General features: G+C 40.9%; 54 protein-coding genes and 9 pseudogenes (1 of these 63 only partly in view). 40 read left to right on the top strand and 23 right to left on the bottom strand.

All coding sequences use genetic code 11. The features are described 5' to 3' along the window. The 5 genes from HMPREF0663_RS00485 to HMPREF0663_RS00505 form a co-directional block, all read left to right on the top strand. Window positions 1-600, top strand: partial view of a thioredoxin domain-containing protein gene (locus HMPREF0663_RS00485; protein ID WP_004368050.1) — the final stretch only. 723 nt of this gene lie to the left of the window's left edge; only the last 600 of its 1,323 coding nucleotides appear in the window; its start codon lies beyond the left edge, outside the window; the stop codon is at window positions 598-600. A 476-nt stretch (window positions 601-1,076) separates the two neighbouring features. Continuing rightward, on the top strand, window positions 1,077-3,224 hold the full coding sequence (locus tag HMPREF0663_RS00490; protein ID WP_004368051.1) for a TonB-dependent receptor plug domain-containing protein: 2,148 nt from the start codon (window positions 1,077-1,079) through the stop codon (window positions 3,222-3,224). A 128-nt stretch (window positions 3,225-3,352) separates the two neighbouring features. Beyond that, entirely contained in the window at window positions 3,353-4,693 is a 1,341-nt protein-coding gene (locus HMPREF0663_RS00495) for a DUF4374 domain-containing protein (protein WP_004368053.1), read from the top strand. A 68-nt stretch (window positions 4,694-4,761) separates the two neighbouring features. Further along, entirely contained in the window at window positions 4,762-6,099 is a 1,338-nt protein-coding gene (locus HMPREF0663_RS00500; RefSeq protein ID WP_004368054.1) for a DUF4374 domain-containing protein, read from the top strand. Window positions 6,100-6,102: 3 nt separating this feature from the next. Continuing rightward, entirely contained in the window at window positions 6,103-6,711 is a 609-nt protein-coding gene (locus HMPREF0663_RS00505) for a nitroreductase family protein (protein WP_004368055.1), read from the top strand. Here HMPREF0663_RS00505 and HMPREF0663_RS00510 read toward each other — a convergent pair. Together HMPREF0663_RS00510 and HMPREF0663_RS00515 are read right to left on the bottom strand one after the other, a co-directional pair. After that, window positions 6,708-7,148: a D-Ala-D-Ala carboxypeptidase family metallohydrolase gene (locus HMPREF0663_RS00510; RefSeq protein ID WP_016665632.1), complete on the bottom strand. Its 441-nt coding sequence runs from the start codon at window positions 7,146-7,148 to the stop codon at window positions 6,708-6,710. The genes HMPREF0663_RS00505 and HMPREF0663_RS00510 overlap by 4 nt on opposite strands. A 181-nt stretch (window positions 7,149-7,329) precedes the next feature. Beyond that, a complete protein-coding gene (locus HMPREF0663_RS00515) occupies window positions 7,330-7,734 on the bottom strand; it encodes a hypothetical protein (RefSeq protein ID WP_016665631.1) in 405 nt (134 codons plus the stop codon). Window positions 7,735-8,094: 360 nt separating this feature from the next. Here HMPREF0663_RS00515 and HMPREF0663_RS00520 point away from each other — a divergent pair, with 360 nt between their 5' ends. The 5 genes from HMPREF0663_RS00520 (at window position 8,095) to HMPREF0663_RS00540 (ending at window position 13,811) form a co-directional block, all read left to right on the top strand. After that, window positions 8,095-8,865: a TetR/AcrR family transcriptional regulator gene (locus HMPREF0663_RS00520; RefSeq protein WP_231375196.1), complete on the top strand. Its 771-nt coding sequence runs from the start codon at window positions 8,095-8,097 to the stop codon at window positions 8,863-8,865. A gap of 175 nt (window positions 8,866-9,040) precedes the next feature. After that, complete coding sequence (locus HMPREF0663_RS00525) at window positions 9,041-10,828, top strand: ABC transporter ATP-binding protein (RefSeq protein WP_004368059.1); 1,788 nt, start codon at window positions 9,041-9,043, stop codon at window positions 10,826-10,828. Next, window positions 10,825-12,477, top strand: coding sequence for an ABC transporter ATP-binding protein (locus HMPREF0663_RS00530; protein WP_004368060.1), 1,653 nt, complete (start codon window positions 10,825-10,827; stop codon window positions 12,475-12,477). The genes HMPREF0663_RS00525 and HMPREF0663_RS00530 overlap by 4 nt, the downstream gene beginning before the upstream one ends. Window positions 12,478-12,545: 68 nt before the next feature. Then, complete coding sequence (locus tag HMPREF0663_RS00535; protein WP_004368061.1) at window positions 12,546-13,361, top strand: class I SAM-dependent methyltransferase; 816 nt, start codon at window positions 12,546-12,548, stop codon at window positions 13,359-13,361. A gap of 156 nt (window positions 13,362-13,517) precedes the next feature. After that, on the top strand, window positions 13,518-13,811 hold the full coding sequence (locus HMPREF0663_RS00540) for a hypothetical protein (RefSeq protein ID WP_004368062.1): 294 nt from the start codon (window positions 13,518-13,520) through the stop codon (window positions 13,809-13,811). Window positions 13,812-14,202: 391 nt separating this feature from the next. Here HMPREF0663_RS00540 and HMPREF0663_RS00545 read toward each other — a convergent pair whose 3' ends face one another. Continuing rightward, a complete protein-coding gene (locus HMPREF0663_RS00545) occupies window positions 14,203-14,433 on the bottom strand; it encodes a hypothetical protein (protein WP_004368064.1) in 231 nt (76 codons plus the stop codon). Window positions 14,434-14,464: 31 nt separating this feature from the next. Here HMPREF0663_RS00545 and HMPREF0663_RS00550 point away from each other — a divergent pair, with 31 nt between their 5' ends. Next, on the top strand, window positions 14,465-14,977 hold the full coding sequence (locus tag HMPREF0663_RS00550; protein WP_004368065.1) for a hypothetical protein: 513 nt from the start codon (window positions 14,465-14,467) through the stop codon (window positions 14,975-14,977). A gap of 30 nt (window positions 14,978-15,007) precedes the next feature. Here the strand turns inward: HMPREF0663_RS00550 and HMPREF0663_RS12130 are convergent, their stop codons facing one another. Continuing rightward, a complete protein-coding gene (locus tag HMPREF0663_RS12130; protein WP_004368066.1) occupies window positions 15,008-15,166 on the bottom strand; it encodes a hypothetical protein in 159 nt (52 codons plus the stop codon). Window positions 15,167-15,288: 122 nt separating this feature from the next. On the opposite strand from HMPREF0663_RS12130, the gene HMPREF0663_RS00560 reads away from it, so the two are divergent. The 4 genes and pseudogenes from HMPREF0663_RS00560 to HMPREF0663_RS11575 all read left to right on the top strand — a co-directional run. After that, window positions 15,289-15,957 carry a beta family protein gene (locus HMPREF0663_RS00560; protein WP_004368067.1) on the top strand — a complete coding sequence of 223 codons (669 nt, stop codon included), beginning with the start codon at window positions 15,289-15,291 and terminating at the stop codon, window positions 15,955-15,957. Between the two features lie 150 nt (window positions 15,958-16,107). Further along, on the top strand, window positions 16,108-16,635 hold the full coding sequence (locus HMPREF0663_RS00565; protein ID WP_004368068.1) for a sce7726 family protein: 528 nt from the start codon (window positions 16,108-16,110) through the stop codon (window positions 16,633-16,635). A gap of 188 nt (window positions 16,636-16,823) precedes the next feature. Continuing rightward, a pseudogene (locus HMPREF0663_RS11565) lies at window positions 16,824-16,986 on the top strand (helix-turn-helix domain-containing protein); the annotation flags it as partial. A gap of 634 nt (window positions 16,987-17,620) precedes the next feature. Continuing rightward, a pseudogene (locus HMPREF0663_RS11575) lies at window positions 17,621-18,381 on the top strand (IS982 family transposase); the annotation flags it as partial. An 82-nt stretch (window positions 18,382-18,463) separates the two neighbouring features. Here HMPREF0663_RS11575 and HMPREF0663_RS00580 read toward each other — a convergent pair. The 11 genes and pseudogenes from HMPREF0663_RS00580 to HMPREF0663_RS00620 all read right to left on the bottom strand — a co-directional run bounded on the left by HMPREF0663_RS00580 (window position 18,464) and on the right by HMPREF0663_RS00620 (window position 30,396). Then, window positions 18,464-19,930, bottom strand: coding sequence for a TolC family protein (locus tag HMPREF0663_RS00580; protein WP_004368073.1), 1,467 nt, complete (start codon window positions 19,928-19,930; stop codon window positions 18,464-18,466). Further along, complete coding sequence (locus tag HMPREF0663_RS00585) at window positions 19,927-21,240, bottom strand: HlyD family secretion protein (protein ID WP_004368074.1); 1,314 nt, start codon at window positions 21,238-21,240, stop codon at window positions 19,927-19,929. The genes HMPREF0663_RS00580 and HMPREF0663_RS00585 overlap by 4 nt, the downstream gene beginning before the upstream one ends. Before the next feature lie 5 nt (window positions 21,241-21,245). Continuing rightward, window positions 21,246-22,172, bottom strand: a complete 927-nt coding sequence (locus HMPREF0663_RS12320) for a peptidase domain-containing ABC transporter (protein WP_374188397.1) — start codon at window positions 22,170-22,172, stop codon at window positions 21,246-21,248. A 3-nt stretch (window positions 22,173-22,175) separates the two neighbouring features. Further along, window positions 22,176-23,449, bottom strand: a pseudogene (locus HMPREF0663_RS12325) (cysteine peptidase family C39 domain-containing protein); the annotation flags it as partial. Between the two features lie 77 nt (window positions 23,450-23,526). After that, entirely contained in the window at window positions 23,527-24,201 is a 675-nt protein-coding gene (locus tag HMPREF0663_RS00595; protein ID WP_004368077.1) for a glycosyltransferase family protein, read from the bottom strand. Window positions 24,202-24,209: 8 nt separating this feature from the next. Continuing rightward, window positions 24,210-24,866: a hypothetical protein gene (locus tag HMPREF0663_RS00600; RefSeq protein ID WP_004368078.1), complete on the bottom strand. Its 657-nt coding sequence runs from the start codon at window positions 24,864-24,866 to the stop codon at window positions 24,210-24,212. After that, window positions 24,859-26,328 carry a TlpA family protein disulfide reductase gene (locus HMPREF0663_RS00605; protein WP_159430523.1) on the bottom strand — a complete coding sequence of 490 codons (1,470 nt, stop codon included), beginning with the start codon at window positions 26,326-26,328 and terminating at the stop codon, window positions 24,859-24,861. The genes HMPREF0663_RS00600 and HMPREF0663_RS00605 overlap by 8 nt, the downstream gene beginning before the upstream one ends. A gap of 79 nt (window positions 26,329-26,407) precedes the next feature. Beyond that, window positions 26,408-26,725, bottom strand: a complete 318-nt coding sequence (locus HMPREF0663_RS11580) for a hypothetical protein (RefSeq protein WP_004368080.1) — start codon at window positions 26,723-26,725, stop codon at window positions 26,408-26,410. Window positions 26,726-26,798: 73 nt separating this feature from the next. Beyond that, window positions 26,799-28,427, bottom strand: a complete 1,629-nt coding sequence (locus tag HMPREF0663_RS00610; protein WP_004368081.1) for a vitamin K epoxide reductase family protein — start codon at window positions 28,425-28,427, stop codon at window positions 26,799-26,801. A gap of 59 nt (window positions 28,428-28,486) precedes the next feature. After that, a complete protein-coding gene (locus HMPREF0663_RS00615; protein WP_004368082.1) occupies window positions 28,487-29,251 on the bottom strand; it encodes a glycosyltransferase family 32 protein in 765 nt (254 codons plus the stop codon). Between the two features lie 71 nt (window positions 29,252-29,322). Then, window positions 29,323-30,396 carry an alpha-mannosyltransferase gene (locus HMPREF0663_RS00620; RefSeq protein WP_004368083.1) on the bottom strand — a complete coding sequence of 358 codons (1,074 nt, stop codon included), beginning with the start codon at window positions 30,394-30,396 and terminating at the stop codon, window positions 29,323-29,325. A 354-nt stretch (window positions 30,397-30,750) separates the two neighbouring features. Here HMPREF0663_RS00620 and HMPREF0663_RS00625 point away from each other — a divergent pair, with 354 nt between their 5' ends. The 7 genes from HMPREF0663_RS00625 to HMPREF0663_RS00660 all read left to right on the top strand — a co-directional run bounded on the left by HMPREF0663_RS00625 (window position 30,751) and on the right by HMPREF0663_RS00660 (window position 35,618). Next, a complete protein-coding gene (locus HMPREF0663_RS00625; RefSeq protein ID WP_016665624.1) occupies window positions 30,751-31,140 on the top strand; it encodes an IS110 family transposase in 390 nt (129 codons plus the stop codon). 301 nt (window positions 31,141-31,441) lie between these two features. Continuing rightward, the gene (locus tag HMPREF0663_RS00635; protein WP_231375193.1) at window positions 31,442-31,867 is read left to right on the top strand and encodes a transposase; all 426 of its coding nucleotides are present in this window, start codon (window positions 31,442-31,444) and stop codon (window positions 31,865-31,867) included. Further along, window positions 31,864-32,112 (top strand): hypothetical protein, encoded by a 249-nt coding sequence (locus HMPREF0663_RS00640; protein ID WP_004368087.1) that lies wholly within the window; start codon window positions 31,864-31,866, stop codon window positions 32,110-32,112. The genes HMPREF0663_RS00635 and HMPREF0663_RS00640 overlap by 4 nt, the downstream gene beginning before the upstream one ends. A 232-nt stretch (window positions 32,113-32,344) precedes the next feature. After that, window positions 32,345-32,893 carry a hypothetical protein gene (locus HMPREF0663_RS00645; protein WP_004368088.1) on the top strand — a complete coding sequence of 183 codons (549 nt, stop codon included), beginning with the start codon at window positions 32,345-32,347 and terminating at the stop codon, window positions 32,891-32,893. Between the two features lie 55 nt (window positions 32,894-32,948). Then, window positions 32,949-33,596 carry a tyrosine-type recombinase/integrase gene (locus HMPREF0663_RS00650; protein WP_159430524.1) on the top strand — a complete coding sequence of 216 codons (648 nt, stop codon included), beginning with the start codon at window positions 32,949-32,951 and terminating at the stop codon, window positions 33,594-33,596. Next, the gene (locus tag HMPREF0663_RS00655; protein ID WP_004368090.1) at window positions 33,589-34,572 is read left to right on the top strand and encodes a tyrosine-type recombinase/integrase; all 984 of its coding nucleotides are present in this window, start codon (window positions 33,589-33,591) and stop codon (window positions 34,570-34,572) included. Before HMPREF0663_RS00650 ends, HMPREF0663_RS00655 begins: the two co-directional genes overlap by 8 nt. Before the next feature lie 8 nt (window positions 34,573-34,580). Continuing rightward, window positions 34,581-35,618: a tyrosine-type recombinase/integrase gene (locus tag HMPREF0663_RS00660; RefSeq protein WP_004368091.1), complete on the top strand. Its 1,038-nt coding sequence runs from the start codon at window positions 34,581-34,583 to the stop codon at window positions 35,616-35,618. 88 nt (window positions 35,619-35,706) lie between these two features. On the opposite strand, the pseudogene HMPREF0663_RS00665 reads toward HMPREF0663_RS00660, so the two are convergent. From HMPREF0663_RS00665 to HMPREF0663_RS00685, 5 genes and pseudogenes are all read right to left on the bottom strand, one after another. Next, window positions 35,707-35,910, bottom strand: a pseudogene (locus tag HMPREF0663_RS00665) (PcfK-like family protein); the annotation flags it as partial. Window positions 35,911-35,972: 62 nt separating this feature from the next. Further along, window positions 35,973-36,395 carry a hypothetical protein gene (locus HMPREF0663_RS00670; RefSeq protein WP_004368093.1) on the bottom strand — a complete coding sequence of 141 codons (423 nt, stop codon included), beginning with the start codon at window positions 36,393-36,395 and terminating at the stop codon, window positions 35,973-35,975. A gap of 364 nt (window positions 36,396-36,759) precedes the next feature. Continuing rightward, a pseudogene (locus HMPREF0663_RS11585) lies at window positions 36,760-37,105 on the bottom strand (hypothetical protein). 140 nt (window positions 37,106-37,245) lie between these two features. Next, window positions 37,246-37,713, bottom strand: a complete 468-nt coding sequence (locus HMPREF0663_RS00680; RefSeq protein WP_004368096.1) for a DUF1896 domain-containing protein — start codon at window positions 37,711-37,713, stop codon at window positions 37,246-37,248. Window positions 37,714-37,749: 36 nt separating this feature from the next. Beyond that, a pseudogene (locus tag HMPREF0663_RS00685) lies at window positions 37,750-37,950 on the bottom strand (tyrosine-type recombinase/integrase); the annotation flags it as partial. Between the two features lie 285 nt (window positions 37,951-38,235). On the opposite strand from HMPREF0663_RS00685, the gene HMPREF0663_RS00690 reads away from it, so the two are divergent. Together HMPREF0663_RS00690 and dinD are read left to right on the top strand one after the other, a co-directional pair. Next, window positions 38,236-39,465 carry a site-specific integrase gene (locus tag HMPREF0663_RS00690; protein WP_016665620.1) on the top strand — a complete coding sequence of 410 codons (1,230 nt, stop codon included), beginning with the start codon at window positions 38,236-38,238 and terminating at the stop codon, window positions 39,463-39,465. A 52-nt stretch (window positions 39,466-39,517) separates the two neighbouring features. Then, on the top strand, window positions 39,518-40,573 hold the full coding sequence (dinD, locus tag HMPREF0663_RS00695) for a DNA damage-inducible protein D (protein WP_004368100.1): 1,056 nt from the start codon (window positions 39,518-39,520) through the stop codon (window positions 40,571-40,573). Here dinD and HMPREF0663_RS11530 read toward each other — a convergent pair. Together HMPREF0663_RS11530 and HMPREF0663_RS00705 are read right to left on the bottom strand one after the other, a co-directional pair. After that, a pseudogene (locus HMPREF0663_RS11530) lies at window positions 40,469-41,181 on the bottom strand (CHC2 zinc finger domain-containing protein); the annotation flags it as partial. The gene dinD and the pseudogene HMPREF0663_RS11530 sit on opposite strands and share 105 nt — an antisense overlap. Window positions 41,182-41,390: 209 nt before the next feature. Beyond that, window positions 41,391-42,770: a virulence-associated E family protein gene (locus HMPREF0663_RS00705; protein ID WP_004368102.1), complete on the bottom strand. Its 1,380-nt coding sequence runs from the start codon at window positions 42,768-42,770 to the stop codon at window positions 41,391-41,393. 468 nt (window positions 42,771-43,238) lie between these two features. Here HMPREF0663_RS00705 and HMPREF0663_RS00710 point away from each other — a divergent pair. From HMPREF0663_RS00710 to HMPREF0663_RS12160, 12 genes and pseudogenes are all read left to right on the top strand, one after another. Continuing rightward, window positions 43,239-43,529, top strand: a pseudogene (locus tag HMPREF0663_RS00710) (helix-turn-helix domain-containing protein). Then, the gene (locus HMPREF0663_RS00715) at window positions 43,526-43,903 is read left to right on the top strand and encodes a helix-turn-helix domain-containing protein (RefSeq protein WP_004368105.1); all 378 of its coding nucleotides are present in this window, start codon (window positions 43,526-43,528) and stop codon (window positions 43,901-43,903) included. Before HMPREF0663_RS00710 ends, HMPREF0663_RS00715 begins: the two are co-directional and overlap by 4 nt. Window positions 43,904-44,276: 373 nt before the next feature. Continuing rightward, the gene (locus HMPREF0663_RS00720; RefSeq protein WP_004368106.1) at window positions 44,277-44,843 is read left to right on the top strand and encodes a carboxypeptidase regulatory-like domain-containing protein; all 567 of its coding nucleotides are present in this window, start codon (window positions 44,277-44,279) and stop codon (window positions 44,841-44,843) included. Continuing rightward, on the top strand, window positions 44,844-45,752 hold the full coding sequence (locus HMPREF0663_RS12140; protein WP_004368107.1) for a hypothetical protein: 909 nt from the start codon (window positions 44,844-44,846) through the stop codon (window positions 45,750-45,752). It begins immediately after the preceding gene. Window positions 45,753-46,093: 341 nt separating this feature from the next. After that, window positions 46,094-46,312 (top strand): hypothetical protein, encoded by a 219-nt coding sequence (locus tag HMPREF0663_RS12145; protein WP_004368109.1) that lies wholly within the window; start codon window positions 46,094-46,096, stop codon window positions 46,310-46,312. Between the two features lie 958 nt (window positions 46,313-47,270). Next, window positions 47,271-47,912, top strand: coding sequence for a lanthionine synthetase LanC family protein (locus tag HMPREF0663_RS00735; protein ID WP_231375192.1), 642 nt, complete (start codon window positions 47,271-47,273; stop codon window positions 47,910-47,912). Continuing rightward, a complete protein-coding gene (locus HMPREF0663_RS00740) occupies window positions 47,899-48,189 on the top strand; it encodes a hypothetical protein (protein ID WP_004368112.1) in 291 nt (96 codons plus the stop codon). Before HMPREF0663_RS00735 ends, HMPREF0663_RS00740 begins: the two co-directional genes overlap by 14 nt. A 17-nt stretch (window positions 48,190-48,206) precedes the next feature. Next, on the top strand, window positions 48,207-48,470 hold the full coding sequence (locus tag HMPREF0663_RS12035; protein WP_004368113.1) for a hypothetical protein: 264 nt from the start codon (window positions 48,207-48,209) through the stop codon (window positions 48,468-48,470). Then, window positions 48,431-49,136 (top strand): annotated as a pseudogene (locus tag HMPREF0663_RS12330) (glycosyltransferase). Before HMPREF0663_RS12035 ends, HMPREF0663_RS12330 begins: the two are co-directional and overlap by 40 nt. A gap of 4 nt (window positions 49,137-49,140) precedes the next feature. Then, the gene (locus HMPREF0663_RS00755) at window positions 49,141-49,797 is read left to right on the top strand and encodes a glycosyltransferase family 32 protein (RefSeq protein ID WP_004368115.1); all 657 of its coding nucleotides are present in this window, start codon (window positions 49,141-49,143) and stop codon (window positions 49,795-49,797) included. 298 nt (window positions 49,798-50,095) lie between these two features. Beyond that, window positions 50,096-50,398 carry a glycosyltransferase family 32 protein gene (locus tag HMPREF0663_RS12155; RefSeq protein WP_231375195.1) on the top strand — a complete coding sequence of 101 codons (303 nt, stop codon included), beginning with the start codon at window positions 50,096-50,098 and terminating at the stop codon, window positions 50,396-50,398. Continuing rightward, a complete protein-coding gene (locus HMPREF0663_RS12160; protein WP_016665613.1) occupies window positions 50,322-50,525 on the top strand; it encodes a hypothetical protein in 204 nt (67 codons plus the stop codon). The genes HMPREF0663_RS12155 and HMPREF0663_RS12160 overlap by 77 nt, the downstream gene beginning before the upstream one ends. A gap of 114 nt (window positions 50,526-50,639) precedes the next feature. Here HMPREF0663_RS12160 and glf read toward each other — a convergent pair whose 3' ends face one another. After that, on the bottom strand, window positions 50,640-51,875 hold the full coding sequence (glf, locus tag HMPREF0663_RS00765) for a UDP-galactopyranose mutase (protein WP_004368117.1): 1,236 nt from the start codon (window positions 51,873-51,875) through the stop codon (window positions 50,640-50,642). Window positions 51,876-51,983: 108 nt separating this feature from the next. Between glf and HMPREF0663_RS00770 the strand changes: the two genes are divergently transcribed. From HMPREF0663_RS00770 to HMPREF0663_RS00780, 4 genes are all read left to right on the top strand, one after another. Then, window positions 51,984-52,730, top strand: coding sequence for a DUF3405 domain-containing protein (locus HMPREF0663_RS00770; RefSeq protein WP_004368118.1), 747 nt, complete (start codon window positions 51,984-51,986; stop codon window positions 52,728-52,730). A 116-nt stretch (window positions 52,731-52,846) separates the two neighbouring features. After that, the gene (locus HMPREF0663_RS00775) at window positions 52,847-54,478 is read left to right on the top strand and encodes a vitamin K epoxide reductase family protein (RefSeq protein WP_004368119.1); all 1,632 of its coding nucleotides are present in this window, start codon (window positions 52,847-52,849) and stop codon (window positions 54,476-54,478) included. A gap of 18 nt (window positions 54,479-54,496) precedes the next feature. Beyond that, the gene (locus tag HMPREF0663_RS11880; RefSeq protein ID WP_016665612.1) at window positions 54,497-54,793 is read left to right on the top strand and encodes a hypothetical protein; all 297 of its coding nucleotides are present in this window, start codon (window positions 54,497-54,499) and stop codon (window positions 54,791-54,793) included. A 95-nt stretch (window positions 54,794-54,888) separates the two neighbouring features. Then, window positions 54,889-57,648, top strand: a complete 2,760-nt coding sequence (locus HMPREF0663_RS00780) for a TonB-dependent receptor (RefSeq protein ID WP_016665611.1) — start codon at window positions 54,889-54,891, stop codon at window positions 57,646-57,648. Window positions 57,649-57,671 lie beyond the last annotated feature (23 nt).

Consider the following 57,671-nt stretch of genomic DNA (forward strand, 5'->3'; position numbering starts at 1 on the left):
GATGCAAAGAAGAACGATATCTCGGTAACCTGTATGACAACTTTTAGGATCAATAAGCCGGAAGCTCCCTATGCTATCGCTTTCGTACTTACCGAAGACGGTATGAAGAATGCCTCTTGGGCACAGGCAAACTATATTTCCGGTAACCGTAGCTATGCGGGTATTTCGGAGGAATTAGATTGGTTTGTCAACGCTCCATCTTATATTTATGGGCTCGAAAATAACCATGTAGCCATCACGGCAGCAGGTGTCGATAAGGGTATAGAGGGCTCTATAACGGCTCCGATCGAGGCAGATAAGCCACAAACATATCGCCATGTGTTCTCTAATATAGCACAGTATCGGGTGGTACAAGATAAGAGTAAGATGCACGTGTGCGCCCTTTTGATCAATACGAAGAACGGTGAAATCGTGAATGCTGCCAAGTGCAGCATCGCCGAGGGGCCCGTTACGGGCATAGAGAACGTGCAGACAAACCGGACGAACGCCGTGGAGGCGGCTCGTTATACCATAGACGGCAGACGGATTTCTGCCCCCGTAAAGGGCATAAACATCGTGAAATACAGCGATGGACGCACGGTAAAGACGGTCGTAAAGTAAGGATTTAGGCCGATAGGTGAGGAGTTAAGGAGTTAAGCTGTTAAACCAAATAGTTGCCAAGTTGCGGAACTAATGGTTTAACAGCTTAACTCCTTCATTTTTTAATGCTTTTATCAAGGGCGATAAATGTATTGTCTGTCGGATTTACATATGCCGTGTAAGGTTCACAGAACTAATGTCTGTGTCCGATAGATACATCCTCTACGTCCGTCGGTCGGTGTAGTCGTGTGGCGTACTACCTCCATCTTGTGACGCCGGCAGGGGGATATGCGGTGCAAAATCATTATTTGTGAGTATTGCGCAGGCAGTAAATAGTGGGTATCTTTGCACCCGTTAAAAAGATTGGAACAAAGCAACGGATAAGCGAGAAACAGTCATTGCTCATATCTTCTCTATAGGTTAGTGCTGAGCCCGACGTACAATAACTCCTTATGGTACCACAATTATTACCAATTTGTTAAGGCAATAATGGCGATATGATAAAGAATAAGGTTGTGCGCATGGGATTGTTGGCGCTAATGGTGCTTACTTTTTCTGTACTGAAAGCGCAGAATAAAGACTCTCTAAATATTAAGGAACCCCAATACATACAAGAGGTTGTCGTGCAAGGCAGCCAAGTTAACCGTATCAATTCTTCGGCATTCAACGCCGTGGCAGTAGATTTACGGCGGCTGCGGAATACAAATCTCGATATTGCACACGTGCTCGACCGCGTGTCGGGTGTAAAAGTACGCGAAGATGGCGGCTTGGGTTCGGCCGTAAACATTAATCTTAACGGTTTTACAGGCAAGCATGTAAGGCTGTTCATCGATGGTGTACCGATGCAAGGGGCATCGTCGAGCTTCGGTATCAATAACATTCCCTTGGGTTTGGCGCAGCGCATAGAGGTGTATAAAGGCGTTGTACCTGTGGAATTCGGGGGAGATGCCTTGGGTGGAGCTATCAACATCGTGACCGACAGGCGCGGCGGAACCTACGTAGACGCTTCTTATTCTTACGGTTCGTTCAACACCCATCGCACCAATTTGGCTTTCGGCAGCACGTTCAGGAACGGTCTGACGGTGAAAGTGAATGCTTATCAGAATTTTTCAGATAATGATTATAAGGTGAAGGTGAGGAATACCAACCTCGAAACCATGCAGGTTGACAGCGAGGAAAGGTGGTTCCGACGCTTTCACGACCGCTATCATAACGAGGCAGGCATACTGCAGATAGGCGTCGTAAATCGGTCTTGGACCGATAGGTTGATGCTCGGATTGGCTTACAGCCACGAATATGCGCAGATACAGAATGCCAATATCATGACCATCGTGTTCGGCGGAAAGCTGCGCAAGGCGCAGGGATGGGCGCCGAGCCTTATGTATGAAAAGCGTAACTTCTTTGTGCAGAACCTCGATCTGCGCCTCTCGGCACGTTACGATGCCGTGCTAACCAACAATATAGATACTCTCTCGCGCACCTATAACTGGGAGGGACGCTATGTGGCCAATGCCTATCAGGGCGAAGGACAGGCCACACTGGCCGAGTTCAGGGGCAACACGCTATCCTTGGTAGGTGCACTGAAATACCGTATCGGCAACAAGCATTTCTTTTCTCTCAACAACACGTTTACGGATTATCGCCGGCATACCACAAATAATGCTGCCAATGCCGTGCAACAGACGGCCGCCACGTTCATGCGACGCGTGAATGTGAAGGAGATATTCGGTGCGTCTTACAGGTTTATGCCTGCCGAACAATGGAACGTGACGGCCTTCTTGAAGTATTATAACTCGCATGTACGCGGGCCGGTAAATATAGGTTCGCGCCGTTACGAGGAGCAGCAGCGCTCCGTGAATGCCCTCGGATACGGCGTGGCCGGTACGTATTTTGTGAACAGAGACTGGCAATTAAAGCTGTCGTACGAGAAAACATTTCGCCTGCCTACCGATCGCGAGCTCTTCGGCGACGGCGATTATGAGCGGGGCGACAGCCGTCTGAGACCGGAGAAGAGCCACAACGTTAATCTGAACCTTGGCTATCAGCACACTTTCAGCGATGTAAGTACGCTGCAATTTGATGCGGCTTTCAACTATAGGAGGATAGAAGATTACATCATCCGTATCATCGGATCGACGGGAACCGCCATGAGCAGCAACCATGGAAAGGTGATCGGGCTGGGCATGGACTTATCTGTACGTTACGCTTATCGCGATGCACTGGCCGTAGGGGGGAACTTCAGCCTGCAAAGCATGCGCGACCGCGAGCGGTTCACGGCCATCGGATCGGCGTCGGTTACCTATAACAACCGCGTTCCCAACCTGCCCTATTCCTTCGCCAATGCCGATGTGTCGTACACGTTTAGAGATGTACTCGGAACAGGCAACCGTCTTACTTTCGGTTACGATATGCGTTACGTGCATCGTTTCTACCGTTCGTGGGAGGGATCCGGCGCTAAGCTCTACATACCCGAGCAGTTTTCGCACAACGCCAACGCCACCTATTCCGTTAAGCAGGGGCGTTACAACGTGTCGCTCGAGGTCAATAACTTTACCGACCGACTGCTCTACGACAATTACAGCCTGCAGAAACCCGGGCGGAGTTTCAGCATTAAGCTGCGTTATATGTTCTACAAGCTGAGATAGGGCGGCTGTGCGATGGCGGTAGAGTGGCCTCCTAACGGGCTTACAGCCTATACCTATGGGGGATAGAAGTACGTAACAAAAAGATAACAGTATCGAAAACATAGAATTTGATTATATAAATTAGAATTATGAATAGCAAGAATTTTAAACTCAACAGCCGACTGATCGGGGCTTTGTTTATCGCAGTGTCGGCAGTGTTTACGGCCTGTGGCAGCGACAACAGCGTAGACGGAGGCGACAACCCCGTAAACCCGACGCCCGATCCGTCGGCACCTGTCGAAGTCGGCAAAGGCCCCTATGTCATCGGAGTGAAGACAAGTGCGGGCGATGGTCGTGAGTATGTCATCCAAACAACGTCTATCTCGCGCGGCAATCTCAACCTGAAACAGAACATAAAAGAGCTTGAACAGAGCGATTATACATGGGTATTCCACAAAGACATTGCCGTGGGATTTGCCTACGGCTATGCTTCTGCCGGTTACGGATATGCCATGAAGCTCGTTTCGGAGCAAGAGAAATTGAAGGATTTAAGGGACTTTCGCATCGAACCCCGCTATACCAGTTACGGCTTCTTCAATAATCAACTCGTGACAATGGTAGGAGGTCAGACCGACAGCAACGGCAAACGTAACGATCTGGCCGTGTTTACGATCTTCGATATCTCGGAAAACGGCGTGGCTAAAGCGGCACAGAAAACGATTTACACCAAAGACATAACGGGCAACGGGCAGCAGATTACCTTCTCTGGAATAGCCGACAATGGCGACGGCACCTTCATGACAGCTGCCGTAGAGTCCGATTTCAAAGAAGTAGGTGTGGGAGACGGTTCGAGTATCGGTACGGTGAAATATCCCGACAGCGTGTGGGTGGCCAAGATGGACAAGAACATGAACGTGGTTAGGCTGTATGGCGACGACCGTTTGAGCTTTGCCGCAGGGCGCTGGCATGCACAGAATTTCAACGAAGTGTTCAAGACCGACGGCACCGACACCACCTATGTATTCTCGAGCGCCATAGACGCTACCACGACAAGGCATGCCGGAGCGTTGCGCATTGTGAAGAGTATAGACGGTTTCGACAAAGGCTATTACTGGGACATTCAGGCCGACTTCAACAATTACAAGTTCCGCCGAGTGTGGCATGTTACGGATGATGTTTTCCTTATAGAGTTTTACAACGACTACAACCCGGGCAACACTTCTGTGGCACACCAGTATGCACTTGCCGATATGAGCGAGAAGAAACTCACCAAGATAACCGGACTGCCGGCCAAAAACCTCATTAAATCGGGCGAACAAACGGCCGGTGCGCCTCTTTACGATGAGGGTGTGCTCTATTTGCCCATTACGGAATACGGCTCCGATTCCATTATCTATTCCATCGATCTGCATACGGGAACGGCCAAAAAAGGTATCACTCTTACCGGTGTGGGCGAGGTGCGCAACATGGGAAGACTAAGAGTAAGATAAACGATAAAGGCTAAAAAGGCTGATAAAGCAAATATATATAAAGTTAAATTCAAACAAATAACAAAACAATGAAAAAGATCAATTTCTTTAAATTCGCTGCTGTGGCGTTTGTCGCAGGCATGCTTAACGCGTCGTGCAACGATGGTAACGACGACAACAACGGCGGTACGACGCCCATAGAGCCCTCGCAGGTAAAGTTCATCGTTGCCTCGGGCGATCCACAGACTGACCTTAGCGGAGGCGTAGTGCTGAAGATGTTCAGCGATCTTTCTGCTGTCAAGACAGACCAAAGCGTGTATGCAGATACGCTCGCAGGGGCTTCTACCACCAAAGTACCCGACAGTTTCACGCAGATCACCTACAACCAAAGCACGGGTGTTTATACGGGTTACATCTATGCACGCGGCGCTTCGGCACAGGGAATAGGCGCAATGAAAGCGGGACTACGTTCTTATAAGGTTGTCGACGGCAAGCTCTCGCAGGTCGGGAACCCCGTATTGGTGAGCGCGTTCGGCAATACCGGCACATTCGGCAACTACTCTTATGCCGCACAGATCAGCCAGCCTTATGCCATGGTTGTAGATAATGCGGGCGCAGGAAAGAACGTTGAGCTCGCTTTGACGAAGTATGCCATCGACGAAGTGAACCCGAATATCGGCAATATAGTAGACCTCGGAAACAATCAGGTGGCCATCGTGCTCAATTACACCAACCGTGATTCGGCCGTAGTTGCCTTTGCCGATTACAATCTGAATATATCGAAAGTGGTTTATGATGGCCGTATATGTGCATCGGTAGGTGCGCAACGCAGCGTTCGTTATAGCCAGAGTGGGACTGATGATGAGGGTAATCTTTACGTATTCTGTGGTTCCGGCGTAAACGGAAAGACCGACAAAGTGGGCGCACTGCGCATTAAAAAGGGCGAAACCGAGTTCGATAAGGATTATAAGTTCGATATTTACGCCGCTTCCGACGGCTATCGGTTCCGCAAAGCATTCCACATCAGCGGCGATAAGTTCCTGCTTGAGTTCTACGTGGATAAGGCTTCGTATGGCAATATGAGTACTTCCGGCAAGCTCGCAGTGGTAGACATGAGCGACAAGAAGCTCACTTGGGTAACGGGATCCGAATATCTTGACGGCTCTAACACCAAGGCCTCTATCAGCTGGGGCGACGGTTTCGACGGCTATTACTATCTGCTTGTGTCGGGCGGAACCAGCATGAACGGCGGCGGAGGAAGGCCCGGAACGGGTGGAGGCAGGCCTCATGGCGTTGCTTCTCGGGCCGGAGAAACTGCCGTTACGCCTACTATATTCAAGATAGATGCTGCAACGGGCAAGGCTACGCCGTTTATGACGTTCAAGTCTTCCGACCTGCTGAAAGGCATATCTATTATTAAGAAGTAACGTATGATGATAAAATATTTCAAACACATGCTCATGGCTGCGACGGCAGCCATGAGCATGAACTTTATCGGAGCTGCCGCCCAGAGCAGCGAAGATGCCGTGCTGCAGAACATAATGACACGTTGCAGCATCCGTAAGTTCCAGCAGAAGCCCGTAGAAAAGGCGAAAGAAGAGAAACTTATGCGTGCTGCAATGGCGGCACCTTCATCGCGTAATCGTCAGCCGTGGCACTTCATCGTGCTCAATACCAAGGAAACTATTGCCCGATTTGCCGATGGCATGCGCCACAACGAGACTATCAAAGGCGCGCCGCTCGTAATCATAGCCTGCGCAGACACCATGCGTATGGCCGAAGGACAGGGGCGCGACTTCTGGATTCAGGACGTTTCGGCAGCCTCGGAGAACCTTCTTCTTGCTGCTCATGCTATGGGATTGGGAGCTGTGTGGACGAGTGTATATCCCGTAAGTGGCAAGATTGCCGGCGTTACACGGGCACTGCATCTGCCCGGAAACCTGATACCTTTAAACTGTATCCTTGTGGGTTATCCCGACGAACCGGCCGAGATAAAAGACAAATGGGATCCGGATAAGGTGACCTACGGGTTGCCCTAAACCCGATAGTTGGCAATGGCCATGCGGCGGTTGGGCTCCTCTTCGCTGCGCAGGCTTACGTGGAGCCACTGCCGACCGTAGCGGCTGTGTTCGAAAAGCAGCTGGTCGAACGGACAATGTTGCCTGATGAAACGGAAATAGGCACGGCCGGTGGAGCTGTCAGGCAGGCGTATGTCGGCCGCTTCGCCCCGCATGTGTTGCGAATTGCCCACGCCTCCGATCTTCATATTAAGCCTCGGAGAGCGGTATCCACTGTTGATGTGAATGGGACCGAAGTGCTTCCTGAGCGGCTCGAGTACCTCTTGACAGAGGCGTCGAAGTCGTTCTGTGCAGGCTGCATCGGGGGTGTTGTCGATATGGTAACGCTCGGCAGTGGCCGAAGACGTGAACTCTCGCAGCGAAAAGTGTTCGCTGAGCATTTGTAATTCGTTTTTCATAAGTCGTAATTATTAATTTGTTATCGATGGTAGAGACTGCGTGTAAGGGCTCGGCACCTACTTTCTTGCGGCTTGTTCGTACCGTTGTTGCCTCGACGCGCTGAGGTATTTCATGAATTTATTGCGCGTTTTGCGTTCGTTACGCAGTAGGTGTAGCCTTTTTCCATCACACCTTAATTGTTCATCTTTCTTCCTTCATCCCGTTGCTTACGAAACGTTTGAGCGGATGACGGTCGCCCTGTGTGCCGATCATTCGGCCCAGTCGGGTGATGAGCGAGGTGTTGTAGGCATCCTTACGCATATGGATATTGTTGATTACCGCGTAGGCATTCTTGGGCGGAACGATATGCAGACGGGTGCAAAGTTGCTCGGTAAATTGGCCGAAAAGCACCCTTCGGCCGAAGATATTGAGCAGATAACCGCGTGCCCACATCGTGTGTGTCAGTTCTACAAGGTCGCATACGGGTGCCGTCCACGTAATGTTGTCTTCCTTGCGCGTGCGGCATAGCAGTTCAAAGTCGTCTCTGATCGCCTCCAACACCGTATCGGTGTCGGGCAGTGTCGTCATGGTTGTTTGTCGTGTCATAGCTGTAAAATGTTTAAGTTATACCTGAAAACGAGTTTCAGTCGATAGTCTTTTTATTATTTCAGCGGCAAAGATAAAACACATTTTGGAAGGAGTATTTCCACAAGGAATGGTGTTTTGTTAAACAATGTTGTAAATGTAGGGATGAGGAGTGATTAGTGAAGAGCGAATATTGGTGCCGTTTTGAGTACATATTTTGAGGTTGTGGGGATGAGGAGCGATTAGTGAAGAGCGAATAGTGGCGATATATTAAATACATATTCTAATAAAAGAGAGGAGGCACTAAGCCGTTTGTAATTCAACAGATGTACCGGTTAAGCGGGATAGGCGGGCAGTCTATGGCAAACAGACTGCATGCCTATGTGGAACGGGCGGGCGCTCTATCTCGAACAGTTGTTCGCTCCCGTTGCAACGGGCAGAGGCTGTGTGCGCTTTTTCCCTACTTTTAGGTATTGCAAGGGCAGGCAAATATGTCTATTTTTGCAAACAGACAACAGCCGCAGGCTTATGCAAATGCAGAAAGACTTTACACGGAAACAGATACTACACAGTGCGGAGAAGCTCTTCGTACAGAAGGGGTTTCGCAGTACTTCCATGCGCGAAATTGCGATGGATGCCGGTGTGGGACTGAGCAATATATACAATTATTTCGAGAACAAAGACCGCATTTTCCGCACGCTGCTCATGCCTTTGACCGACGAATTAGACCGAATGCTGGTTGAACACCACGATCCGAAAAGCGTAGAGCGGCTGGTGCCCGAGCTTAATAGCATGGGTGAGCGGTTCATTACCGACATGGTGAGCGAGTATCTGCACGTGGTTACGCGCTACAGGCGCCAGTTGCAGCTGCTGTTCTTCAAGGCTCAAGGATCGTCGTTGGAGAATTTCATCGACGATTTTTCCAAGCGTTGTGTGGAACAGATACAAGTTTTCATGCAGCAGATACGTAGAAACAGCGCCGGCAGCGGTACCGCAGTGGCCGACTTCACCATACGCCTGCACACGGTATGGATGCTTACGCTGTTCAAAGAAATGGCCAGACAGAACATGAGTCCGCACGACAGACGGCAGATATTTACAGATTACGTCACCTTCGAGTGTGTAGGATGGAGAGAGCGCATCAACCGATGAACGCTCTCTTTTTTTTGAAACATTTTGAAAAGTGTTCGTTTTTAATCCTGCTGTATAGGGGGCATGGATCGTGAAAAAGTAAAGAAGTAGAAAGATAAAGGAGCAGAAATAGGTTCTTAAAGGAAAAAAGGTAAAAGGATAGATGTGTAAAAGATAGATTTTAAATATAAAGTATATGGAAAAAGAAAACAAACAATCGAACCTGAAGAGGCTGCTCTCGTATGCCGGAAGGTTCAGGTATTTCACTTACGCCTCGTGGGTGTTGTCGGCTTTGAGTGCACTCGTGGCGTTGCTGCCCTTCGTATATATATGGATGATATTGCGCGAAGTCATCGCCGTGGCACCCCATTTCGGCCGTGCAGAGCATATCGTCGGCTACGGTTGGGCGGCGCTCTTCTTCGCCGTTCTGTCTATCCTTATATATATAGGTGCGTTGTTCTGCTCGCATTTTGCGGCGTTCCGTATCGCCTCCAACATACGTTCCGCGCTCATGCACCACATCGTTACGCTGCCCATAGGCTTCATGAACGGCATAGGGAGCGGCAAGCTACGCAAGATAGTCAACGAGTCGAGCGACGCTACAGAGACCTATCTGGCCCATCGTCTGCCCGACAATGCGGGCAGTATTGCCACTCCTATCGGTCTTCTGTGCCTGCTTGCGTACTTCGATTGGCGGCTGGGTATTCTCTGTATGGTGCCCGTCTTGCTGGCCTATGCCATCATGTATATCTTCATGACCGGTAAGGATTTGAAGGTAAAGATGAACGAATATCAGCAAGCGTTGGACGCTATGTCGAACGAAGCCGTGGAATATGTGCGCGGTATTCCCGTGGTGAAAACCTTCGGACAGACCGTTTTTTCGTTCAAACGTTTTAAGGATGCCATCGACAGATACGGGCAATGGGTGATCGGCTATACCCGTTCGCTACGCCTGCCTATGGTGGCTTACACCACTATCATCAACAGCATCTTCGCCATTCTGATAGCTGTAGCACTCTATACGGCAAGCAGTAAGGCCGACGGAGCGTTCCTTCTCAACCTTCTCTACTACGTAATAATAACGCCGGTCATCACGGTTGTGCTCACCAAAGTGATGTATATGAGCGAAGACAAGATCATTGTAGCCAATGCACTTAGCCGTATCGACAGCATTTTAAGTATCGCCCCGCTGCCCGAACCGGCCGTAACGCTTCCGCCGCGCGACAACTCTGTGGAGCTCAGCGGCGTAACATTTCGTTACAAAGATGCCCGAACAGATGCTTTGAGCGGTGTGTCGCTCAGCATCGGGGCGGGCGAACACATCGCTTTGGTAGGCCCTTCGGGAGGCGGAAAAACCACATTGGCCGGTCTTGTGGCACGCTTCTGGGACGCCACCGAGGGCACTGTAAGTATCGGAGGAACGGATGTTCGCAATATCAGAAAGGAAGACTTGATGCGACAGGTGTCGTTCGTGTTTCAAGACAGCCGGCTGCTTAAAGGCTCCATCCTCGACAACGTGCGCCTGTGCCGCCCCGAGGCAACCGAGCAAGAGGTGCGCCGTGTGCTTTCCGAAGCGCAGTGCGACGACATCATTGCCAAGCTCCCGAAAGGCATACACACGCTGATCGGTACCGACGGAACCTATCTCTCGGGCGGCGAACAGCAGCGCATAGCCATCGCAAGAGTAATGCTTCAGAACACTCCCATACTCATTCTCGACGAGGCAACGGCCTTTGCAGATCCCGATAACGAGGCGCGCGTGCAGGCTGCATTCAAGGTTTTGGCGGTGGGAAAAACCGTTATAACGATTGCGCACCGGCTGTCTGCCGTGACTACAGCCGACCGTATCTGCGTGTTGAAAGACGGTAAAATCTGCGAAGAGGGTACACACGACGAACTTAAAGCGCGCAGCGGAGGCCTGTATGCCGAGATGTGGCGCGAATACAACCAATCTGTAAACTGGAATATAGGAGGAAGAAAATGAATATCATCAAGACTTTACAACACAAATATGCACTCTCCGAGAGAGGTGCACGCGACATGGTAAAGGCGTGCATCAGCTGTACAGCGGCAGATTTAGTACTGATTATGCCGGTTGGTTTGCTGTATTTCATAGTGGCAGACCTGCTCCACGGCGGGCATATAAGCGGCGGACGTTCCGCTTGGTATGCCGTTCTAACGGCGGTATGCCTACTGTTTATCGCCCTTACAACGTACATTCAATACAACGCCACGTTCTTTGCAACCTACGTAGAGAGCGGTGTGCGGCGCATTACTATTGCCGAACGGCTGCGACGGCTGCCCCTTTCGTTCTTCGCAAAGAAAGACCTTGCCGATCTTACGAGCACCATCATGGCCGATTGCGCTACCTTGGAAACAGCCTCATCGCATTGGATTCCCGAGTTTATAGGTGCCATTCTTTCCGTTATTCCCGTAGGCATAGGCCTGTTCTTTTACGATTGGCGCATGGCTGCGGCAGCCCTCTGGGTGTTTCCGGTGAGCCTTGCAGTGGTATTGCTCTCCACCACTGTGCGCGACAGGCTGGGGCGCCGGCAGATGAAGGCCAAGATGGCATGTGCCGATGGCATACAGGAATGCCTCGAAACCGTGCGCGACTTGCACGCCAACAATGCCGAGACAATGTATCTTAAAGGCCTCGATACGAAAATAAAAGCCGTGGAACATCGTGCCATTGTGAGCGAACTGGGCATGGCAGTGTTCGTGGTCAGTGCCCAATTGATACTGAAGTTAGGCATCGCAACCGTGGTTCTTACGGGCGCCATGCTGCTGATGCAGGGACAGTTGAATGTACTCCTGTTTTTCATGTTCCTGCTGGTGGTGTCTCGACTTTACGATCCCTTGTCGGCCGCACTCATAAATCTTGCTGCCATCATCGGGCTGAGTGTGCAGAGCGAACGTATGAACGAAATCTTGGAACACCCCGTTCAAGGAGGCACAGACAGACTTACCAACCGCGGATATGATATCGTGTTCGACCACGTGGGCTTTGCTTACGACGCCTCGGAACCCGTGTTGACCGATGTTTCGTTCACTGCCCGTCAGGGCGAGGTAACAGCTCTGGTAGGCCCGTCGGGTGGGGGTAAGACCACCGTATCGCGACTTGCCGCCCGTTTTTGGGATGTGAGCAGCGGACGCATCACCGTGGGAGGCATGGATATCGCCACGGTTGATCCCGAAACATTGCTGTCGCTTTACTCCATTGTGTTCCAAGAAGTAACACTGTTTAATAACACTGTGATGGAAAACATACGCATCGGGCGCAAAGATGCCACCGATGAAGAGGTGCTGCATGCCGCACGTATGGCTCATTGCGATGCCTTTGCGGAGCGTTTGCCCGACGGTTGGAATACGTTGATAGGCGAAAACGGCTCCGAACTTTCGGGCGGAGAGCGGCAACGCATATCACTTGCACGCGCCTTTCTTAAGGATGCTCCCATCATTCTATTGGACGAAGCGACGGCTTCTCTCGATGTTGAAAACGAGACGATGATACAAGAATCGCTCTCAAGACTCATCGAAGATAAGACGGTGTTGGTGATTGCGCACCGCATGCGCACGGTGTCGGGTGCCGACAAGATAGTAACGCTGCGTGGCGGGAAGGCCTATGTGTAGCTCGTTGAGACGGCAGATGAGGCCTGCACACGTAGCACGTAATACAGATAAGAAATAAAAATAAATGTATGAAAGAAAAGATAAAATTCAGCGGCGTGGTGCAAGAAACGCTGCTCATCCCGCTCTATATGCGGGCTATAGAGAGTAAACGGAAGACAGACAACATACTGAAAGACGACTATGCCGAAGGGTTAGTCGACCGTATAGACTATAACTTCGCCAAACTGAAGAATGCAAAAATGAGCTATGTGGGCTGTGTTGTGCGCGGCAGATATTACGATGATGCCGTCCGAAGTTTCATCCTGTCGCACAAAAACCCCGTTGTTGTGAACGTTGGGTGCGGTCTCGACACGCGCTACCAGCGTATCGTGGAACACGACCGTGCCGTGTTTTACGAACTCGATCTGCCCGAAGTGATCGAACTGCGTAGGCACCTAATACCCGAACAGCAGGGCGATACCTACCTCGAAGGCTCGCTGCTCGACGACGATTGGATGGATGAATTGCGCACACGTCATCCCGACAGCGAGTTTCTTATTGTTGCCGAAGGCGTGTTGATGTACTTCTACGAACGGCAGGTAAAGAGGTTTGTTACGCGTATAGCCAAGCGGTTTGCCGGCGGAGAACTCTGTTTCGACGTCTGTGGTCCTATGATGACGAAGCACGGAATGCGCCCCGACTCGCTGCAGGACTCACCGGTAGAGATACGATCGGGCTTTGCCGACGGGCGCGAGATGGAAAAGTGGGCGCCCAATATTCGGCTGATAGAGCAGAAAAGCTATATGAGCATGTTCCGTAGCCGGTGGGGGCTCGTGGCCTACACCTTCGGTCTGTTTCCACGATTGTGCTTCCGTTTCAGCTCGATGCTGCGTTTCAGATTGTGATAGATTGGGGGAGTGCGGGCGGAAGATAGGGGGTATTCCATTGCAATACGAAAAGCGAATATTGTTTCGGAATACCTTGTCCGCAGATTTGTTACTGTTATTTCATCATGTTTTAAATGCTTGTATAGAATTGATAAACAGCATTCTACAGAAATAATGATGAATGGCGATAGGATTATGTTTTTTGTTTTCTTTTTCTTTTTTACCGAGTCGGTGTCGGTTGAAGATATCATCAGCGAACTCGCTTCGTGTTTTCTGAAGTGTTATCTTCTTTATGCGATGGCTATTTGCTCATTGAAGATGAGCAGCGAGTATGCTATTTTTGTGAATAATTTCTCCTTCCTTTCAATCATGACGGTTGGTTTGGCAGGTCTTTCGGTGGCTATCTCGGTCCTTCTGACGATATTTTTCCTCGGCATCGTTACCAATTGTGAGCCTTCATCGCAATAATGACTACGGTTATATTATTGTTTCGGGGTATTTTACAACCTATCTGTTGGAGATCGGTATGACTTCTATTTATGGAATAGGCATACTTTTGGCTACATTGTTAATGAGTTGACCGAAGCTACAAAGGTCCGTGCCATAATCGACAATTGTTTAAGTTATTTATTTTAGTAGCTATCTTCATAAACTTATATTATTATGTACCAACGATACGTCAAGTAATGAAAATGTAAAAAGGATGTTGGTGGATGTAGATAGATGTTGGCGAGTGACTTTCTATTATAAGATGTTAAAAAGCCTCCCCGTCAATGAGGGTAGTGGAGGCTCTATAATAGAATCCGGTTAAAAATAAGTCAGCGTAGACTCTCGTGAGCAGAGGCCGACCGTAGAATGATTATTGAAACTCTATAGTTTCAGACGGATTGCTTTCGGAATTGTCCTTCTTGCTTACCGCTGTTACAAAGTAGGTTCCTTTTTGCGGCAGCTCCAGTTTTGTCTCACGGGTGATGGCAATTAATGTGGCAGTTTTGCCGCCTCCGTTACTGAGATATACGGCGTAGTAAATATTGTCTGAGGTGGTCCACTGCAATTCATTGCCGTTCAAGCGCAGTCTGGCAAGAGCCACGGGTTGTACAGCCGGTCGTTTGCCCAGATAGATGGAGCCGAATGGCGGGCGGTTCGTCGGTTACCGGAATATCGTGCTTTCTAACGTCAACATGCATGTATCTTACAAAAGCGGCATGCAGGCGCTGCACCTCGCGCACAACGGCATCGCATCCGTGCAGAGCGCCGCGCAAGCGGCATGCATTCGAGACGGAAAGCTCTGTGCCTTCGGCGCAATGAACATTCCGGGAATATTGCTCGCAGGAACGGTGAGCAGGTATGGGCAGCTAAGCAATGCGTGGGGAGAGTTTGCGGCAGGAGCGAGTTTGCAATATACTTCGTATGGCGGTGTGCAGGTACTTAGATTAAAATTTAATAGTCCTCTTCCTTGTAGTGCCAATTACGTGGCCATTGTCACCCCCAATGACGATACGTCGCCGTACGGATGTATGCCGGTGGTTCGCCATAAGACGGCAAACTATTGCGATTTTCTCGTGGTCAACGATAGCGGCGGCGAAGTAACCCATGTTGGTTTAGACTTTATGATTATCGGGCGTAACAAATAAAAAAGCCCGCCGGAATGGGCGGGCCTGTATTTAGTTCTTGTTCTTGGCTTTGAGTTTGCGCCACTGGGCGCCGGTGATGGGGATAAAGGTGTAGGCCTTTTCGAGTATTTGATAGCACCGGTCGTACTCGCCTCTTTCATAGGCTGCTCGCACGAGCTTCTCGGCAGCTTCGAGCTGCGCATTGGGCACGTAGGCAATGGTATCTCATGTGGTAGGGTTAATAATCGGACCGTTGTACTTTTGATCAAAACCGCAAAAAGTGGTATCGCCATTCTCAATGTGTATCGGACGTTCAAATACAACATCGCGGAGTGTCAAGAAAAAAGGTTGCCCATATTTTTAAAGATCATTCTATAGCTTTAGATGTGACTTCTGACATCAATTTGTCTTCGAGGGAAATAGATGAACTTTTTATCCCACATGATGGATACTCCAACTGGATGAATAGAGTCATATCATTCAAAAATGAATATATTTTCCAATCATTAATTCCTTCTGTTATAATGAATTATGACGATGAAGATTTTGATGAAAATATCAGAAGGCAAGTAGAAAAATTAAGCAGTGTTTTCCAAATGCTTATGTATAGATTCTCTCTTGATAATGAGATAGCTATAGATGATATTAAATTAATTAACAACAATTTGTCTGATTCTAATGATTTGCTTATAGTTCTTGATTGTGGTTGGATTCCTGCTGCGTCTTACAAGAATCCTGCTGAAATTTGCATTAGAAAGGTTCAAGAAATTAAAGAAGCTTTAGGTGAGAGTAGATATACAATTACAATATGCTCTATAACATTTCCTAATAATATTAGTGAAATAGGAAATGATCATAGTGATACTTTTGATCTCAGAGAAATAGATTTGTTCGAGATGGTAAAATCTCGATATTCTGAAGTTGTATATGGAGATTACGGCTCAATAAATCCATTAGAAATGATCAGATACTTCTGTTGCAAGGCAATCTGTTTCAGATAGCTGTTTTCCATGTTCGATTGACGAATGGGGATATTCTCAGATTAGAAATTGTTCATTAGGAGATGCACCCTCTGCTTCCCCATCATTTTGGATCTCAGTTCGTATGAATTCTCATATTGTACAACAGATTTTGAGATTGAGAATTTAAATATGGCATTAATAATGCGCCCAGCAGACGGGATAAAGATAGCCGTCATAGAGTACTTTATTGAAAGATACCCAGGAGTCATTATTGGCAATGAGGTAATGTATGGTACAACAAGAAAGGTTGTTGACTTGTTAGTTTTATACAAAGGGGAAACTTATGCCATTGAAATAAAGAGTGATAAAGATGACATGAGAAGGCTTCCTGAACAGCTAAAAGAGTATTCTCTTATATTTGATCATACTATTGTTTTTACGCATCCAAGGTATAAAGATGAGGTTTTGTCATTGGTACAGCCTAGAGTATCTGTTTATGAAGTTTTAAATGGTAATGTAAATAAAATAAAGAGTTCTAATACCTCAAATAGGACAACAAAGCGAGAAATGGTATATTCAATAAGCTCTGTATTTTTAAGAAAATTCTTACCAGCAGTTAAAAAGATGGACTCTGATATGATTAGAACTCAAATAATAAGAAACTATGATAAAGTGAGATACATAATATGTTTTTTCAATTTTTGGAACAAAAATTAGTTAAAGGTTTTAATTTGTTTTTATATGAAAGAGATGAAAGAATATCTGTTGACGATTTATCATTATTATCTGCGAGATTAAATATCTAATTGAATACATATTAACGGTAACCAACGAGTTTTTTACAAGAAGTCCCTCCTTGTCCTGAACGGATAAGAATATCTAATGATTATCAAGTTTGAACTTATGAATATTTGGACATCATTGATGTGTCCAAGATACTCAAAGGGGAACAAAAACGTCTACAACGGGTTTTGGACAGGGAAGATCCCTTATCTCAAAGCTAATGGACGTTTACTCTTTCTAAGGTCGGAAATAGATGGGATGTTGCGGAAGTATCATGAATGGTAATTTTTGTCGCCTATAAATTTTTATCTGTAATTATTTTGCAGGAACAAAAATAACATTTACCTTCGCAAGCAGAAAATTGGTTGCGGATTTACCGCACACAGAGATAACAGTACTCGCTTGGCATACCGTAAGATCTGTCAGCGAGTCATTTTTTATATATACTATGGAGAATAAGGGGGCAAGCGCTATGTCTATGCTAGATTTTGGCAATAAAACAAATATATTGCCGAAATCTCAGTGTCTCATAGAATAAATATATCTATCTATGCTTCATTTCATCCTTCTTCTTTTCGCAATGGTTGTGATTTTATCCCACAGGTCTATTAGTTTACCTACGAGCAAAAAAACAACCAATCGGTTGCAATTACAAAATTCTTTTGTATCTTTGTCATTGGTTTTAATGGCAGAAAGTAAACTATGAGTGTACCAAAAGAAAGAAAAATAAACCAAATGCTTCAATCCGGACAAAAAACGAGTTGTTGTTTACCTCATGGCTTGTAGAGCAAGGCTATTCCAAGCAATTGCTGAGTAGATATCATTCTTCTGATAGGTTATCCTCTCTATGCAAGGGAGTCATGTACCGTTTTGCAGAGGCCTCACTCAAGAATACTGAAAAACGAAATTTCCCCCGTGATCGACGATGTCAAAGGCTGAAGTCATGCTTGTCATGATTCTTTTCCATGATTCAGGTTATCGTTGTCTGAAACATTTCTATGTGGATAAAGTCTGCAAACATCTTCGTCATTTATTCCCCAAGGGTGTCTCGTGCAATCGCTTCGTTGAACTTGAAAGGGAAGTCGCTATTTCTTTGACTCTGTTCATCAAGAAGTTTTTTAGGCAAGTGTACTCGCATCAGTTTCGTGGACAGCACCCCTTTGCGTGTTTGCAGGAATCAGTGGATTCATATTCGCAAGGTATTCAAGGGTATTGCCCAAAGAGGTAAATGTTCCCTTGGATGGTTCTTCGGATTCAAACTCCATCTGATCTGCAATGAGAAGAGGGAACTGCTCAACTTCATGATAACGCCGGGAGACGTTGATGACTGAAAGCCTTTGGAGTATAAGAGTTTCGTAGAGTTCATATATGGAAAACTCGTCGGCACTTGTTTGAAAGACCTTTCGTTGACGGCATTCAGTTTCTCATAAAGCTTAAGAAAAACATGAAGGAGGCTGTTAGTACCGTAGCTGGGCAAATATTAATAAGAAAGCGGGCCATCATCGAGGCCATCAATGATGAGCTCAAGAATATTGCACAGGTTGAACATTCAAAGCATAGGCCTTTTGACAACTTTATTGTGAATATGTTCAGAACAATCGCCGCTTATTGCTATTTTTCTCCAAGAAGCCATGTGTTAATTTGGAAAGAACAAAGGACTCACAACTTACCCTATTCTAGATTCGTCGAACTCATGTTATCATAGTGTCGCAACTTTAAAACTGTCATTGTACTTGTTCTAGATCCATCACAATGCTTAGTTCTAATTGTCAAAGTCTACTATGGTTAGACTTGTGTGTTTCACAAAATCGTATAAGGTTAATCGTCTGATATTCATATAGCTTAACCAACTTTCACATAAAGCATTTACATATCTGCGATGTGATTCCTTTATCGTAGTCATTGCATCTTTTAGTTCTTTTACATCAGCTGCCCCTAATTTAAATTTTTCTAGTGTTTCAACATATATGGTTTTAGACAGAGTAAATGCTTTCAATGCTCTATCATAAACATTTTGTTGTACTTGATAATTATTGACAGTTGCAAATATCTCTTGCTCAAGCTCTTGAATTCTTTGTTTCTCTTCAGCTCTAACTGTTTCCAACGCACTCTTTGCTATTTTATATCTCCCATTTCTGATTCCCCAATCTATCAGGGGAATAGTAATTCCTATAGATATGACCTCTTGTTGAAGCAAATTCCGATAAGCTTCTTTGAATTTATCAGAATATTGATTGCTACCAATACTAACATCAATATTGGTATCAAAAAAACGCTCTTTTTTAGTTTTATCAAGATCTTTTGAAGCAGATAAAATATTTTGACTCATTTCCAAATAAGACGGGTTATTCCTCCTACACTCTTCCAATGCTGTTCGATACAGAATAGCTATAGTAGGGCGATTAGTAGGTAATTCTATTTGTATGCTATCGTCATCTTCTATACCAATATAAGATAATAGTTGGAACATCTTTTTTTGATATTCATTTCTATTTTTCAACAGTTCATCTTCCTGTTCCATTTTATTTAGTCTTAGAGCCAGCAAATTAGATTTAGATAATGCATCATGCTTAAATAAGGTTTCTCCTATGATAAGCAATGTATCTGATTTCTCTACTTGATCGAGCGCTAAGTCCAAATTTTCTTTTGCAAGACACAAATCAAAAAAGAGATTTGCTGTAGCATAAGTTGTAGTTTCTATAGCATAGGCATATTTTCGCTTAGCAGTTTCATATTTCAACGGCTCTATCTTCCTGTCCCATTTAAAGCGATTATACCCAAAGAGAGACTGGCTATATCCTATTCGATACGGCACTGTTGAGAACTGATTGTAAGTAGTAGAACCAAAGGTTCTTAAAAAGCCTAATTCAGAAACTGCGTATAGAGTACCGCCTGTAAAATTCACATTCTGAGTTAATTGCAGATTGCCATAGGAATATAATGACCTCTGAGATCGATATTCATCTCTATCAGAATCTGAAATATATCTCTTTATAATATTGCGACTATACTGAAATGGCGTAAGTGTCAAGGTTAATGTAAGCAATCTTTCTGCTTTATAATTACTATATTGCCAACGATACACGTTCAACTCATTTTTAGCCTTCTGAATTGAGACAGACCGTTCTTTAGCAATATTTATAATCGTCTGAAGAGAATATTTATTTTGCGCCACACAAGCTATGCAGATAAAGGATGCCGTAATGACTATATAAATGCTCTTTCTCATATCTTATTCTTAAATATTTTCTCAAGTGGTTGAATAAAATTCTCTATCAATCGCTTATCTTTTATGATGATTTGTGCGTTGCCTAATATCTGTTTTGTTTGTGGCAGATTCTTTCCATAATTGGTCCTTAGATGATTCGGAAATTTGATTTCAACAATATAGTTACCGTCCTTATCGGGAATATCAGAAATATTGGAAACTATCCCTTCAATAAACCCGAACTCTTCATCAGGATAATTATTAAGTCGTGTAATAACCCGCTGATTAATTTGTATTTTCCCGGCTCCGAGTGCAGGAAACTTAGCCTTTCCGATTGATTCGGTAGGTGTTTTAGGCATTACTATCATAATGAGTTCTCCTGCTGTAACATTTTGGTTTTTACTCCAAACACTCATCATATTCACGTAGCCAGCAATTGGAGCTACAATTAGATAGTTTTTTTGCCATAATTTGATAGCATTCCCTAGTTGGTCTGCAGCTCTGTTCAGCTCCAAAATGCTCTTTTCATGTGTTTCTTTATATTGCTGCTCCAAATCTAACATAACTTCTCTATCCTGTAATTTCTGCATTTGAACTTCTTTCTGTGTACGGATATCATTAAGCTGTGTTTGATGACTCTGTAAATAGGTGTAACGGGAATTATCAAATTCTTCACCTGTCTTAATCTTTTTTGCAAACAGAGCAGAATCCCGAAGATATATATTCTTAGAAATATCTGCCTGTTGCGCATGTAAGATATATTCGTGTTTTCTATTTAAATCCAATTCTACCTGCTTAGACAGCTGGTTCTGTTTTAACGCCAATTTCTGAGGATAATAATTAGTTTTGGTATAGAGAATGTAATATTGAAGGGCTTCCATAAAACCAGAATATGGCAACTGCACATCTCCTAATCTCAAAGTATACCCTTTAAGTTTTTTATATAAAAGGGATGAAGATAAATTCTTAGATTGCCATTTTTGGAAGATTTTATTTAACATTAGAACATCTTGCGAATTCGCATTATTTTCTATAATAGCTAAATAGTCTCCCGCCTGTACATTTTGTTTATCGCGAACGAAGAGATTCTCAAGTTTTCCAGTAGCATAGGCATTAAGTTCTACAGGCGTAGATGATGATGTAATGACAACTGGAGCTATGAGCGTATCAGGATATTTAAAGAAATAACTACCCAATAATAGTCCAAAAAGGACAATTGCTATAACAGTAATTCCCCATTGCAAAATCCATGATGGTATTTGTCCCATCATTTCTTGAACTTCTTCACTGCGAAGTTCTATTTTACTATTTTTATCAACAGTATCTTCCATTATCCTTATTTTCCAAGCTCTAATTGATTCTTAACCAAAGTATAGTAAGCCCCATGCTTTATAGTAAGTTCCTCATGAGTTCCCTGTTCAACAATCTTTCCTTTTTCCAAAACGATTATATTATCGGCATTCCTAACAGTGCTGAGACGGTGCGCAACAATAAATACAGTTCTTCCCTTATAAAATTCTTGAAGATTATCCATGATTATCTTCTCATTGTTTGCGTCAAGAGAATTAGTAGCTTCATCGAGGAATATGTACTCTGGATCCTTATACACAGCTCTGGCTATCAAGATTCTTTGTCTTTGTCCTTGGCTAATTCCACTACCTTCCATTCCAATCTTTGTATCATAGGCCATAGGGAGATCATTAATGAAATCCTGAATATTCGCTACCTGTACGGCATGTCTCAATCTTTCTATATTGACTTCGTCTGTACTGATTGCTATATTTTTAGCAATAGTATCAGAGAATATATAACTTTCTTGCATGACAGAACCTGTCTTACTTCTCCATAGGTGGGGATTAATCATCTTTAAAGGGGTGCTTCCGATCCTGATATTGCCTCTATTAGGAGAATAAAAGCCCTGTAGTAATTTGACCAAGGTCGTTTTCCCGCTTCCACTAGAACCTACTATAGCAGTAACCTTATGCTGTGGTATAGTCAAAGTGACATCTTCAAGCGCATAATCCCTGTCCGCTCCACTATAGCTAAAAGTAACATTCTCAAAATAAATATCTCTCACTTCTGGTAAGTAATTAAGCTTCGAAGTTATATTAAATTCTTCATCACGCTTTCTATGAATTTCATTTAAACGTTCCAAACTAATTTTGGCATCTTGATAAGACTGGGCGAAACCGATAAATTCACCAATAGGAGCAGAAACCTGTCCAATAATGTATGTAAGGGACATCATCATACCAAGAGTCATATTTCCATCCACCACTGCCTTTGCAGCGATAAACGATACAATAATGCTCGTACTTTGGGTAAAGAAAACAGAGCCCGTTTGTTGTATCTGTCCGATAGTCAGTCCTTTAACGCCTATTTTAAAAAGTTTGACCTGAATGCGCTCCCATTCCCATCGTTTCTGTTTTTCACAGTTATTAAGCTTAATCTCCTGCATGCCCTGTATCAGTTGGATAATCTTGCTTTGTTCTCCTGCCGATTGATTAAATCTTTTGATGTCCAGTATGCGTCTGTATTTCATGAATGCAAGAATCCAGATCATATATAAAGTATTTCCAAATAGGAAAATTACTAATATCATCCAATTATAATATCCCAGAATAATACTAAAAATGATAAAATTAAAAAAGAAAAAATAATATTAATCGAGGAACCCATCAGAAAAGACTTGATACGTCCATGGTCTCCAATTCTCTGCATAATGTCTCCCGTCATCTTTGTGTCAAAATAATGAAGAGGAAGTGTCATCAGCTTCATGAGAAAATCAGAGATGAGGGCAATATCTATTCTGGAATTGATATGGAGCATAATCCAACTACGGATAAAACCGACAGCAAGCTGGGATATAAACAGCAGCAATTGAGTAATGAGGATCAGCGTAATAAAACTTAAATTACGGTCTCTAATACCAGTATCAACTAAGGCTTGCGTAAGAAATGGAAATATCATTTGTATTCCACTTCCAACCAACATTCCGATGATCAATTGGGCAAACTGACTCTTATATGGAAGGAGATACTTCACAAAGAAAGCAAAATCTCTGCGTGATGATCGCTTTTCGTCATCGATGCTATCAAAGAGCGGACTAGGTTCAAGTAATAAAGCTGTACCTGTATCTGTAGAGTTTTCTTTTTTTGATATCCAGCATCTTAAGAACTCTTCTTTATGATATATCAGCTTTCTTGAAGCCGGATCGGCGATGTATAAGCTCACTTCGCCATTCTTATGGCATTCTATGCGGTAGCAGACGACAAAATGGTTCTGGTTCCAATGTAGTATACAAGGTAAATTGGCTTCTTTGATAAGCTGGTCAAATGAAATCCTGACTCCGATAGTCCTAAAACCAATATATTCTGCGGCATCACTGATACCAAGCATAGAGACACCTTCACGAGTAATAAAGCATCGTTCGCGAAGAGTTTGCAAAGTATAACTTCTCCCATAATATTTGGCAATCATACGCAAACACGAGGGACCGCAGTCCATTGCATCAAGTTGACAGTAATGAGGAAATTTCATTTATTATATTTATAGAGCAAAATTTAACCGAATTTTTTGGAGCATTATATAGAATATTTTTATAGTTTACCACTATATTATAGTTTTTCGATATCGGTTTGTTTTTGTAAATATTTCAAATTTACGTATTGGTAAATTTCCATTTTTTTATTTGCTTGCTTAAAAAGTTCGGTAACTTTATCTTTTAACTCGCCATTTGATAGTGCTATATCTGAATAACCGAAATCCCGTTGAATAGAGATAAAAGGATAAAGCACCATCTTATGGCTTGTAAGCATGGAGAGAACTTCGCATGCAGTGTCATTCTCTTTGAAATTATAATCGAGTATTTTCTTAAACACAGGGCGATACAGTACAGTAAATTGTAAACTCCTCAGCCAATCTATCCAATACCTTTCCGACGTTATCGGAACCGCATTTCCGAAACCACTAATACCTCCTGAAAGAAGTTCTACATTTTGGTTTACAGCTTCAATAATGTTTCGTATTAACGTGTCTCTATTATAATGTTCTGTAAATGTATGATCATCTTCACAAATTATAATTAAATCGTCATCACTATTATAAACTTCTTTTATTATTTTTACGATACTTTGCCACAATCCCATGTCGCCACTCTTATGGTTACATCTTTCTACTATGTAGATATCAAATTCTTTTTTACCTTCGAATTGATTAAGAACATGCTTCAACCTATCAGAATGCTCCTTTAAGTTTATAATAAAAACAGGTATAGAAATATCTTTAAGCATATAATAAATTATTTTTTATAAGGGAAATAAAAATCTCTTACTTTATTTAATGTATTTAATCTTTGAATAGAATTCTCAAAAATTCTATCCACTTGCCCTCTTTTAGCATTGGTTAAGGTTACATCAGAGTAACCAAATTCTTTTTGCCTAGAGATATATGGGTAGATTACGAATTTATTATCCGTAATACCCGAAAGAGAAAAATCTGTAATAACCTCTTCTCCAAAATCAGCATTTAAAATAGTGCGATAAAATTTATTAAAAATAACGGTAAACTGCATTCCGTTAAATTGATCTGCCCAAAAAAGGTTTTTAGAAATTTGTACAGCGTTATCAAACCAACTATACCCTCCTGAAAGCATATCTGCATTTAAAGATATAGCCTGTTCTATACAATTTTGCAGTAGGTCAAAAGAATAATCTTCAGTAAACATATGATCATCTTCACACAAGATAAAGAAATCACTATTTTTTTCGTTTTCTTTATTTACTATTTGACTTATGGTCTGCCATAGTCCGTATGCACCTTTCTCATGTATTATCGCTGGAACAATATTGAATAAAAATTCGGGCTTATCGGAAAACTGCTTTAGGATGTGAACTCGCCTATCTGTACGCTGTTTCAGATTGACCGCATTTACAGAAATTTTTTTTTGATTAGTCATTTAATAATATCTTATAAATTTTATTATTACTTGGTCTATATGCATCTTTATTAATTAATTTTCCAAGTTTATCAAATATCATATACCTTGGCAAAGTGTTTATTTTATTTTGTTTTATAAATAATGCATCATTTGAGTTTAAAATCAAATAATTATGCTTATAATCTCTCAAATGGGCATTCTCAAACTTTTGTTTCCATCTCTCTTCTTTATCATTTAATGCTAAGTAGATAAAAACAATATCATTAAATTTTTTATTATCTCTAAGTCGTTTTGAGTAATTCATTTCCTCAAGACATGGGGCGCACCAAGAAGCCCAAAAATCAACATAAACTATTTTTCCTTTACATTGCCTTATAAGGTAATCAAAAGTTATTTTTTCACCTTGGGATGATAATAAAAGAAGATCATTGGTTATTGCAATATCCAGATTCAATAAGTTTTCATACTCACTTTTCAATTTGCTAATAATAGAGGTATCGGAAACTAAGTTAGAGAAATTATTAAAATATTTTTGGCGTTGTTCTATGGGAGATTTTTGCAAGATATTTTTCAAAACAAGTTCTAATAGATCTTGTGAGAGCAATCCAAATTCATCTTTTTTATTTTCAATAAAGTCATATGTAGCCGTGAATTTATCATTCTTGAGCAATGGTTGAATCGAATTAAGATAGTTTACTCCTACTAAATAATAATATTCTTTATAAAACCCATACAAGTCAGTTCGGTATATAGAATCATTATACCCTTTCAGCAAAGAATCTAAATGAGCAATGGAGTTGTCTCTATGATTTAGGTTCAATAATGTATATTTATTTCTTTCTTTATAAAACTTATATTCTTTTTCAGAAACCTGACTTGATTTGAAAAGGGAATCTAACCAAATACTTTCATCTTTAAGTTCTTTAAGTAGTTTCGGGTAGAATTCTTGCAATATTTTTGGTATAGAAATAGTCTTATTTCCTTTGATTAATTTCTTATAAAAATAGGTAGAAGGATTCTTTACTATTTCTATTGTCTGCATTCCTTCAGATATTGGATATCGCTGTCTTTTGAAATAATCATAATTTAAATCATATTTTTTTACAATTCTATTTTTGATCTCAATAAAAGGAGCACCTTCTTTTACATAATGTATACCTATTGAGTCACCGGAATGAAGAATAAAATCAACTGAAGAAGTAGGATTATACTTATGATTTACAGCTACAATATCTAAAATGGGATATATTTCTACATTTTTTTTAGGAGCTACTGTTTCTTTTTTATCGGCCGATAACCTAAATGATAAAATGGGTTGAGGTGTTATCACTGAAGCTCCTGTACTAAAAAATATTGTATCATAGTTACTTTTAACAGTATCAAATGTTAGTACAACCGTATGAGATTTTTTGTGTATATTTGCACAAAAACAAGTAATATACACGAGCATACACATTAACAGCAGAATTTTTTTTTTCATACATTCTTTCATAAAGTTTCCTTCTAAAGATAACTACTAAGCTTATTAGAAATTATTATAGAAGGAAACTGTTTTTGGATTAATACCAACTAGCAGATCCACAGCTATCACAGCACCATTTTGCTCCTGATTGCCCATTTATCATGGCAAGAGCTGTTTCTTTATTAACTCCTCTAATTATGGTATATCCATTAAATGCTTCGTAAGCGGGTTTGCCACTTCCTCCCACAGCATGGAATGATCCATGATATGAACCTGTATTAACAGGAGCATTTGAAGGTAAGTACACTCCACATGTTCCACTTCCACCAAGGTCTCCTCCTGTAATTGATTTTAGTTCTTCTCTTGTGAGAATTTCTCCTACACTTTGAGTAAAATTTAATCTAAGTTTTTTCATAAGATTTTTTTAAAATTAAAATTATAGTTTACCTCTTTGATAAACCAATTTGCTTTCAGGCATGTATCGCGAATTATACCGAAAGAAAATATCGTATGTCTTCTACTGAATATATTTCTGGTAGTAGATGGCTATTAATAAAAAAGGTAGGCGTAAATTCAATATTAGTTTTATCACACCACTCTCGCATCGCTATTATCGCAGGTATCTGTTCATTCAGTTTATCTTGAGCAAGTGGATATAACTTTAAAAAATCATCATATTTTTTTTCTTTTGCAAGATACCAATTATCAAGAGCATCTTCTATTGAAATAGCACTATTTTGTTGTAATGCCAATAAAGCTTTGACAGGTTTATTTCTGTAATCTTCATCTGCTTCTGTTGCTGTAAAAATAATCTGTAACCTTATATCAGGATTACTGGCTAATAGTTTATCAATGATAGGGTGAGCTTTGGCACACGGCCTACAATAAGGATTGCATACTTTAATCATATGAATTTTTCCGTAGGGGTTTCCTATTGTTATACCTAAACCCTCTGTCGGTTCTGTGATATGTTTTTGTTTGGCAAGTAGTGCTTCAAAAATTTGAGGATTATGTTTTAAACGTTGTAAACTATGTAAATAAAGCTTTGAATCTTTTGATTTTTCAAATGCAGGAAGCAAAATATATACAGCCAAGAAAACAGTACTCATGCTAATCAGATAAGGAAATATAGTAGAAAGTGAAACGACAGAGAAAAATCCGCCTGCTAACGATGTCACAAAGAGCAGGACCAACACCAATTGTACACTGAGGCACATCGGGCACCACTGTTTTACTATCCTAGCTTGGTAATAGATGGAATAAACCGTATAAGGTAGCGCTATAACATTTATCCAAGCTGCCACTGAAAGAAGCTGAGAATTAATAAGTCCCCCGGCGAGTAATACTGCCAATACTCCCATAAAATAACTAAACCCAATGCCAGACCAATGAAAGCCAAATATTTTTGATCCTTTTGAATGCAGTATGGCTGCACAATTTGTTTTACCTCCATGGACACAAACTTTTTGTAATTTAGGGTTATACTGGTCTATTTCATAAAGAATCAGTAATGCTCCCGCAATAGCCCCTGCAAGTGTTATACAAGCATACAAAACGGGGAAAAGTGCATCAATGCCTATTCTTAAAAATGCGACAAGTGATAACATTAAAGTAAGTATGGGGATGGTAAACACCTGTACATTATTTATCATGCATGTTCTTTTTTCTTTCTTTAAAGTAATAGAATACTCTTTCTCTCCAGCATCTTCACCTACTTCGTATAGTTGTACATAATTTGTAAAAAGTGTTATAAATTTTCCTAAAGAAATTATTTCAACTTTATGTGATTCCGGATTGTGCCATTCTACTTTGTTAGAATTTATTCGATAAATTAGAGTAAACAAGGGTGAATGAGTATTCTCCCCTATTGTTTGGGCAATAAAAGGAGTTGGCAATTCAATTAACTTTTCCTGTTCCTTTACTCGAATTGACATATTCTTAACTCTATAATTCTGTAAAACATCACTTATTGATAATAAACTCGGATAGTCAGGATGTTCTAACAAACTAGTAACCAAAGTTGTTTTAGTAATCGGCACATCAAGTGCTTTACAAAGAAGGTATGCCGTTTCTTCGCAATTGTTGAGCGGATTAATTAAGGATTCAAGTAGTTTCATGCACTAAAAATAAGTTGAATATGAATAATTTATATTAGAAAGAATAACAGATTTGATGATTATAAAAAATTTCTCGCAATTATATTGTATGAAGTATCAACTGCAAGTATGTATTCTCTAGTGAGTTTAGACAAATAACTATCAAAAGAGAGACTCTCCCATAAATGAAACACATAAGCTTCCGGAAAAGATAAATTTTTCTGAAAAAGCATTTTTAAATCTTCCTGAAAATAAGAAGGGTAGAAAAAGCTCCTTTCAGGTTCAATATGAATAGTGTTAGGGTATAATTCGGCTATTTTTAATGGCACTCTTACAGAATGTTCTGCCCAATATATATCTTTCCCTTTAGATCTAAAGTGCTTATATGTCGAGAGCCAATATTGTATAAATTTACTCCCTTTTTCAGCAAGTATAACAGCATTGCAAAGACCATGTTCTTCGCCATTGTGTAACAATTCTTTAGCCATAACACAAGAATTATTAAGTAGGTTTGTAAAAGGTCTTAAGCAAATAGTATCAATATCTAGATATATTCCACCATACTTAAACAAGATCATTAGTCTTATAACATCAGACTTATGCGCATAATGATAAAGTTTATTACCATATATCTGTCGAGGAACAGAAATTAATATTGGTTCAACATATTTTTTAGCTTTCCCCCACCAATACCCTTGTGGTTCATATTTATAATAAAAATAAATCTTATCGGGTTCATTTATTTCATATGCTGATTTAATAGCTAAATAATGAAAAATAGAAAATGGTCTGTTACCAAATTTTTTTTCTAATCCAAAAATAAAATGTATAATATTAGGCACCATAAAGTAATTTTTTTAATTAAAAAACAAAATAACATTAATGGAATCTAAAATGATTATAAATATAATTTGTTTTATTCGTTAAAGAGGAAAGATTTAAATAAGAACTCTTTATAAAATTTTTTATTCCTTATAAATTTAAGATGTTCTAAACATCTTATTTCAATATCATCAAAAACATCTGTAAATTTTTCGATCAACACATCTCCTTCCAAATCAACAACATAATGTTTTCCGTTATGTGAAAGTTGAAATTTGACATCCGAATTGGGAGTACGATATGACTTTATTATTTCCCATTTTTTTTCATTGTCCTTTGTCGCATGATATTTTATTAGGTTTCTATGAAGGAATAAAGGATTATCTTTATTATCATATTGTAACATTGTAAATCCAATAAACTTATTATTATTCATAAACCCACAACTTCCTGGTGGCTTCTGCATAAAATAGAATGGGGTATTTAACGCCATCCAAGAAAACCTAAAAGTATCTTTGTCTCCTAATAATAATCTGTAAAATATATATGATAGTTTATTCATTTCTAAACATAAATTCATCTCCTTCCAACATTTTGCTTTATTAATGACTATTTGACCGCTTTCTTGTTCTCGCATATATCTATATTCAACGTCCATAATCTCCCATATTGGATTTTCTTTTGAAGTATATGTGTAATCAGGCCAGAAAATAGCATTGTATTTTTTATATTCAGGAAGTTCAAATAAAAATTCTGGATTTCTAAGAGGTATATTATCCGCGTCAAGAAAGAAAATTTCTTGAAAAGAACAGTAAAAAATAGATAGAACTTTAAGTGAATAACCTGTGCAATTTGTATAGCCAAATTGATTTAGATCTCTACAAATTACTTTTTTCTTTTTTAATTCTTTTATACAATCAGCATTTAATTCATTGCCTTTATAAAAAAGTTCAACAGGTAAATTACATCCTGTTTCTCTCAGCATTGATATTGTAACCCAAGCGTCTGTAAAATATTTGATCCCACCAGCACACATAACAACACCTCTTTTGTTTGGAAATTTTGGGCAAGGTTCAATGTTATTTATTGTCCTCTTCAGATAGCGCTTTAGTTTTAGCATATCCGAAGCTGTTATGTAGTAGTCTCTATAAATATATTTAGGCAGCATTTTGATTATTTAAGTTACTGAATTATTTTACAAAAATATGATATTTATAATATAAATTCAAGTAATTATACTTTTTTAACTAATGGCTGATCCGAAGTAACTATTCAGTTCCCCACTTGGCTTTGCCCTGAGCGAAACGGGAAATAACATTTTTCATCTTAGCACTCTATATCTGCCTGAAAAAGGTTACCTTTGGAGCGGCAAGTAAGTAGGCCATAATTTGCAATGGTCTTTCGAGACCAATATTCAGTTTGGTTTCGCATGCCCGTAGAGTGATAATTGGTCGTAGGAGACCTTATAGGAGAGTACATAGTCTTAGGAGCATCGGACTTGCCTTTTTTAACAAAGTTCAGTATGGCACGCAAGGCAGAGAAGGAAAAGACGAGGGATGGCTTGAAGCTGAAGATAGTCAATCCCAACGCAGCAGGTATTGACATCGCCTATGGCGAGATGCAGGTCTGCGTACCCGAGGACCGGGACGGTGAGAACAACCGCTGTTTCGGAAGTTTCACATGCGACTACGAGAAGATTGCCTCATGGCTTAAAGCCTGTGGCATCACCACGGTGGCGATGGAATCGACAGGCTCCTATTGGGTTGGCCTGTACTTCCTGCTTGAGGAGAGGGGTTTCGATGTGCTTCTGGCGAATGCGAAAGAGGTGAAGAACGTCTCGGGCAAGAAGACCGACGAGGCTGACGCCGAGTGGATAATGCTCATGCACAGCTATGAGCCTGCTGACGCCTAGCTTTTATCCCGATGCCGCCCGCGGTATCCGTGAGCTTGCTCGCCACCGTGACAATATGTTCTACAGTGCGGGCAAAGAGGTACAACACATGCAGAAGTCCCTTGTACTGATGAACATCAAAGTAGACACCGTCATCAGCGACATCCTCGGCAAGTCGGGGAAAGCCATCATCGAGGCAATACTTTAGGGAAACCACGAACCGAAATCACTGGCACAGCTGGTGGACAGGCGCTGCAAGGCAAGCTGCGAGACAATTGAGAAGTCGCTTGAGGGAACATGGGACACCGTGCACCTTTTTGAATTGCGACAGTCATATGACCTTTATAAGTGTATCCATACTCAGATAGCCGACTGCGAGGCGGAAATAGACAGATTGCTGGGTAGCTATACCGACGTCTGCGGAACGGACATGCAGAACTACAGCCCGACCAACAAGCGTGTGGCCAGGAAGGATGCCATATCTTTTGATGCCGAGAAGCACGCCTTTTCCATGTGGGGCGTGAATGTAATGTCGGTTCCGGGAATGAGTCTGGGAGCACTTGCAGTCCTCATGAGAGAGCTGGGGAATGGCTTTGCAGAGAAATTCACTTTCGCCAAGAGCTTCTGCAAGTGGTGCAACCTCGTGCCCAACAACAAAATATCCGGTGGTAAACTCCTGTCAAGCAAAGTGCCGAAGCAGAAGAACAGGGTCGGTCAGGTGTTCAGGCTATATGTGCAAATACCGTGAAAAGCTCAAGGAACGGCATCGGGGTGTATTTCAGGAGGCAGAAGTCGAAGGTCGGACATCTGCAAGCCATCGTTGCCACAGCCAACAAGATTGCAAGAATCTTCTATGCCATGATAACCAAAAAGAAACCATTCGACGAACGTAAGGTCGGACTTGACGATAAAGAACTACTTCTGAGAAAGATCACACTAGCTCAAAGAATATTGGACAGGCTGAACCTTAGGCTCTCTGTTGCGGAAGAATGAGAAATGTTATATAGGAGCAATCGGTCATACTTTCTTTTAGTAGTACATTATAATGGAAAGGAAGATCATCATGTATCTCATCAATTATTATTCAAAGTAGTATCATATCAAAATATACAAGAGCATATATTCTGTAAAGCACTGATTTATACGTTATATTTATTGTTCTTTTGATAAAGAACTTTTGATATTTACATATATTTGTTTCTTCGTTCAATTAAATTCAAACACGATGGAAACAAAATCATTAACAATTCTCATCAATGAGTGCGTAATGCTCATGAGGGATGTAGGTTACTCAGAAAAATCAATTCTGAGATTCAAGCAAATCTGGGACTCTAAATTGAACCACTTTATGTCTGTAAAAGGATTTGAACATTACAGTATTTCAATCGGAGAGGCATTTCTTGCCACCTTGCCGGAGGAAAAGGTGTTGATGTCATCTCATCTGCGGCGCAGTATCACCATTCTGGACAGCGTCCTTCAGTCTGGTAGTATTAGTCGGTATATTCCTCAAAAACAAAAATTTGATTTCAGTGGTAAAATCGGTTCTGTTTTCTTGCAATTAATAGACTACAAGAGAGCCATGCGAGTTTCCCAAGGTACCCTTTATGTTTACACCAGGGTGCTTGGTCGCCTTTTGACATTCTTGCATCTTAAATCCATTGACACGTTAGAGGATGTGAGCGATAAACTCTTGTTGGAGTTCGTTGATTCCAGTCAAAACAATCCCAGTCAATCGCTTTCAAGTGGTAAAAGGGCTGTGCAAATTCCTTGTTGAACAAGGGCATAAACCGCCATACTTTGGGATGCTGGTCAAGGGTTTCAAATTCCCAATGAGAGAGAAACTTCCCTCTGTGTATTCCACAGAGGAGATAACCGCCATAGGCAATGCCATCAATCGTAAAGAACTGGGTGGGAAGCGTCTTTATGCAGCATTTCTGTTGGGAGCAATATTAGGACTCAGGCGATCAGATATTATCAATCTTACATTCAGCAATATTGATTGGGAACATAATACCATTTCTCTTTTTCAAGAAAAAACAAAGAGACGGGTTGAACTTCCTCTTACTAAGGAAGTTGGAAGTGCGCTTATAGATTATCTAAAGAATGAACGGAAGAACGACTGTTCTAACAAACATGTATTCTTGACTTTGAAACCACCTTATCAAAAGATGTCGGTGAATACACTTTATGTCGGGATTCAAACTGCGATATGGACTTCTGGGATTAATGTCAAACGTCGGCATCATGGCATGCATGCCATGCATGCCATGCATGCCATGCGTCATTCTCTTGCAACACGCCTTCTGAAAGATGGGCAACCACTGCCAATGATAGCAAACGTGCTCGGTCATTCCTCTTCCAATTCAACTAAGTCATACTTGAGAGTGGACATGGCCGGACTTAAAAAATGCTTGCTTCTCATACCTCTCGTCCCTTTGACATTTTATGAGCAGAAAGGAGGAATATTCTATGAGTAATGAATCTTTTGTTTTTACAAGTCCTCTCGGTCCATTGATGAATGAATATCTTTGTGTAAAAAGACATCAGAATGTTGGTATCAGAAGTATCCTGACCGTATTTTACGAACTGGACAAAATGCCATCGGTGCAGCGTATGCAGGATGTGGCAATCACTCAAGACATCTATCTGAAATGGCTTGAAAACGTCGGTATATGCAGTGAGCGCACAAGATATGCCAAAATACTTATTCTCAGACAATTTTCGCAGTTTATGTGTCATATGGGATATGCCTCGTACATACCATCATTGCCCAAACGACCAAAAACATCCTATATTCCCCACGTCTACTCGGAGCAAGAGGTGAAAAGCCTGTTCAATGCCATCGATAACACTCTCTTGCAATGCCGCCACAATACCACATGTCTGATTGGTCTGCCTGTCATTTTCAGATTCCTGTATTATTGTGGCGCACGTGTAGGAGAAGTTTTGGCAATTAGGAATTCCGATGTCAATATATCGGAAGGATTTATTACTCTGACAAAAACCAAGAATCGCAAGCACCGCCTGATCCCTCTCAATGAGCAAATGAAAGAGGTTCTATGTACATATATGCATTACAGGGATAAGATGCCGTTGGATTCATCCGCAGAACCTGATTCGTACTTGTTTGTCAACCATCGGGGAGAGAAAATATCGCATGCCGCTGTCTACAAACGCTTCAGGGAAATACTGAAAGTCTGTGGTATCACGCATGCCGGGCATGGAGAAGGACCACGTGTACATGATTTGCGGCACACATTTGCAGTCCACTCAGTATATCACATGGTAAAATCTGGTATGGACATCTATACAGCCTGGCCTATCATATCCACCCTCCTCGGTCATCATGACATCTATTCAACAGAACATTATATCCGTCTGGCATTGGAAATTTATCCGGCTCTCTATCAAGCTGGTGGTGACAAGTTAGCTACAATATTTCCAGATATATAAAATTGATTATGAAACAGATAAATAACATCACAGATATGGCTCTGCTGCTCAAGGATTTCTTTGAAACATATCTACCTAAAGAGAGAGGAGTAAGCAGCCACACGATACGCAGTTACAGTGCAACCTTTCAAAGTCTTTACGCTTTCTTTAAAGACAATAAAGGCATCCGAGCCAACAAACTATTCGTCAAGGATTTGTCTCGGAGGAGCATCAATGACTATCTTAATTGGTTGGAGATGAAAAAAGGCAATAAGGTTCCGGCCCGTAACTCACGACTTGCATCCGTTAAGGCATTTTGCCATTACGCACAGTACAAGGATTTTAAGAATATCGCAAGATGGCAGGAAATTTTGTCAATAAAATCAAAGAAATCCGATATGCCTTGTATATCTTTTCTTACCCAGGAAGGAATGAAGACGCTACTGTCAGAGGTGCCAACCGATACAATACAAGGTAGACGGCATCTTGCTATTCTGGCCTTCTTGTATGATACCGGTGCCCGGGCCAATGAACTTATCTCGTTCTCTGCACACAATCTTAATCTGACGAAACCCTATCATGTCGTTTTGTCGGGCAAAGGACGTAAAAAACGGATTGTTCCCATACATGAGAAACTTGTATTGATTCTCAAGGCTTATATGAAAGATACCAATATTGAACCAGACAATATTAGTAAGCAACCTCTGTTCGTCAATATCCATGGTAGAAGGCTGACATCGGCCGGCTTAACCCACATCATCATGATGTATGCAGATAAAGTCAGAGAGAAACATCCTGCACTAATGCCGGAGAGACTATCACCTCATTCATTTCGGCACTCCAAAGCAACCCACCTGCTACAGGCTGGAATGAATATCATATACATCAGAGACTTTCTCGGCCATTCTTCCGTTAAGACAACCGAAACTTATGTCAGAATGGACAGTGAGCAGAAACGTAAAGCACTAGAAGCTGCAGCTGCCGACATCATACCTCAATCACAGGCTATCGAGATATGGAATGACGATGAGAAACTTTTGAATTGGCTCAAAGGATTGGGCAAATAAATCAAAAGTAGAAAATTAAAAGTATAGGTGTAACTATCTGTCTTGCAACGCTACTTCTAATTATTGTTTTGATATTGTGCTACTTTGGATAATAATGAACTGCCATTGAGTAGATTTCATCATCGTCAAATCCGTTGCAACCGCTTTTCTGCACCTCGCTCAGAATGTAAGTGATACATTCCTCGATACTTTTGTTGGGCTTCTGTAAGTTGGGGGCAAACAAGGGGTCTGTCGCTGCACGCTGGTTGAGATATTCCGCTATTGTCCGTGCGAAATGTTCTGTTCCCTTCATAATCGCATATGTTATTAATGTTGTTAATACTTGGGGATTTGGCTTTCACTTCGTCCGCCGATTTACAATTCTACTATTTGGTTTATCCGTCCCCAAAGGAAACTTCTTAGGCTGGTATGGTCGGGTGCGTGGTACTCTGCCCACTGCCTATATTGATTGACAAGGTATTTCTTCAGCACGTCAAGGAAGTCAAACCTCCAACCTTGCAGGGGTACGGCTGTGCGGAAATAGGTGTTTGAGTTCACCGCTTCACAAAGCCAATTCTTCTCTTCACGGCTCATATGCTCGCCACGATTGAGTTTCATACGCAAGAGATACACTTTACTATTGCAAAGGCTCTCCAATGGGTTTACGTCCCACTGCACGAACTTCGTAGCCACTACTTGCTCACTTTGTCCAACCACAGATTTAATGCGGTAATGAGAGGAGGAGCTATATCCTTTTCTGCTCATCGAAGATGTTGTATTTACTTTCTGCTTATCCATAGCGACATTTTTTTATGCGTATAAAGATCGGAGTATGCTGATTCCTTTTTGTAGCAAAAACAAGGTAGCGGGGCGGGGCTTGCACAAGGTTTTGGCGGAAAATACTAGCCGAAGTGCAGCGCAGGTGTGGAGATTTTCCAGACAAACCTTTAGGCACAGACCTTGGGAAAGCCATTAGCCCCGTACTACCTTTGCGGATAAAAAGGGGACAGCATCCGTCTTCCCCGCTTCGCATATAGTGGAGCCATGGAACAGAAGCGAAAGTGCAACGCCCGGCAATGGAAAAAAGAAAAGGTGGCTATCTCAAAATGTGAGATAACCACCTGATGAATGATAAATGAAAGATTTTACAGAACCGTGCTTCTCAAAGCACGCAAAGCAGGATGGCACAGAGTATGGCAATCCAGAAATGTATCTTAGCAGCGTAAAGGTTACTTGGAGAATGACTCTGACGATAAAGCGCAGTATCAGAAAACCTGCAATGACTGACACGGCAGTAACGACCTGTGGCGTTACTATCTTTGAGATAAACCAAACGGCCCCGATAACGATGGAAAGTAAATAGTGAGTTCGACGAAGCGTGTCCAAGAGAAGCGGCGGACTTGCTTGGGAGAAGTCGGCTGCAGCCTGTTCTTATCGGTTTTGTTCGATGCGTCTGCCTTGATGAAGGCAGGTGTGTGAACGTCTTGATTCATGATGATTGTATTCATAATCGGAGCTTTTAATAGTTTCAAGAGCATTTACAAGATGCGCAGACTACACAAAGACAAGTGTTTGCAAAACTCTTGTCGTGTGGAGTGGAGTGTTTATCTTGGCTCTTAACACTACAAAAGCTCCCGAAGGTGCAATATCAAGTCATGTTCTCACCGCCTATCGTTGGCAGACCATTGACCTCTATGAGCAGAACGATTGTCCCTGTCAGTTCGGTGTAGAGTTTCTCATACTCAGGACTTGCGGCGAAATCGTCTGTCAGTTCGTACTTGTCGAAAACGCTTTGCACAGCCTTGTTCTTCAGAAGTATCGGGGAGAGCCTTTCGGGGAGTGGACCGGGAAGTTCTTTCTCAAACTCATTCTCCAAGACAGACACAAGCGTGTCGTACTTTGAGAAATGCAATCCTCGATGCAACACTTCGCTTGCCATTGTTTCCGCTTCGGGATGGGAAAAGCCTTGTGCCACGGCATCGCAGTAGGTGGTAAGTGCTTCGTCGGCTCTTGCCGTTATGAATGGTTTGTCACTCAGCATTTCGGAGAAATGCCCACTGAGATAGTTCTCCAACTTCAGACGGAAGTAGGACAGTTCTTTCTTTGTTGTTTCCATAATTCATTTTATTTTTAGGGTTATATATTAATTATATTATCGGATGCCCATCGCTTTATTGAACTTATCGAGTTTGTCGGCAAGCTGTTCCATGTCATGCTCAATCTTCTTGTTGGTGATGCGGGCATAGATTTGTGTAGTCTTGATATTGGTATGTCCCAGCATCTTCGATACGCTTTCCATCGGAACGCCCTTACTCAGTGACATGGTGGCAAACGTATGGCGGGCGACATGGAAAATATCGTCCATTTAAGGAATTGGAAGAACATAGAGAATAAACCGGTAACCAGTTGTGAATTAGTCGATTTTCTATATTCTGCGAGTGTGGCAGGAAAGCAATCCAGCACGGAATATTGAATCCTTTCAGTTACCAAACCGTTATCCGCCGGTTTCCCCAATGAGGTGAGGTAACGAAAAAAGGAGAGATTTCTCTGATACAGATTCTATCTCACTGTTCCACAATGTTTTGCTTATCAAAGAACGCTTTAACAACGGGTAATTTTGCCCATAAAATTAAAGCGTATGAAAATAGAAAAATTCAAGGTGTTGCTCTACCTCAAAAAGAGCCGATTGGACAAGTCGGGCAAAGCTCCCATTATGGGACGTATCACCGTCAACCGTTCGATGTTACAGTTCAGTTGCAAAATCTCCTGTACGCCCGAGCTATGGAATCCTCGTGAAAGCCGTCTGAAAGGCAAGAATCATGAAGCCGTGGAGACCAATGCGAAGCTGGACAAACTGTTGCTCTCCATCCACACGGCATTCGACACGCTCGTGGAGAGAAAAACGGATTTCGATGCGGAAGCCGTCAAGAATCTGTTTCAAGGAAGTCTCGGAACACAGATGACTCTGTTGGGAATGGCGGACATCGTCTGCGAGGATTTGAGGAAGCGCATCGGAATAGACCGTGCAAAGGGAACTTACCCTGCCTATATCTATACCCGTAGAACCTTGGCGGAGTTCATCGAAAAGGAGTTTCACTCCAAAGACGTTGCTTTCGGTCAGATGACGGAACAGTTCATTCATGACTATCAGAGCTTCATCTTGGACGAGAAAGGGCTTGCCATAGATACCTGCCGGCACTATCTGGCTATCGTCAAGAAGGTATGTCGAAAAGCCTACAAGGAGGGACATGCCGACAGATGCTTCTTCGCCCATTTCAGTCTTCCCCAACCAAAGGAGAAAACACCGAAAGCCCTAAGCCGGGAATCCTTCGAGAAAATCCGTGACTTGGTAATCCCCGAACATCATGCCTCCCATATCTTGGCAAGAGATCTCTTCCTCTTTGCCTGCTATACGGGAACAGCCTATGCTGATGCCGTTTCCGTTACGCGTGACAATCTGTTCACGGATGACAATGGCGGACTGTGGCTCAAATATCGCCGCAAGAAGAACGAGCTTCGTGCCTGTGTCAAGCTGCTGCCCGAAGCCCTTGCCCTGATAGAGAAGTACCGGGACGACGACCGTCCTACACTCTTTCCGATGCTGCACTATCCCAATATGCGCCGCCTCATGAAATGTCTGGCTGTCCTTGCCGACATCAGAGAAGACCTGACCTACCATGCCGGCAGGCACTCGTTTGCATCGCTGATTACCTTGGAAGCCGGCGTTCCTATCGAGACCATCTGCAAGATGCTGGGACATTCCAACCTGCAAACTACTCAGGTGTATGCGAAGGTTACGCCCAAGAAGCTTTTCGAGGACATGGACAAATATATCGAGGCGACAAAAGACCTCAAACTCGTATTATAAACACACAGACATATAGAAAACAGAATGAAAATCAAAGAACAATGAAATAACCATGCGCAGTACATTCTCTTTATTGTTATACATCAATCGAAGCAAAGTCCATGCGGACAGCACAACCGCCGTACTCTGCCGAATTTCCATCGACGGGAAAAGTACAGTTATAACCACGGGTATCTCCTGTAATTCCAAACAGTGGAATGCCCAAAAGGCGGAGACCACTGACGTGCGGACGAACAACCGCCTGAAAGAGTTCCGCAAGCATGCGGAACGGCTCTATGATGAAATGCTCAAAGAGCAGGGTGTGGTCGGTGCCGAAGTGCTGAAAAACAGGATAGCAGGTCAGGCGGTCATTCCTACCCATCTGCTCAAAATGGGAGAAAGGGAACGGGAACGCCTTGCAGTCCATTCCAAGGAGTCTGTCTTTGAACAGATTAGACATATTGATGAGAATGGCATAGAATATTGGTCAGCACGAGAAATGGCAAAAGTGCTTGAGTATTCTGAATACCGTCATTTTCTGCCAGTAATAGAAAAAGCAAAAGAGGCATGTGCTAATAGTAATAACAATCCCTTAGACCATTTCGAGGATATCCTCGAAATGGTCAGTATAGGATCTGGAGCAAAACGCCCTTTGGAATCTGTAAAACTATCCCGTTATGCCTGTTACTTGATTGTACAGAATGCTGATCCTGGCAAAGAGGTAGTAGCGAATGGACAAACTTATTTTGCCGTTCAGACACGAATTGCAGAGATAAAGCAGATGGACGAGTACAATCGTCTGACAAACGAAGAAGAAAAACGTCTCTTTTTGCGTAATGAACTGGCTCGCCACAATAGCCAGCTGGCTGATGCTGCCAAGAATGCCGGTGTTGTTGAATCTCGTGATTATGCAATCTTCCAGAATCATGGCTACAAAGGTCTTTACGGTGGATTAGACGCAAAAGCGATTCATGCCCGAAAGGGGTTGAAGAAAAGCCAAAAGATACTCGATCACATGGGAAGTACGGATAGAAGATACTTGATGGTTGTTCAGGTAGCTGATACTTCTTCCAATGTTGCTCACAGAGTTCATCACAAGGCAGCGGTTGATTACTTCTTCTTTCATTGAAAGAAAAGAGAAAAAGTCCATAAACCCCTCAAACAGACAGACGGGCTCCGCCTTGTTCTCAAATATCGGGGTGATGTCCTTTGGGGCAATCGTTCCTTTGAACGTCTTGTCGTCCCGAAGTTCATAGCTGATACATTTGAGAAAGGGCAATGCCTTTTCCAAGTTGATGCAGCGTTCATTTACAAGGTACTCCTGTAAATGTGGCGGCAAGATGTCTGATACTTCTATCAGTCTCCTTGCCCGTTTGCCATTTCCTCTTTTGGTAGTCTGATACTACCATTGCTGCTGTATGCCTTCTCCTTTGAGGGTTCGGCATTGTTGCACGCTGTATCAAAGGAAGTGGTCTGCCCCAAACGGTAGATGGCTTCCGAGAGCGTGCAGTTCTCCAATCGCATACAGAGGTCGATGATGCTTCCGCCCCTGCCTTCGGCATAATCTATCCAAAGGTTCTTCTGCGTGTCCACCTTGAAACTCGGATGTATTTCCGCTCTAAACGGTGAACGGTACATTGCATAGGTCGGTGTCCTGCGTACAGGCTTGAAACCTTTCCTTTCAAGATACGCCACGATGGGGTATCGCTTGATGAGTGATAAATCTTCTTCTTTCATTTTCATAAACTTTAATTGGTTGGATAATTTTTATTTGAATAATTAATGGTTGGTTTGAATGATATTTGAATGTTGTTTGAATGAAATTCTCTTTTCCGAAGTTTTTCCCTTCCAAACTTTTCCATCTTTCTTCTTACTACATACTATTTTAATATAAATGATTGATAATCAGCAATAGTTAGTGGTATGTGGAGATACTACACATTCTACTACATTTGGCTACTACAAGTTTGAATGAGTGGACATGGCAAGATTTTTCTAATCTTGTAGACATAGATGGGATTCCCACCGTTTCTTCGCTTGCTCATCTTTATATATCCTGCTTTCTTCAAGGCTTCGCCCATACATTTGGCAAGAAGTGGCTGGTGGGTATAAATACCCAAATAGGTGAGTATCTCTGTAGTGGTCATTAACAAATAGTTTTCGTCCTCCGTTGGCTTCTCAAAACAACGCAGCAAGAGTTCCATCTCTGCTGTCTGCACTTGGAAGTCCTCGCTCTCCCGATACAGTTCGGCTATCTCGTCATCGTCAAACCAATAGCGAAAACCAGATTTTAACAGGGCTTTCGCTTCTGTATAGACTTTATCCATCGAAATAGCCTTTGCCCTGTTGATGTCAATAGACAAGACCTCAAAGGGCAAAAAACGTCTGCTGCCTGTCGGGTCTGTAAGGAAGTCGTTTCCATTCACCGATGCCACGAAGCTCGCCAAATGAGGATGTTCCTCCACATACTTGTCATAGGGCATGCGGTATTTGACCATCGGACAGGTGATGAGGTTTTTGAGTTCGTTCTCGTCCCGTTTGTTGAGGGCCTTGAGCTGGTCGTCGATGTTCACGATGAGGTTCTGTCCGATATAGGTAAGTGTGTCCTTCTCCTGCGGATATATCTTGCCCGTGTAACTGTAACCGTGCAATGCCGGCGGACAGAGCAAGTCAAGAAACGTCGTCTTGAACTTGCCCTGCTCGCCTGTCAGTACAAGGCAGGTGTGGTTACGACACTCACGGTCGTCCATTGCATTGGCAACCACTGCCACGAGCCATTTGGTGAGATACGGCATCCACTTGTCGGAGTTGCGCACGACAACGCAACTTGCCAGTTCGGGAATGGTTTTCAGTGAAAGGGAGGAAGCATTGCAGCAACTATTGTATTCGTTAGTATTACCACAACTACTGCCTATATCTATCAAGGGCAATGCCTTAAAATACTCTTGTATGGGGTTGATGCGTGGAGAGAAACTGCTCTCGATGATTGAATAGAGATTATCGGAGGAGGTTATTATCCCGATGTCGTTGTCTATCTCTCTGCGGAGTGTGTTGATTTCATAACGACCGACCTTTGTAAAATCGCTATTTGTTTTATGACGATATTCGGTTCTTCCCAATACCGTGTTGTATCTGAACTCATAGCGCATGGAGAGGTAGGTTTCAATCTCTGCATTCTTGGATGAGCTACCCTTGCGATTGTGATTTCGCCTATTGGTTATATTGCCTGCATCTGCTTCTCTTTTCATTATTTCCTTGAATTGGTTTCCAAGAGTGAAGTTAGGGTGAGAATGCGTAACTTCCAAGCATTCAGAGACTTCTTGCATAATGTTGCGTCAGTCTGCTGCGAAATTCTTAGGGAAACAAGTAGACAAGAAGAACTTTTATCGCCTCACTAAGCAAAAATCGGGTGGTAAGAAGAAAAGGTTGGCTGAAATATTGATGTCGTTGTTTGCTTTCAGATGCAGTCTTTTGCTTTGATTTATCTTATTATCCTCATTTGGGTAATGACGAGAATATCAATCTGTCTCTTTTGTCCCTGCCATAGCGCCACAAGCTGTCAGTTGAATGAAAAGTGATGGAATAAGAAATGTCCTATCTTAATTTTGCAATGAAAGGAAAAAGACGGGGCAGGAAAACGCAAATGCAAACCGATGGAACGGATTGCCTTTTTCCTTATTGTTCCCGATACTTCCCTACTGTTCCCTGCTGCTTTGAGAGGCCTACATACGCCATTATCTTTGCAGGTGGAAACAGGAAAAGCCTGAAGTAATAAACAATAACAAGATAAGATTATGAACTATTACGTCACTACAGAAAGCAATTGGGCAAAGCTTCGAGATGAAATCTTGAGCCTTGCCGAGAGTTGCCACCAAGCATTCGGAGAAAAGAGCAAACACACCGATTAGCTACACAACGGAGATGTGTGCCGGCTGTTGAACATCAGTAAGCGCACCTTGCAGCATTACCGCGATACAGGCGTGCTGCCGTTTACGCAAATCGGCCACAAGTGCTATTACAAGCGTGAGGATGTGGAACAGCTGCTCCTTGCAAGAACAGACAAACCTAAAAACAACAGTATATGATGGAAATGGCAAAAGATTTGAACATGGAAAGCGACGAGATGCAGCTGGTTGTCTCGGCGCTAAGAGGTGTGGGGAAAAGAATTGGGGAAGTGGCAGAGACGCACAAGCCGCTCTTTGCCGGAGAACTTTTCCTTACGGGCAAGGAAGTGTGCGAGCGGCTGTATATCAGTCCCCGTACCTTGCAGGACTATCGGGACCGAAAGGTTATCCCCTACACGCAGTTTGCTGGCAAGATACTCTATAAGGCTTCGGATTTGGAAAAGATGTTGGAAGCTAACTATAAAGATAAAGACAGTAGACATCTTGCTAAAGAGAAAATGGCACTTGGAGCAGAGAGAAGTCTGCTTCAAGTGCCGTTTCTTTTTATGTCTTAATGCAAGAGTTTTCACTCTTCTTGGCTTATTTTGCAATATTTATAGTATCTTTGCCATCATGAATAGTAGTAATTGCTTGACATATAGCAATAAAGATGCGATGCTATTACAGAGAGACATCTGTTTTTCTGTAACTTTTAACGCTTTATCTTTGGCAGGTTCAAATAATTTGCCAACACACACTTACACCTAGCATCTAAAACTATATTTACACTTTCGTATACGCGCGCGAAGCGTGCTGTATCCTTTATAAACAAACGATTTTTCGAGGTTTCCTTTGCTCAACTTTACCATTCCTATATACGTCTGCCAATAGCTGGGAAAGTTGCACAAAAATCGTATTTTCAGTAATATAAATTTATATTAAAAGCTTATGACAAAACATTTTCTTACAATCTGTTTTACAGTGTTTGGATACCTAAACACGACGATCTTGTGTGCCCAAGAGGCAATTCCCACACAAACTATACGTGGCTTGGTAATCGATGTGGCATCAGCTGCACCGCTGTCATCGGCAAGTGTAAAGATTATTAACACAGAAAGCCAAACAACCGTTACTAATACCGAAGGACAGTTTGTGCTACCCGATATTCCTGTGGGACGATATGATTTACAGGTGTCTTTCATGGGCTACGAAACAGAAATCGTGAAAGACATAATACTCACCTCTGCTAAAGAAGTAAATTTGGAGGTACATCTGAAGGAACGTCTGAGTTCCCTTGGAGAAGTGGTGGTGCGGGCACGGATAGATAAAAGCCGACCATTAAACAAGATGACACTGACGGGTGCACGTATGCTCAGTGCCGAAGAGGCTAGCCGCTTTGCTGGTGGTATGGACGATCCCGCCCGTCTTGTCAGTGCTTTCGCAGAAGTAGCTTCGGGTATATCGAATCATGGCATCTCTATTCATGGCAATTCACCGGGCTTTTTGCAATGGTGATTGGAAGATGTAGAGATACCTAACCCCAATCACTTTGCCGACATGGGGTCGTTCGGAGGAGGTATTCTTACCTCTCTAAGTTGCAATGTCTTAGGAAATTCTGACTTTTATACATCAGCTTTTCCTGCTGAATATAATAATGCAATTTCGGGCATCTTCGACATGCGACTGCGCCATGGAAACAATCAACGGTTTCAACATACGTTTCAGCTGGGTGTTCTCGGTATTGATGCCGCTTCAGAAGGACCGATAGGCAAACGCGGAAAAGCATCTTATATCTTCAACTATCGCTATTCTACACTGGGTCTGCTAAATAAGCTGAACAGAAATAAAGATATGGCACAATCACTGGATTATCAAGACCTGAATTTCAAACTCAACTTTCCGACCGCTCATGCAGGCACGTTTTCTTTCTGGACTACCGCACTTATCGATAAGGTAAAACCCGAAATGCGGAAACCGTCAGAGTGGGAATATACCGACGATGCAAAAGATTCACAGGCCAAACAAACATCGGCTGCGGCCGGACTGTCACACCGTTACTTGTGGAATAACGGCGGAATGCTGAAAACAACGCTTGCCCTTACTTTCTCGCAAACCGATGCTTGGGAAAACGTATACGATGTTTCGATGAATGCAAAACCAAATGTTGACTTCATGGTACGTTACACCAATATGGTGCTCAACTCGTTTTTCAATAAGAAATACAGCTCACGACATACCAACAAAACAGGTATCACCGTCACCAATATGCACTATGACATGCGTTTTGATATGGCACCATATTATCAACAACCACTTCAACGCCTTTCAGGAGGTAAAGGTAATACGGTATTGGGGGCAGTTTACAATAGCTCGCTATTCAATCTCAGTAATAAGCTGTCTGCCACAGTAGGTATTAACGGTTAACTACTTACCCTCAACAACCACTGGACAATAGAGCCGCGCATCGCTTTGAAATGGCAAATAACGGATAATAGCTCACTGGGATTTGCTTACGGCCTGTATAGCCGAATGGAAAAGCTGGATGTATACTTTGTGAAAAATGCAACGACAGGACAGACTGCAGTTAATAAAGGCCTTGATTTTACCCGCTCGCAAAGCGTACTTTATCTTATCATTATCGGCTTTCCGACAATATCGCCATAAAAATTGAGCCCTATTATCAATACCTTACCAACATTCCTGTTATAGCCGATAGTTCCTACTCACTCATCAATCGACGTTCTTACCACATCGAAGACCAATTGGTGAGTAAGGGAAAAGAGTATAATTATGGCGTAGATGTAACACTGGAGAAGTATATGTCACACGGACTTTACTATATGGTAACGGCATCTGTATTCGACTCTAAGTATAAAGGCGGTGATGGCAAATGGTATAATACACGTTTTAACCGGCACTATATTCTAAACGGACTTATCGGTAAAGAGTGGATGATGGGGCGTAGTAAACGCAATGTACTCTAGGCATAAATATCAGAACCAGCGTACAAGGGGGCGACCGTTACTCGCCTGTCAATATACCTGTAACGTTGGCACATCCCGATAAAGAAACCATTTACGACGAAAGAAGGGCTTTTGAAAACGAATTTTCACCCATATTCTTGTTACATTATAGCATCAGCTATCGCATCAATTGCAAAAATACCTCGCACGAATTTGCCCTCAAAGGATTGAATGCTACAAACTATAGAGAGTATTCAGGGCATGCCTATAACTTACACACAGGTGCTATTGAGCCAAGAAGGCTGAAAACAACGGTGTTAAATCTACTTTACAGAATAGACTTCTAAAACGAGTGCCAAACTTTAAGGGGATGAATTCTAAATCCCCTCCAAACAATATCTATAAAATATTACCCAGGTTTACGAATATTAACGTATCCTTGGGTAAGTTCTTATATAGACATAACTACTCTTCAGAAGTGCATAGCTACTTCCTAAACCTAAGGATTTTGGGCTTAATGGTCAAACGTACTCCTGGAAATAGGGCAAAAAAGCACTCTGTTCCCCTGAAATCTTATTTTATTAACATTTTGCATAAACCGTTATATTACAATAGATTGATGCGATTTGACCATTAAGCCTACAATCTCTTATTATGCCATACCATGACTTTAAGACTTTCAGTCTGCCGGCTTATTCCACCACTGCCCTATCCGCCAGTGTGTTAATAAATAATAATTATATGATATAATGCAATCTACTTTCAATAAAAATTTTTTTTTTGCATAAACTATCAATCTAAATTTTGTAAAGCTATGGTACCAAAGAAAAAATATCAAGAGAGGAAGATTTTTATGTATGCACACTTTCCGCATAACTGGTATGCTTCAGATTTTATAGCATCACGTTTTAAAAGTTAAATATCCATTTTGCATCATGAGAACAAACAAAAAATAGATATTAACACTGACATTAGTTATTTGATACTCTACAGTAGTTTCCTAAATAATTTAGGATTACTAAACGGGAAGACGGGAATTTGTATTTTCTTTTACCATTATGCTACTTTTACAGGCTGTAAAAGATATCATAGATTTGCTGATGAGCTAATAAATGAATTATATTCAGAAATTTCCAACAATTCCCTCATAGATTTTGCGAATGGTTTATGTGGAATTGCATGGGGAATTTCATATCTCACAATTCATAACTTTGTAGAAGTAGATAATGGCGTCTTAGATGAACTTGATGAGAAAATTATGGAAATTGACACAGAAAGAATCAAAGATTATTCTCTTGAACGAGGATTAGCAGGCTTTGGATATTATGCAATGAGTAGATATTGCAGTCAATCCTCTAAGACTAAAATAACTAAGGATTATATAGAAAAGTTGCTGTCTGCTCTATTAAAGAATCAAGATAATGACTGTATAGATATCTATAATAATTACAAAAATGGTAAGTATGAAGATGTTACACAAATTGAAAAAGATTTACTCCATTTTCTTACTCCCGTGAAGCAAATTAGGCATATTATTCCATCCAGCCCATTGTCACTAAATGGCGTTGCAGGATATAATTTGAGACAAATTCTTAAAAAGAGAGAAAATGGATACATTTAAAGTGTATATATTTAGCCAAGAATCTAGAGCAGCAGTATATGGAGTGGGAACATATCTGGCGCTTCTATGCAAAATCCTAAAAAAAAGCAAAATAGAATTCGCTTTAGTAAATCTTTATGGATCAGGTTTTGGTGTCAAGAAAATCCACGAGAAAGATTATACTCAAATAAACATACCTTCCATAAGGAATACAAATGATAAAAGGAAGCAATATTTCTCAAGGAATATAGGATATTTACTTAAAGAATATATCAAGGATGAAAATGAGGTAAATTGATATTTCATTTGAATTTTATGACAGATCCAATTCTTGTCGATTCATTAAAATACAATTTCCCGAAATCTAAGGTTGTCTTGGTAGCCCACTATACAAATTGGAGCTTTTGTCTTATGGGAAACGAAAGAGAATTGCTACAAATTTATAATAAACCGACCAGACAGCGTACTATGGAAGAAAGAAACCTAATAAAAGATCTAACATCTGATGTTAAAATGATCAAGAAAGCAGATCAATTTGTGTGTGTGGCAAAACAAACATTAGATACCTTAAAAAAATAACCCAAATAGACGATGCGAAAAGTCTTGTCCTATATAATGCATTATCGGATATATATCATAAGACATCGATTTATGAAAAAGAACAATTAAGAAAAAAATATAAAATAGGCATAGATGAGAATCTAATATTATTTGTTGGACGCTTAGATGAGGTGAAAGGAATCGGTTATCTTATCAAGGCTTTTAAGTATGTTCTGGCCAGATATCCAAACTCTAGATTAGTTCTAGTGGGCGATGGAAATTTTAACCAATGGCTGTCTTGTTCAGCAAATGATTGGAGTAAGATAACTTTCACTGGAAGACTTGAAAAAACAGGTACAAGATTTCTATACGATGGCAGATGTTGGTATCGCCTGTTCTTTACATGAGGAATTCGGGCTTGTGGCCATTGAGATGATGATGAACAAGCTACCTATTATTGTCAGTGATGTCGGCGGCCTTGATGAAATTGTAGAGAATGAGTTTTCTGGATTAAAAAGTCATGTGAAGAACAAAAAAAACAAACGATTCCTTTCTACAAAAGATTTGTCTGAAAAAATCTGTAGATTTTTAGAAGACAAAGAATATGCTGAAATGATAGCACAGAATGGTAGAACTACTTTTTTAAATCGTTTTGAAGAGAGATTTTTTTCTGAAAAAATGATAGAACTGTATAAAACAATATAAGCATATGAGAATACCAAAAGTTATTCACCAAATATGGTCTGACATTGACAGGCCTTTGCCGGAGCATTTCAAAACACTTGGAGAAACTTGGAGGAAGAGTTATCCTGATTGGGAGTATATTCAATGGAATAATGATATGATGAACACTTTCATTAAAGAATGTTATCCTGAATATTGGAATATTTATAATGAGTTTCCATATAATGTACAGCGTAGGGATGCCATCAGATATTTAATTTTATATCAAATAGGGGGTATGTACGTGGACTTTGATTATGAAAGTTTAAAGCCGATAGACGAACTCATAGGTGACAAGATCTGTTGTTTCGCATTGGAGCCAGATTCTCATCGTCTCGTATTTAAAAAAGACGTTGAACAAGTCCTCAACAATGCCCTTATGTTAAGTTCTCCGAGACATCCATTTATGAAAAAAATTATAGACAATATTTTTACTGAAGACACATTAAGAGAAAAATGGGAAAGTAAAGATCTATGTGTTTTGAATACAACTGGCCCCTGGAAACTAATAGATTTGTATTATGATTTAACAGATGAAGAACAACATGATATTTATCTGATTCCAGCAAAATACGTTACTCCTTTTGATGTTCCTCAAACCTTTCGAGTAAGAAGAGGAGAAGTAAATGATGAGTTAGAATAATGTCTTGATGAAGCTTATGCTGTACACTATTTTTTGTAAACTGGAGATTTGATAATCATTAAAATATGGAAACTATACCTAAAATAATTCATCAGATATGGTCTGACATTAACAGGCCTTTGCCAGAGCATTTCAAAACACTGGGGAATACTTGGAAAAAGATTATCCTGATTGGGATTATATCCAGTGGGATAATGAGATGATGATAAATTTTATCAAAAAGAATTATCCACAGTATTAGGACATTTATAGACGTTTTCATTATAACATACAACGCTGGGATTCAATTAGATATCTTATTTTAGACAAATTAGGAGGCATGTATGTTGATTTTGATTATGAAAGTATAGAGCCGATGACCGAACTTATAAAAGACAAGGAATGTTGTTTTTCATTGGAACCAGAAATTCATTCTCCAAGACGAGGTGAACTGTTTTTTAATAATGCCATGATGCTGAGTGTACCTGAACATTTCTTCATGAAGAAAATCATATCTTCTGTTTTTATAGAGAAAACATTAGAATATGATTGGAGAGACAAAAGACCATGGATCATGCATCATGAATACTGCTGGTCCGAGCAAGCTGGTTTCTCTATATGAAGAATTGGATAGAGAAGAGCAAAGTAAAATTTATTTAATTCCGGTAAATATGTTTCCCCATTTGATCGATACCAACTTAAAAGATTTTTTGATGGAGAGAGAAGTGATGATCTTGAGCATTGCTTAGATGAAGCCTATGCAGTACATTATTTTTAATACATGGGGCAGAGCTGTCCGATGAATTATTATGTTTTATCCTAATTTGAAGAAAGTTTTGGCAATATTTATATATCCTGACTTCTTATAAGAATTTGTAATTTAGTGCAGCTCTAATCGCATCATCCATATCATAGTATTTATAGCATCCTAATCTTCCTCCAAAAAAGATGGTTGGATATTGTTCTTTTGCTTTCTCAATATACTTCTTGTACTTAGCGTTATTTTCTCTCGTATCAATAGGATAATATGCTTCTTCGCCAGGTTTCCATACTTTCGGATATTCTTTAGTAATAATTATTTGTGGGATATTTGAAAGCGGCATAAAATGTTTATGTTCAATGATCCGTGTAAAAGGTACATTGTAATCAGTTTCATTGATAACGGCTAAACCTTGAAAATTTGGAGTATCTAGTTCTGATGACGCAAAATCTAAACTGCGATATCCCAATGTGCCATCAGAATATCCAAATAATTCATCTATCATTCCTGTATAAACAATTTTTTTAGATTGCTGAATCCAATAGTTGCGTGTTAAACAAAAATCTGTATTTGTCTTAACTTCGATTCCTTTGAGCAATTTTTTTATGATTTTCGAATAGCCATTAGAAGGGATTCCTTGATATCTGTCATTAAAATATCTGTTGTCAAATGTAGATCTTATGGGTAGTCTATTAATTAAATCTGCAGACAGCTCTCTCGCTGATACTCCCCATTGTTTTTCTGTATAACCTTTTATAAGTATTTCATAAATAGTCCTCCCCACGATGTTGATGGCCATTTCTTCTAAACTATCAGGGTGTTCATACCATTCCTTTTGATGTTCTTCTACCAATATCTGTTCTAATTCGTAAGGTTTGGTTATGCCATAAATATCATAAAAAGTGTACATACTGAAAGGAAGGTGGTATAACTTCTCTTTATACCGTGCCATGACAGTATGAAAATAAGGGATAAAATCTGAGAATTGTGAGATGAAATTCCATATTTGCTCATCTTCTGTATGAAATATATGGGCACCATATTGGTGTACATTGATACCATCTATCCATTCATCTCTTACATTCCCTCCAACTTTTTTCCTCCGTTCTAAAACTAAGCATCTTAATCCATTCTGTTTGGCTCGATATACCAATATCGCACCATATAAGCCACTTCCTACAATAATAATATCATATCTATATCGTGAAAATAAATTATTGTGTTTACAACATATTCTGACAAGTCTTCTCGTTAATATAAAGAACTTATTAATCTCTTTATCATTAGTGTATTGTATTGTTAAAGACTTGCTAAAGATACATAAAACTTTTGTATACATGTCTTTTTATTACGCTATTTTTAGGGAATTTATAAAAGATACTCTAAAAAGTTGCTGATATAAAAATAAATATCTATATTTGTAATTAGCAATCTTAAACTCCTTCACATGAAAGTAGCGGTATTATTTTTGGCACATTTTATCGAAGACTCAGTAATTCTTAAATATGAGAAATTACGGAGAGAACTAACTAAAGAATATGACTTGTATTGGGTGCTCCACACTGATAGCGGAATTGATTATCAGTCCTTATTAGATCGGAATATAAATGTATTTACATTTAATTTAAATCAACTAAATAAACTTAATTATTCTCCGATCTCTGAGCGACTTTATGGAAGTGAACATTTTATAATGGAGTATTTCTTTCATCAACATCCTGAATATGAATACTATTGGGAAATAGAATACGATGTGATTTTTACAGGAAATTGGAATGTCTTATTTAGTGCTTTTAAAAACAGCGATGCAGATCTGCTTAGTTCCCACATAGAGATATATGAAGATGGAGTTAATTCACGATGGGATTGGTGGAATGTAATTTCTTTTTCTGAGGAAGATAAAGTAGAGAAAGAAAAACTCGTCAAATCATTTAATCCTATATATAGAATTTCAGCCCGAGCCCTTCGCTTTCTTGATGAATATCTGCAAAAAGATAATAATGGCGGCTTTTACGAATTAATTATGGCAACCCCTTTGTATCATCATGGATTTAAGTTAATTGATTTCGGTGGTACAGGGAAGTTTGTACAAGAAGGATTTAGAAACCGATTCTATGTTCAAGGCAGGGGGTGTTCACAATGGAACAATGAGATGGGGGCCAGACTTTTTTTGAAGAAGAAATCAGAGCTTTAGGAACAAAAAATAAATTGTTTCACCCTCTTAAAAAAGAATTTTATCCTGTCTAATCATAGCATTCTTCAAGCAAAATACCATTAAATGCTTTTTATAAGCTTAATTCTTAGACATTTATGAAAATTATAAAAGATATAGACCGATTGATACATCCTAAAACGAATGTAGAGGAGATGGTCTGTTTGGTTATGAGACATCTTGGATTAAACGTTTCTGAGATAGAAGTCATGGCCAAACTCAAAAAGCATTCAGATTCATCGAGCTTTCTTGCTGTATATGATATTCTGGCTGAATATGGGGTTTCTTCTACTGCCATGAAATGCAATGATTTTAACAAACTTCAAGTATTGAAACGTAGTTTTATAGCACAAATCAAATCAGCCAGTTCTGAACAGGAAATATTTGCTTTTGTTTATAAAATAGAAGATAACAAAGTAGATTGGTATAATTCTCAGAAGCAAAGAAGAGAACAGATTTCTTTGGACGATTTTTCTAAATTATTCACAGGTTATATTCTTGTATTTGAACCAAGTGATTATGTAGAAGAAATAAACTTTAAACGATCCCGTACTACAGAAATAATGCAACATACAATTGAAGGAATTCTAATTTTCTTTTTGCCCCTTTATCTAATGGCCACTATTATAGTACATTTGATAATAGCCCAGACAATTTGGGAAGAATACATTTATGCTGTATTGTTGCTTATAGGATGTTTAATCGGAGGATTATTATTAGCGCATGAATACAATGCATATAACCCTATCATATCTCATTTTTGCGGGCAAAGTGCAAAGCTAAATTGCTCTGCCGTATTGTTTTCAAGAGGAGCTAAACTATGGGGGATTCCATGGAGTGTAACTGGTTCTGCTTACTTTTTGGGAATGCTAATGTCTTTGTTAATTTCCGATTTCAGTACATCAGTCTTCACAACAATCGCATTCTTTCACTTATTGGTATTTCCCTATGTAGTATATTCCATTTATTATCAAAAGACAAAAGTAAATCAGTGGTGTCCTTTGTGTTTAGCCACGCAAGCAATTATAGTACTGCTTTTTCTTACAGCTCTTATAGGTGGTGCGTATTCACGAATAGGAACGATAACATTACAATCTTTATTATTTATTGTTGGTTGTCTTTTTCTGTCTTCTGCTATGGTGTATTTTCTTTGGCTCTTTTCTCAAAAGAAGAGGTCAAGTAATTATTATGAAAAAGCTTTTATAAGTTTTAAGTATACCCCTTCTGTCTTTCACTCCTTATTGGAACAACAACAGAAAATAAACATATCCGTTGACGGTTATGGGATTACTCTAGGCAACAAAGAAGGTAAAATACATATTATTAAAGTATGCAATCCTTACTGCTCACATTGCGCAGATGCACAAGTTGTATTACAGCGGCTTATGAGTGAAAATAGTGATATCAAATTGCAAATCATCTTTATCTTCAATCCCGAAAGTGAGGAGTATAAACTAACTCCTATTGATAGATTTTTAAGTTTATATCATGAGGGATTTGATATGGAACCAATTCTTACAGAATGGTATACTGACAAAAAGAAAAATATCGAAGATTTTATCCTGAAGCATCCTGTGAAAGTTCAATCTACTCAGTGGAACAACGACAATGCCAAGGCTATGTTTCATTTTTGTGAGGAAATGAAGATTACAGGAACTCCAACAATTTTTATCAATGGTTTTAGATTACCTGATACATATAGTGTGAAGGATCTAAAATATTTTTATTAATCTTTTAAATTAACAATTATGACGAAGCTTAAGTTGAAAATGCCGTCAGATATCGGTGATATCTTGACGCGTGAAGAGCTGAAACATGTTTTTGGTGGCTATGGATCGGAATCTGGTAGTGACTGGGATGAATTTGGCTCTGACAACATTTCAAAAGATGGATGTGGTACAGGAAAAACTCCAAAAATCGATGCCTGCCGTAATTTAAAATCTAGAGATAGATGTTGTTTTCATGAATATCCATCTGGAGCATTGTCATACGGAAAGTGTGTTAGTATTTATGGTGGGCCTTTGCATTGTTCTGATTTAAATTAACGGATATTAATCTGTTCTTTTCATTATAGAAACTCGGTATTGTTTATTATATCGAGTTTCTATACAAAATAATTGTATATCTTTAAATGAAACTCATGAAAGGTAGACTAATTCTTTTACTAATGTTGACTTTTTTCTGTTATGTAGGACAGGCCAATAATGAGGCACAAACTGCGCAAGGAAGGGTATTGGATAACATGACCGGTGAAGGAATCCCTGGAGCAAAGGTTATCTTAATGACCTCTGACAGCGTTATCATAGATAGTACAACCACCCTATCAATAAAGGCTGGAGAAAATATAGGCATGTATCATTTTAATAGCTTAAAGGATGTGGGGCATTATATTATCAAGGCAAGCAAGGAAGGCTATGAGGATAGCTACATGAACTGTGCTTTGAGAAGTAAGCGAGAATTTTATGTGGCAGTAAATCCTATACGTTTAGCAAAAGCTTCTCATGAATTGCCCGAAGTTATCGTGAAAGCAACTAAAATAAAAATGGTGGTTCAAGGTGATACGGTTGTCTATAATGCCGATGCATTCAACCTTGCCGATGGCAGCATGCTCGATGCACTGATTAGTAAGTTGCCGGGAGCGCAGCTGACAAAAGGCGGACAGATATTCGTCAATGGCAAATATATCCAGAGCCTTTTAGTGAATGGACAAGAGTTCTTTAATGGCAACCCTAAATTGGCTTTGGAGAATCTTCCTGCCTATACTGTCAATAAGATTAAGGTATATAATAAGGCTGGTTTCGCTTCGATGACAGCCGGACATGACATGGGTGACAAAAGTTATGTGATGGATGTGAAGCTAAAGAAAGAATACGCCGTAGGGTATATGGGCAACATCGAAGCTGGAGCAGGAACGAAAAACAGATATATGGCGCGCGATTTTGGCATGAAGTTCTCAGACAAAGAACGTATAGGAGTATTTGCAAACATCAACAATCTCAACGATAACCAACGAGCAGCTCTCAGCGGTGAGTGGGCTCCACAAGATGTCGGGGATGGTTTGTTGGCTACAAAGTCTATCGGCATGAACTATGGACGTATGCTTGATGGAAAAGAATCATGGGCAGGGAGTGAAAATTATTGGACACATACCAATGCCGACAATCAATCCATATCATCTACACAGACCTTCTTGCAGGGTGGCGACTCCTACCAGCATAATCGGTATCAGTCTTTGAGAAGTTCTGATGCTTGGTATTCAAAAAATTCATTGTATCTCCAAAAGAAAGAATTCTACAGTATCAACGATCTTTCTCTATCATATATCCGCAGTCACGGTTTGAGCAACAGCAACACAGAAACATCCGATGAAAAGTCATTGCTTAACCGTATGCTTTCGGCAAACAGTTTGGAATCGAAAAATTTTGATTTTGGTTTGCGTAATGAAAATGGAATCAACATCATTGCAGATATGATCAGATGGAATTTTGACATCAACTACAACCGAAATACCCAGAAGACATTCTCCATGAATGACCTGCAATATGAACAGAGTTCGCAGCCTCGTGACTATCGCAACCAATATATTGATCGCCTCAATCAGGATTTTAAGTTGTCAACTGGCATCAGCTATAATTTGGGATTCAGGAATATCAGCGTGCGGCCGGAGTATAATTATGTATACTCTTACAACAAAACTGACAACCCCCTCTATCGTCTTGATAAACTTTCGGACAGAGACAGTAACTTGTTTAACAGGCTGCCATCAGCCATAGATGCGTTAGCGGATGTACTTGATAACAACAACACCTACCATTTTACCGAATATCGAAATAGCCATCGGTTTAATATATATTATAATAATTTGCAAAGTAAACTCTTAAATTGTGAGATAATGATCAATCTGCCCATTCGTCTTGTCCATGCTAATCTTTATTATCAACGTAGGGGAAAACATGACGTATCGCATCAGAGCGTTTTCTTTGAACCAAAAATATCATTAAGGTCTAACTCATGGGAGATGAATGCGAAAATGAGTTCAGAATTACCCGACCTCACTACGATGGTAGATTACCGAGACGATAGTAACCCACTGAATATCATGCGGGGTAATCCACAGCTGCGTGACATTCATCATTACGACATTGATGCCAACAGAACATTCAGAGGAAAGAAACAGATGCAGCTCAACGTTAAGATGGGATATCACCAGACAGACAACGCTGTGGCTTACGGTCTGACTTTTAATAAACAAACAGGTGTCACAACCATTCAACCTATGAGTGTCAATGGCAATAGGAAATACAATATGGGAGTAGGATATACCCGCGCCCTGGATAAATCAGAAAAAGTTACCATTGACAACCAAATGTCCTTCAACTACAATCATAACGTAGACATGGCAATGGTAGAGGGATATACAGAAAGTCAACGAAGTATCGTGAATAACTGGCAGATAGGTGCTGTGTTGAAACTGAACTATCGTCCCAATGACAACTACGAATTCTCGCTTCATGGTGGAGGCAACTATTATCTCATTCACAGCAAACGTGATGGATTTACCAATATACATGCCGGTGATTATAATATTGGCATGAATGGTCAAATCACTTTGCCGTGGAAGTTCCAAATCACTACCGACCTTACAATGTTTGCTCGTCGCGGTTACCAACAACATGAAATGAATGCCACCGACTGGATATGGAATGCACAACTTACTCGTAGTTTCATCAAAGGAAAACTTTTGGCTAAGCTCCAAGGATTTGATATTTTGCACCAGCTTTCCAACACACAATATGTAATGAATGCTCAAGGCCGAACAGAAACGTGGCACAACAGCATTCCCCGATATGTGATGTTCTCTCTATCTTGGCGCTTCAATGTAAACCCTCAAAAGCGCTAAAGTACTTGAAAATAACAAATAAC

This window comes from Hoylesella oralis ATCC 33269 (assembly GCF_000185145.2).
Classification (GTDB): Bacteria; Bacteroidota; Bacteroidia; order Bacteroidales; family Bacteroidaceae; genus Prevotella; species Prevotella phocaeensis.

Coding starts and splice junctions, on each gene's coding strand:
- HMPREF0663_RS00755 (WP_004368115.1), top strand. CDS start 49,141: ATGAGAATACCAAAAGTTATTCACCAAATATGGTCTGACATTGACAGG.
- HMPREF0663_RS00660 (WP_004368091.1), top strand. CDS start 34,581: ATGAAACAGATAAATAACATCACAGATATGGCTCTGCTGCTCAAGGAT.
- HMPREF0663_RS00585 (WP_004368074.1), bottom strand. CDS start 21,240: ATGGAAGATACTGTTGATAAAAATAGTAAAATAGAACTTCGCAGTGAA.
- HMPREF0663_RS00770 (WP_004368118.1), top strand. CDS start 51,984: ATGAAAGTAGCGGTATTATTTTTGGCACATTTTATCGAAGACTCAGTA.
- HMPREF0663_RS00490 (WP_004368051.1), top strand. CDS start 1,077: ATGATAAAGAATAAGGTTGTGCGCATGGGATTGTTGGCGCTAATGGTG.
- HMPREF0663_RS00510 (WP_016665632.1), bottom strand. CDS start 7,148: ATGAAAAACGAATTACAAATGCTCAGCGAACACTTTTCGCTGCGAGAG.
- HMPREF0663_RS00670 (WP_004368093.1), bottom strand. CDS start 36,395: ATGGATAAGCAGAAAGTAAATACAACATCTTCGATGAGCAGAAAAGGA.
- HMPREF0663_RS00565 (WP_004368068.1), top strand. CDS start 16,108: ATGGCATTAATAATGCGCCCAGCAGACGGGATAAAGATAGCCGTCATA.
- HMPREF0663_RS00780 (WP_016665611.1), top strand. CDS start 54,889: ATGAAAGGTAGACTAATTCTTTTACTAATGTTGACTTTTTTCTGTTAT.
- glf (WP_004368117.1), bottom strand. CDS start 51,875: ATGTATACAAAAGTTTTATGTATCTTTAGCAAGTCTTTAACAATACAA.
- HMPREF0663_RS00580 (WP_004368073.1), bottom strand. CDS start 19,930: ATGAGAAAGAGCATTTATATAGTCATTACGGCATCCTTTATCTGCATA.
- HMPREF0663_RS00525 (WP_004368059.1), top strand. CDS start 9,041: ATGGAAAAAGAAAACAAACAATCGAACCTGAAGAGGCTGCTCTCGTAT.
- HMPREF0663_RS00775 (WP_004368119.1), top strand. CDS start 52,847: ATGAAAATTATAAAAGATATAGACCGATTGATACATCCTAAAACGAAT.
- HMPREF0663_RS11580 (WP_004368080.1), bottom strand. CDS start 26,725: ATGAAAAAACTTAGATTAAATTTTACTCAAAGTGTAGGAGAAATTCTC.
- HMPREF0663_RS00645 (WP_004368088.1), top strand. CDS start 32,345: ATGGAAACAAAATCATTAACAATTCTCATCAATGAGTGCGTAATGCTC.
- HMPREF0663_RS12035 (WP_004368113.1), top strand. CDS start 48,207: ATGACAGATCCAATTCTTGTCGATTCATTAAAATACAATTTCCCGAAA.
- HMPREF0663_RS00620 (WP_004368083.1), bottom strand. CDS start 30,396: ATGCTGCCTAAATATATTTATAGAGACTACTACATAACAGCTTCGGAT.
- HMPREF0663_RS00515 (WP_016665631.1), bottom strand. CDS start 7,734: ATGACACGACAAACAACCATGACGACACTGCCCGACACCGATACGGTG.
- HMPREF0663_RS00610 (WP_004368081.1), bottom strand. CDS start 28,427: ATGAAACTACTTGAATCCTTAATTAATCCGCTCAACAATTGCGAAGAA.
- HMPREF0663_RS00530 (WP_004368060.1), top strand. CDS start 10,825: ATGAATATCATCAAGACTTTACAACACAAATATGCACTCTCCGAGAGA.
- HMPREF0663_RS00690 (WP_016665620.1), top strand. CDS start 38,236: ATGAAAATAGAAAAATTCAAGGTGTTGCTCTACCTCAAAAAGAGCCGA.
- HMPREF0663_RS00550 (WP_004368065.1), top strand. CDS start 14,465: ATGGAGCCGAATGGCGGGCGGTTCGTCGGTTACCGGAATATCGTGCTT.
- HMPREF0663_RS00600 (WP_004368078.1), bottom strand. CDS start 24,866: ATGACTAATCAAAAAAAAATTTCTGTAAATGCGGTCAATCTGAAACAG.
- HMPREF0663_RS00605 (WP_159430523.1), bottom strand. CDS start 26,328: ATGAAAAAAAAAATTCTGCTGTTAATGTGTATGCTCGTGTATATTACT.
- HMPREF0663_RS00625 (WP_016665624.1), top strand. CDS start 30,751: ATGGCACGCAAGGCAGAGAAGGAAAAGACGAGGGATGGCTTGAAGCTG.
- HMPREF0663_RS11880 (WP_016665612.1), top strand. CDS start 54,497: ATGACGAAGCTTAAGTTGAAAATGCCGTCAGATATCGGTGATATCTTG.
- HMPREF0663_RS00720 (WP_004368106.1), top strand. CDS start 44,277: ATGACAAAACATTTTCTTACAATCTGTTTTACAGTGTTTGGATACCTA.
- HMPREF0663_RS00520 (WP_231375196.1), top strand. CDS start 8,095: ATGTGGAACGGGCGGGCGCTCTATCTCGAACAGTTGTTCGCTCCCGTT.
- HMPREF0663_RS00650 (WP_159430524.1), top strand. CDS start 32,949: ATGAGAGAGAAACTTCCCTCTGTGTATTCCACAGAGGAGATAACCGCC.
- HMPREF0663_RS00495 (WP_004368053.1), top strand. CDS start 3,353: ATGAATAGCAAGAATTTTAAACTCAACAGCCGACTGATCGGGGCTTTG.
- HMPREF0663_RS00595 (WP_004368077.1), bottom strand. CDS start 24,201: ATGCTTAAAGATATTTCTATACCTGTTTTTATTATAAACTTAAAGGAG.
- HMPREF0663_RS00705 (WP_004368102.1), bottom strand. CDS start 42,770: ATGCAAGAAGTCTCTGAATGCTTGGAAGTTACGCATTCTCACCCTAAC.
- HMPREF0663_RS00500 (WP_004368054.1), top strand. CDS start 4,762: ATGAAAAAGATCAATTTCTTTAAATTCGCTGCTGTGGCGTTTGTCGCA.
- HMPREF0663_RS00715 (WP_004368105.1), top strand. CDS start 43,526: ATGATGGAAATGGCAAAAGATTTGAACATGGAAAGCGACGAGATGCAG.
- HMPREF0663_RS00740 (WP_004368112.1), top strand. CDS start 47,899: ATGGATACATTTAAAGTGTATATATTTAGCCAAGAATCTAGAGCAGCA.
- HMPREF0663_RS12160 (WP_016665613.1), top strand. CDS start 50,322: ATGATTGGAGAGACAAAAGACCATGGATCATGCATCATGAATACTGCT.
- HMPREF0663_RS00540 (WP_004368062.1), top strand. CDS start 13,518: ATGATGAATGGCGATAGGATTATGTTTTTTGTTTTCTTTTTCTTTTTT.
- HMPREF0663_RS00680 (WP_004368096.1), bottom strand. CDS start 37,713: ATGGAAACAACAAAGAAAGAACTGTCCTACTTCCGTCTGAAGTTGGAG.
- HMPREF0663_RS00655 (WP_004368090.1), top strand. CDS start 33,589: ATGAGTAATGAATCTTTTGTTTTTACAAGTCCTCTCGGTCCATTGATG.
- HMPREF0663_RS00505 (WP_004368055.1), top strand. CDS start 6,103: ATGATGATAAAATATTTCAAACACATGCTCATGGCTGCGACGGCAGCC.
- dinD (WP_004368100.1), top strand. CDS start 39,518: ATGCGCAGTACATTCTCTTTATTGTTATACATCAATCGAAGCAAAGTC.
- HMPREF0663_RS00615 (WP_004368082.1), bottom strand. CDS start 29,251: ATGGTGCCTAATATTATACATTTTATTTTTGGATTAGAAAAAAAATTT.
- HMPREF0663_RS12320 (WP_374188397.1), bottom strand. CDS start 22,172: ATGACTCTTGGTATGATGATGTCCCTTACATACATTATTGGACAGGTT.
- HMPREF0663_RS00535 (WP_004368061.1), top strand. CDS start 12,546: ATGAAAGAAAAGATAAAATTCAGCGGCGTGGTGCAAGAAACGCTGCTC.